Here is a 57671-nt window from a genome sequence, read left to right as displayed (position 1 = left end):
TATCCTCCTAATGGTTCATGACAAACTGCCCCTACTTCGCTGTCATCAAAAAAATCTGGTTCGAAATTTTTATAATCTTTTGGTGAAAATATCTGGAAGGGCAAGTTAAAATTTTTCATAAATTGTACATTTTTATTTAGACTATCTAGATGTTTCTTTCCTACAACTAAAGAAAAACCTATCGAATCATAACCGAATTTCATATTTTTGTTCAATATAAGGTCTCTATAAATTTTAAGACTTTCAGAAGCAAGCTGTTGGTTGGGCCTATTTGTATGATGTACTCTTAATAACCCCCCAGAAATACTTGTAGCACCTATAGGTGGTTTTCCTTTTTCACATAGTAATACTTTTAAATTTGAGTTTTTAGTAAGAAAATAAGCAATACTTGAGCCGATTACTCCTCCACCAACAATTATTGTGTCATATTTCATTTTATCTACCCAAACTTTGCTTTAATGCTATTTCAAAAATTTTTAAACTTCTATCTATATCACTTTTTTTAGTGGTAAGAGGAGGTATCCATCTAATTACTTGGTTGTAAGGTCCACACGTTAAAAGTATCAATCCTTTTGAAAGACAATTTTTTCTAACCTTTTCTGCTATATAAGTTCCTGACTGGCCGTCTTCTTCTATCAATTCACACCCAATCATTAATCCTTTACCCCGAACATCTATAACGTTAGGGTGCTTATTTTTTATATTTTGTAACTTATCTAACAAATAATTACCTATATCTTCCGAGTTATGAACTAACTTCTCTTCTTCTAATACTTTAATAGTTTCAACTGCAGCAGCAATTGATAAAGGATTAGGTGCGTAAGTACCACCATGAGAACCAGTCACCCACTTATCCATTAACTTTTTGTTTGCTACTATTCCACTAAGAGGTAACCCTGATGCAATTCCTTTTGCAATTACTAAGATATCGGGCTTAACCTTAAAATGTTCAAATGCAAAATATTTTCCTGTTCTTCCAAAGCCAGTTTGAATTTCATCAAAAATTAAAAGTATATTATACTTATCACATATATTTCTAATTCCCTGGATAAATGATTTAGGCGGAACCACATATCCTCCTTCTCCTAAAATCGGTTCTATAATCATTGCTGCAGTTTCTTCAGGTGATGTTTGAGTGTTAAGTATATGCTCTAATTCATCCAGACAATGCTTAACCCTCTGTTCACTGTTCTCATTTGAATGTTGTTTAAAATATGGATGAGGACTTACAAATACACCCGACATTAACGGTTGATATCCAGAACGATATACAGATTTTGCAGTAGTTAGTGATAATGCGCCTATTGATCTGCCATGGTAACCTCCTTGAAAACAAATAATATTAGGTTTCCCCGTTGCGTGTCTAACTAATTTAATTGCACTTTCAACTGCTTCACTACCACTATTTGAAAAGAACATACAGTTTAGTTCATCTGGCAGTATTTTTTTAATTGAACTAGCTAGTTCATCTATCATAGAGTTATATAATATTGTTGTTTGTCCATGTAACAACTTTTCGGATTGTTTTTTAATTGCATTAACTACTCTGGGGTGACAATGTCCAGTGTTGGTAACGCCAATACCGGAAGTGAAATCAATATATTTTTTCCCTTTTCGATCGTATAAGAATATACCTTCACCATAATCCACATCAATATTTGTAAAAAGTGGCCAAACTTTCGAAACACTATCTGAATAACTTTTTAAACTCATAGCACAACACCTTTTTCAGCTAACTTATTTTTATCTATAGAATCAAGTATTCTTTGTGCTTTTGTGGCCATCATAGTAAATGAAGCAGCATCACCTATGCCATGCGTTCTCTCTGTTAGACCATTTAAATAAATATTCGCTTTTACATTAGATGTTGTTTCTACCCTATAATCTTGAGATACCGATATACTATTATCATTACTAAATTTAATGTATTCTTTCATAGGCTCAAGAACTTCAGGATATTTTTCTTCATAGAATCCTGTACACAAAATAATATAATTCGTATCTATAGACCCTTCCTCACCACTATAGATATCTTTAAAGTTTAATGAATAAAAATTATGTCCTGAAGAAACAGAATTAATTTCTTTACAACGATGTAGCTTTATCTGCTCTTCCCCTCTAATTTTATCTTCATAAATTTTCCAGTATAGTGCTTCACTAACATCGTTATCTACCGCGGAGTAATTTGTATGCTTTATCTGTTCGAATAATTTATCACGCTTCTCTTGACTTAAAGAATAGAAATAATTTGTAAAATCAGGAAAGAAAACTTCATTGGTAAAATGTCCTAACTCATATAGACGAAAACCCGTATGTCTTATAACTGAATTAATTTTTGAATTTGGAAATTTATTGGCTAAGTAAAGCATTATTTCTACAGAATTTTGTCCAGAACCTACGATTGTGAAGGAAGGGCTATCTTGTTCATCTATATTTTTAATAGTACTTTTGAATTTACTAGCATGAATTACTTTATCCCCGACTTTATCCTTAAAGATATTTGGAATAAATGGTTTTCTTCCTGAATTAAGAATTATGTTTTTAGTTGTATATATATTTTCTTTATTATTAAGTGTATCTTTAGTATGAACTCTAAGCCCCTCTACTTCATTGTTTTCAAATAATGGCTCTATTAGTTTAACTTCTTCATTATAAAGTGCATTATTATCTACTTGTTTAGCCACCCATTGTACATAATCTGACCATTCAGTCCGGCTTGGAATACCTAATAAGCCGAATGAGAACACCCTCCCTTTCTCAAATAAATAATTTGAAAAAGTATACTTACTACGAGGGTTCCTTGGAGTAGCAAAGTCTCTTAAGAAATGATGTTGAATATCTGTACCTGGTAATAACATTTCTGGCATCCAGGCCGAGCTTGGATTTTGCTCTAAAAATAACCTATTGTAGTTATTCTCCTTACTATATTCTTCTTGGTCTTTTATTGCAGTTTCTAAAGCTATTCCTGCGGGACCGAACCCTACACCTATAAGATCATAATATTTTTTTTGCATCTTTATCCTCCTTGTTAAAAAAATGATAGCGCTTTCTGTAATCTGATGGATTAATTCCAACTTCCTTCTTAAATACTTTTGAGAAGTATGACAGATTTGTGTAACCTATTGCCATACATACTTCAGTAACTGTATATCCTTTTTGTAATAATTGCTTTCCTTTTGAAATTCTTAATTTAATGAGGTAATCTTTAAAACCAACCCCCATTACTTCACTAAAGAATCGTGAAAAATAGGAAGTATTTAAAAATAAATGGTTTGAAACTTTTTTTAAGTTGAGGTCTGAATCTTGTAGATTTTTTTCAATATAAATTAGAGCTTCAATTATCTTATCGTTACTTATATGAGTTAGCTCATTAAAATCAATCTGGACATTGATTATGTTAAATACTAATTCGAAAATATCATCTTTAGGAACTCTACTAACTCTTATTAACGGGATGTGTTGTTGTTCGAATTTCTTAAATACAGACTCCCCATCATTAGTATCCCCTTCTAAAACTATTAGCATCTTGTAATCTCTAATTTTTTTGTTTTTGAAGAAACTAAAATCGTTAATTAATATAACTTTGAGTTTCTTTAGAAAAAATTTTTCTTTGTTGTCAAAAATATTGTTTGAATCATGTAGAACTGTAAACTTTACCCCCAAGTTACATCCTCCTTTAACTACACCCCCCAATAATATATTAGAACTTAAGATTTTTTGTTGTAATAACTACCCATGTTTTAATCTTAAATTAGTAAAAGTCCTAATGCTTTGGTTTTTTTTACCAATATTTTGTTTAATTCTACATTTTGTAAATATTTGTAGAAATCAATTAGTTATCTAATTAGTATTGACTAGTAATAAAGAAAGTGTAAGGAGAGATTAGATGGCATCATATAGGTACAGAATAAGAGTAGTTGGGGAGTATAGAGAAAAAACGATTAAAAATCTAGTTTGCTTATTAGAAGATATGTCAATTTCAATTCATTCTAAAAAAGCGCTTAAACTAGAAGATGGAAATATATTAATTAAGTGGATTGAGGTGGAAAGCGATTATAATTTACTTTACAATAATAAGTTTAAAAACTTCTTGATTAAATTCGAGGAAGAATTTTGTGTTGATATAGAAATTAAAACTATCAATAGGAAGAAGAATATGGCTATATTTGTTTCAAATCAAGGACATTGCCTAGAGGAAATATTATTTAGGTGGAAAAATGGGGAGCTTGATTGTAACATTCCACTAGTTATTAGTGATTATGATATTTATAGAAAATATGTAGAGTCTTATGGAATAAAATTCTATAATTTGAAAGTAAATAAACATGATAAAAAAAGGGAACTAATAGCACTTCGTATTCTAGAAGAGAATTGTATAGACTTTATATCATTGGCTAGGTATATGCAAATTCTTCCAATTAATCTCGTGAATAAGTATATAAATAAGATTATTAATATACATCACAGTTTGCTACCAGCCTTTATTGGGGCGAATACGTATCAAAGAGCATTTGATAGAGGAGTTAAAGTTATAGGGTCAACAACTCATTATGTCACTGATAAATTAGATGAAGGCCCTATTTTGATCCAAAAATCTGCCAATATAGAGGAAGGGAGTAGTGTAAAAGATTATAAGAATCTTATTAGAATTACAGAAACTGAAAATTTATTTATGGCAATAAAGTATCACATAGATGATAAAGTATTTGTTTATAATAACAAAGCTATATTGTTAAAATAATAAGTTTTCAGGTTTAAAATTAATAACAAAAAATTGGCAGATATGAATTATAATGTTATCAACCATATCTGCCAATGTACACCTGTGGTAATTAACCTAAAAGATACTCTTTACTATTATTGTTTTGGTTGTCAGTTTTTTCGAATCTTAGACTAATAACTAGTAATAAACTCATTGTTATTGTAAGGATAAAAGGTGCTATCCAAGTATATTCTATCGCAAACATAATAATGGTTAACACAATCCCCAAAATTGGTAAAGATAAAGCATTTGCTCTAGACACTAAAGTAGCGACTTCTTCGGTAGAATAGTTTCTAGCTAATAAGTATCTGATTATGATTCTCAACCCCCCAAAACCAAATCCAAGTAATAATATAGCTATAGAATTAAAGATAATGGAATACCCACTACTAAACCAAACTACAAAACCAACTGTTATTGGTATAAATGTCATAAATACTCTTACTCTTAATGTAGCTACTTTTAATGAAGAAAAAACAATTCCTATTAGTGCCATCCCAATACTAATAGATGCATCTAATATTCCAACGTTTATCATTTCCCCACTATTTATAGTTACGTATACAGGTAACATAAAATTAATACTTCCCAATATTGGCCAAATTAAAGCCAATGAAAAAAATAGGTATAAATTTAATTTTTTTGGGGCGCGTGTATCCTCTTTAGTTACATTTTCTTCAATAACAGGAACTCTTTGTAAAAAAGAAAATATAGAAATTATAAAAAACGTAAATGCCATTAAGTAGAAAAATACTTCATAGGAGATATTATCAATTAAAAGTGGTGCTGCTAAGGGACCTGACATAAGAGCAACTTGATTTATTGTCATTGAAATTGAACTATACTTAGATACCTCTTGCTTATTATAACTTTTAGACAGACCGGCAAACCAGGTTTCCCAAGTTGTTTCCATAACAAAAAAGAATATCCAAATTAAAAAATTTATTGCTACTAATATAGTATTAGAAGCATAAAATACACTTAATAATACACTACTAATAACTACACCAATCAACGCTAATGATGTTAAAAATGGACCTTGATATTTATTAAATAGTTTTTTAAATAATATTGGGACAAACATAGCAGGTATAAACGAAATTAAAACTGCTATAGCCAAGGAAAAAAAACTCTCCTCATCTCTGGTTGCTAAGTTCCAATTTATTGCTAAAATTATTGCTCCACAAAAAAATCTATAAACACCTGATAGAAGAATGTACTTAAACATAATTTTTAACTACTTTCTCAACACTAAAGATTTGTTGAGATAAAAATTCCGATAGAACTAAAGGCTCTTTAGTTTTATATTCAAACATTTTATCCCAATAAAGTTCAATAACTCCTTCTCTATCCTTCCAACAAGTTGCTTCTTCTGAATAGTCACCTATTTTTGCGTGTACCCAAAGTGACTCAACTTCTTTTGGTAGGGTATCAGGAATTTGTATATCTCTTATTATGCCAGGTTCTGATTTTAGAAATGCTATAGCTGCAGTTCCAATAGACTCTAAATGAGTAGGAAGAAATTCAAAAGGGTCTATATTTAAATAAGAAGCTACGTGTACTTTATAAGGATTTATTTTAAATACTCGTTCCACAATATCCATTATCCCGTCGCCACCTGGTCTAGCACCAACTTCAATAACCCAAAATTTATTATCTTTAATTTTTATTTCTACATGAGCTAAACCCATTGATATATTTAGAGATTTACAAGCATTTATTGCAATTTCTTTTAAACTCTTATTATTGGATCTGTGACTAGGAACTAGATGTCCTATTTCTGCAAATCTAGGTTCTGGTGTAAGGTACTTCTCAGTCACTGCAATAACTTTAAAGTTGTCTTTATAGCATGCTACTTCTATAGAAATCTCTTCTTCGCTTCTTATATATTTCTCGACAATAAACTTACTTCCATCTATTCCGAAATCATTTCCATGTTTTCGTATAACATTTTTTGATTTTCTATAATTTTCAATAGCATCTTGTTTATTGGAAAGAAGATATACTCCTCCGCTTCCTCCAAAATCATAAGGTTTGATAATTGCAGGGTATCCAATTTCTTCTAATGAAATAAGTAATTCTGCTTCGTTTTCAATTAATCTAAAATCTGGCGTTGGAACACTATTATCTAAAAATTTAAATTTCATTTTTGCTTTATCTCTACATGAATCAATCACACCGTCAGGCATATAGTTAAGTCCTAACTTATTGTTTAATTTATGAGCTACTTTTAAAGTCCAATCATTTAAAGGAATTATTGCTTCTGGAAACCAACCATTTTGTTTTTGGTTATTTATTGCTATCATTAAACCTTTTTCATCTTTAGGGTCGGCCTCTAAGTTATAATCGAAGTATCTGTTTTTGTTAATTTTGGCATTTAGAGAAGCAGTCCATATAGGAAAGTTAGTAACTTGTCTGGCTCCAGAAATAGCTCTTTCTCTTAAGTATTGATCTGCTCCTAATAGTAGAACGTATTTATTTAGTTCCATAGTTATTATCTCCTTTAGAAAATTTTATTATTTAAATTGATTTCTGTAATTCTTAGGAGTTAAATTATATTTTTTTTTAAAAACTGTACTGAAATAAGCGTTATTTTGGAATCCAACTTTAGAGGATATAAAATGTATTGGAAAATCTGTATTCTTTAACATATCTTTTGCAGTAGTTAATCTTTTTTTTTGTAGATAGGATAAGGGACTTTGCCCTGTTACTTTATTAAATGTTCTTTGTAAATGAAATTGACTAGAGTGAAATGTTTCTGATAAAGAATTAAGAGTTATTTCATCCTGAAAGTTCTCATCTATCCAATCACATATGAGCTTAATCCATTCTTCATTTGGCAATAATAAATTATCTGGCTTGCATCTTTTACATGGCCTAAATCCAGATTCTAGAGCTGATTGCGCTTCATTAAAAATATACACGTTGTTTTTATTAGGGATTCTTGATTTACAAGAAGGTCTACAAAAGATTTTAGTTGTTTTTACTCCATAATAAAATTTGTTATCAAAACTACTATCATTATTAGAAATTGCATTCCAATAGATCGGGGGGACGTTTGGAATTGGGTAGTTATCCATAATTATTAAGCCTCCTTGTGATTATTATAAATCATTATTTGAATCATTTTTATATTTTATTAATTAAAAAGCAAGATTTCAAAACAAAAGATTTATTATATTTCATTATTTTAGTAATATTCACTCTTATTATCAATTTTGATAATTTATCTTATTTTAAATTTCAATAAATAATTATAACAATAGTTAAAAATGGTAATCCTGTGCATAAGGAGATGATTTTATGCCAATTAAAATGACAAAAAAAGAAGCGGAACAATTTGCAAAAAAGACCATTCAACATACTAAAAAATATGGATTACCTTTAAAAAACAAAAAGAACAACAAGTAAATTTTGAGTTAGCATTACATTTAATTATGTGTCCTAAAGATAACATATCCCCTCTCCCCCACTCATATAATCAATAATAAATCTAGGACACAAAGACAGTGTCCTAAGTATAAGTGAGGGATTTAAATGAAAGTTCAGGAAAGGGAGAGGAAAGAACGTTCAGATAAGAAAAGAGATGTTAAACCTACTATTCCAAATCAATTATACGAATGTATTAGTCGAATATCTTATGTTACGAGCACACCTATAAAAGATGTAGGTGAAGTAATTTGTAAGAAAGGCCTATATTCAACGGTAGTAACTGAAAATTTATCCCAGCATTTTATCCGAGATTATTGGGCTAACAGTAATGTTCTATATGCTGGAGATAACAATAGAGAAAGATATACTCTTCCTAAAGGAGTACAAAAGCGAAGGATTACAATGCGTTTTTTACAAAAAGATCATGATAAACTCGTTCGATTATCTTATTCTCTGGATTCTACAACTTCTGCTGCAACTGCATTACTTTTAGATGCATCTATTACAAATACTGATATCGTAAATGCTTATATATCTAATCATGTAAAAAAAGAATTAGATTCGAAGCGCTTGAAACAATTAAGAGAGATACTGGCATTCATTAATAAAAATAATCCTTATCAGGAAAACATTACTTTAGGGGCGTTCATAAGCATGCTAGTGGATGAAGTAAAAGAAAATGCTTTTACAATGACGGAGTCAATAAAAAGATGGTTAGATAAAAACAGCTAATAAAAAGGACTTCCTAAAATATAGGAAGTCCTTTTTATGCGGTTATTGTTGACACTATATGTGTAGATATTATAGATTCTGATTCTTTTCTTTTTTGGTTTGTACTCTTACTAAAACTTTTACTACACCCTTTGCAGAGAGTATAAGACATAGCTTTTTTATCTTCGTTAGTACGTATTAACCCAACGAGTCCCCCATCGGTTAATACGTTTCTAAAGTTAGTCTTAATTGATTTTTTGCATAAAGGGCAAGTGCGGTTATAGTGATGTAAGTATTTATTCTCGTAATAATAGTTCATTTCAAATGTATTCTTCCGAAATTTTTGTTCAATATCCTCTATAAATTCACTTAATTGATATTCTTTGTTTAACATTTTTAACAACTCCAATAATAAGGTGCATTTTTCTTGTAGTATAGGTGTATCTCTAAGCCCATGATATAATTATATCATAAGATATTAAATATTTAATCTATTGGGAAATAGATACAGTAAATGGCGGTGATCATATGAATTCATTATTTGAGATTGCAAATATTTATCTTCACTATCGTGGAGGAAAACATGTTGGGCTTGCAGGACTTGTTGGAGTTATTGTAGCAATTATTGTTATCCTAGCCTGGTCGGATTGGATACAACCACTTATAAACTTTATTGGTCTTAATAAGGTTGCAGAAAATATTGGAATAACGGTAGATGGCGTTGGAGGAAGTGCAGCTACAACCTATAATGTTATTATTTTATATCTATTTTTCTGTCTTGCTTTTTCATTGATTGTTGGAATTGGCTTGTTGATATATGTATATGGAAATGTTGCTTTAAGAAGTAAGTTTGGAAGTGTCGTACTAGGTGTAATTCTACTTATTGCACTCTCTCCGATTCTTATTTGGGTCATTTTGGGGCAATTTGTACATCTGAATAAAAACCATAAACAGGCAAAAGAAGATCCAGAATCTTTTTGGGAGTCACAAAGGTTAAAGAAAAATGCAGACTTAATTGAATATTTAACCTTAAATGAAGAAGATGGGAATGGGAATCAATTAACACAAGAAGTTGCTATTCGCTACTTACATCGTATGCCTTCTCGTAAAGAATATCGTTTTCTTATCGGGATAACTTACGAAAGAGAATTGGTATTGCTCTTTCCTCGTCCATTTGGAGTAGTTATTAATGGAACTACTTATCGTTTAATGGGGATACCTTTAACTTTCAGTGAATTTATTCCTATGAAAGATGATCCGTATGGAGTGAATGGTGCACATAATCCAGATCGCTATTACATGAAATACGAAGAAGAAGTGAAACAATGGAATATTCAGGATATAGAAATATTTCTATATCCATCTCGAATATATGATGTACATCGAATAATTTCCGATCTACCTAATTCTATGTTCTATAGAAAATATATAAAATTAGTTTGTGAACATTATAAATTGAATAAGGAAAGAAATAGTGGTACTACATCAGATGATGAATTTGTCATGAATATATTATCAAACAAAGAATTCAAAATTTAGTGTATGATAAAGCACAAAGCAGAAACATATGGCTATTAATGATTTGGAGATTTAAACAATTTATGTATTATAGAAAGGATGATATTTATGACGAAAATAGCTTTACCATTATCAGTTATAGGTTTAATATTAGTAATTTTATCATTTTTAGTTCTTTATACAATACCAGTAGATGAGAGAATTATATTAACAATATTGCCATTTGGAACTGCTATGTTAGCAGGAGGTTTAGGAGAGATGATACCAAATGTATCAGAAATATCGGGTAAACGTATCCTACTAGTTGGGTTTTGTATATTATTGGCATCTATATTGAGTTTAGGAATATTGCCAGAAGTAACTTCAACTATAGAAGATGCAAGTCATATCCTCAATGTATTAGGTGTTGGTATTATGGTTTTTGGTGGATTGAAAATGATGTCTCAAAAGAAAAAACAAGGTGGAATAAACCAAACAAACTAAGGGAATGAAAAAGAACGTGTGACTGCGGGGCACAGGGTTTGTCAAATAAAGTGTGTAAGTCCTTGTTTACTCAAGGTACTTTAACACCCTATTTTTTAACTCATCATGTAGAAGAAGTTGGTTCATAACCATTGCCCAGTTTTGGATGTGGCCACCAACCCATTTGGTCTCGAGTTCTTTTACACGTAAAAACAATACTTTTAATAGAGCGTTCTCGTTGGGGAATGCTCCTTTTTTGGTTACTTTTCTGAAGCTGGAATGAATACTTTCCACTGCGTTTGTGGTGTACATCACTTTTCGAATCGCACTTCCATAATCGTAAAGCTGTTCGACATGGTGAAAGTTCCTTGTCCAAACATCAATAGCCCCTGGATAGGCAGCCCATTGTTGTTGAAAAGATTCGAAAGCACTTAGACAAGCCTTCAGGCTTGGTGCACCATAGATTTTCTTTAATGCTTGGGTGAATGCTTTATAATCCTTACTAGGAACGTATTTGACGGAGTTGCGAATCAAATGAACCATACAGCGTTGGACAATAACATCCGGGAAAATGGCACGTGACCCTTCTTCCAGCCCACTTACTCCATCCATAGATATAAAGAAAATATCTTCGACTCCTCTTGCCTTAATTTCATCGAAAATCTGCATCCATTTATGTTTACTTTCCGTTTCATTGAGCCATAATCCAAGAATTTCTTTAGTGCCCTCCATGGTATATCCTAATATCGTATAAACGGCATATTTCTTTGTTTCATATTGATTCCGAATCGTTGTATACATACAGTCTACAAAAACAAAGGCATAACAGCTGCTTAACGGTCTGGTTTGCCATTCTTCTAACTCAGGAAGAACCTGATCGGTAATATCCGATACCATTTCATGGGACACTGAAAAACCATAAATATCTTCAATCGTTGACGATATATCTCGCTGCGACATCCCGCGTGCATACATCGAAATCACTTTACTCTCAATCGCAGATACATCCTTTTTCCGTTTCGGTATCAGTTCTGGATTATAGGAACCATCACGATCTCGTGGAACCTTAATATCCATTTCACCCGTACTGGTTTTAATCGTTTTCTTTCCATAGCCATTCCGTCTATTTTCTGTCTCTTTTTCCGCTTTATCATTCGAATCATAACCTAAATGATGATTCATTTCACCCTTTAACATGGATTCAAACATAGGTCCAAATATATCTTTGAGTGCATTCTGCATGTCCTCTACAGATTCTGGTTGATATTTTTCAATAATCTTGTTCGCTAATTCTTCGGAGTTAGGATTTTTCTTTGGCTTTGCCATATCAGTCACACTCCTTTTTCGTTACTTTTATTCTACCAAATAAAAAACTGTGTGAGTAAGAACCGTACGCATTCTTACTTACACAGTTTAGTTTACACTCCCGGGGCACACGAAAAACAGCAGGCTTATTATGCCTGCTCGTATTTTTTATGGGCTATTGTATTAGCTAGTGGGGGTCCTTATATTAGTTACACGATACTCCAAAGGTCCCGTTAGACTATAAACACATCTAATATATCCTGATATCTTATCCTTAAACATTCTCGATTAAAAATACCTTCAGAAACTTCAATAAATCTATTTTCATAATGCAATCTTTGTATATATCCTTTAAATGTTAAAAAGTGACCATTCTCATAATATTTAACTTCAACTAATAAATTATCTTTGAATCCCATAGTTAACTGGAAATTAATTTCTTCTTGTTTTTGCTCGTCAATGATTGGTTTTTGTACTTTAATTTGTTCTCTTTTTAGACCCTTCAACATCTCTATATGTTCCGGCATCATCATTGACGTCCATTTAACCGATCCCCTATCATTTACCCTGCTCATTCCTATCTCCCCTTTAAGCATAATGGCCACCAATTTTCTTACTTCTGTCAACAGTTATACCCGAATCAGTATAGCTTGAAGCTCTTAATATCGCTGTAGAACCAAATTTATCTCGAATTGTGTCCATAACGTATCCTATATCATTCTTCTTTACTTTATCGTCAAATAAATCTAATTGTAAATCGGATTTTTCATATAGTTTAGTTAAATTAACACTGACATGTCTTATGTCACTACTACCAGGGGTCCTACCAACAAAACGCGGAAAACATACGCTAAGCAAATTTCGACATAAAGAAAGCTGATTTTTCCTACGCTAAGGAATCATCGGCTTTTAGTATTATTGAATAAGAGGGCGTCTTATAGATCCATTTGTAGACAATAGAAAAACCCCTTTAGCATGGCAAGCACGAAATGAAGGGCTTGATCCATTTAATGCTATTGAAATGATTATGCCGTGGGATAAAGACGCTTAAACGATGCACCTGCACTTGCAACTGCAGATTTAGGGATTGCAATGGGTGGCGCAGGAACGGATACGGCAATGGAGACTGCCGATATTGTTCTAATGGCGGATAATCTGGAGAAATTACCACATACCATTAAACTAAGCAGAAAAGCTTTAGCGATTATCAAGCAAAATATCTGGTTTTCCTTAATTGTAAAATTTATAGCATTAGTTCTTATATTCCCGGGGTGGCTGACACTTTGGATGGCTGTGCTTAGCGATACCGGGGCTGCTATTATTGTAATTTTAAATGCACTAAGACTTTTAAGGGTGAAAGAATAATTTTAGGAAAGCTGTTCAATGATGGGTGAACAGCTTTCCATACATATAAGCCTTTACCGATAGGATGTGAAGAAATGTACAATACGATTGTTATTGGCGCTGGACAAGCAGGTCTTGCAATAGGTTATTGCTTAAAACAATTTAATCATTCTTTCCTCATATTAGATAGAGGTCAAGAAGTAGGAGAGGTATGGAATAAGAGGTACGATTCCTTGGTTTTGTTTACTCCAAGATCATTCAGTTCTTTGCCGGGACTCGAACTCAATGGGGATCCCAATGGCTTTCCCTCAAAAGACGAAATATCACAATATCTGAAAGACTATGCATTGTCATTTAATCTACCGATTAAACATAACACTAATGTAACGAATGTTCAAAAAAATAAAAATATCTATTACGTTTCGACAGAGCATATGGAATATAAAGCTGAAAATATCATAATAGCAACTGGGCCTTTTCAGAAGCCGAGAACACCTGATTTTCAAACAATTTATCGAAAGAGATTGTTCAGTTGCATTCCTCGGAATATCAAAACCCTTCTCAATTAAAAGAAGGAAATGTGTTAGTTGTGGGCGGGGGAAATAGTGGATCGCAGATAGCTGTTGAAATTTCACGAGAGAAGAAGACTTATCTATCAACTAGTAAACGTTTAACATTACTGCCTTTGACAATTAGAAGTAAAAGTATATTTTGGTGGTTTGATAAGGTTGGAGTGTTAAAGGCACCTTTCAATTCATTCTTAGGAAAACTAATACAAAAAAGAGGGGACCCGATCTTTGGTCTTGAATTAAAGTATGCTATTCGAAATGGATCTGTTTTTATTAAAAACAGATCCATGGATGGCAAGGAAAATAAGGTTATATTCCAAGATAACACGTTTCTTGATGTCAATAACATAATATGGGCTACCGGTTTTATACCTGACTATTCATGGTTAAATGTATCAGGCGTATTAGACGAGAAAGGAAATCCTAAACATAATAGAGGTATTACTAATATAGAGGGTTTATATTTTTTAGGTTTACCTTGGCAATATAGACGTGGTTCTGCGTTATTACAAGGTGTCGGATATGATGCAAAATATATCGTCGACCAAATAGTGAGAAATTCTTATTGAGGTGAAAGATGCTTAATTCAACAATCCAACAAAAAAAGTCGATTGCTTAGTTTACAGGAATTCGGCTTTTTTAGGTTAAGAGGGTATCCTTATTGCGCAAAATAACTCTTAAAAAAGGTGCAAAATAATTCCTAAATTGACACTATGATTTTATCCGTCTACTACACTTGTATCAATAGAGTACACTCTATTGATATATAATTGTAATAAATTGAAAATACAGAAACGGGATGATACTGAATGAAATTTGCAAGAGGTAGAGAATTGCTTACACCGGAACAGAGACAGGATTTTATGCAAATCCCTGAAGATGAATGGATACTGGGGACCTACTTCACTTTTTCCAAACGGGATTTAGAAATAGTTAATAAGCGAAGGAGGGAAGAAAACCGTTTAGGATTTGCTGTTCAATTAGCTGTTCTTCGGTATCCCGGTTGGCCATACACTCATATCAAAAACATCCCAGATTCAGTCTTAAAATATATATCGAAACAGATCAGTGCCAGTCCATCCTCGCTTAGTCATTATCCTCAAAGGGAAAATACACTTTGGGATCATTTGAAAGAAATTCGAAGTGAATACGACTTTGTAACTTTTACCCTGAGAGAATATCGAATGACATTTAAGCACCTTCATCAATTAGCTTTGGAAAATGGTGATGCCATTCATCTACTGCATGAATGCATAGATTTTCTAAGAAAAAACAAAATCATACTACCTGCTATCACTACACTTGAAAGAATGGTGTGGGAAGCGAGAGCAATGGCTGAAAAGAAGCTATTTAATACGGTTAGTCAGTCTTTAACAAATGAGCAAAAAGAAAAACTTGAAGAGATCATAACTTCGCAGCTTCCATCCGAATCCAATAAAACAATATTGGGTTGGTTAAAGGAACCACCGGGTCATCCTTCACCCGAAACATTTCTAAAAGTAATAGAACGGCTGGAATACATACGGGAAATAGAATTGGAGACGGTAAAAATTAGTCATTTGCATCGCAATCGCCTGTTACAGCTATCTCCCGCTTAGGTTCAAGATATGAGCCTTATGCATTCCGTGACTTTCAGGAAAATAAACGCTATTCAATATTAACCGTCTATTTATTAAATCTTACTCAGGAGTTAACGGATAAAGCTTTTGAAATTCATGACAGACAAATACTCAGTCTGTTATCAAAAGGCCGTAAGGCTCAAGAGGAAATTCAGAAACAAAACGGTAAAAAGCTGAATGAGAAAGTTATACACTATACGAACATCGGACAAGCTTTGATCAAAGCAAAACAGGAAAAATTAGACGTTTTTGAGGTTTTAGAATCCGTTATCGAATGGAATTCTTTTGTTTCTTCAGTCAAAGAAGCTCAGGAGCTTGCACGTCCTGCCGACTATGATTATTTAGACTTACTGCAAAAACGGTTTTATTCACTAAGAAAATATACACCAACACTATTAAGAGTATTGGAATTTCATTCCACAAAGGCAAATGAGCCACTTTTAAAGGCTGTTGAGATTATCCGAGGAATGAACGAATCCGGAAAACGAAAAGTGCCTAATGACTCACCTGTGGATTTTATTTCAAAACGATGGAAAAAACATTTATACGAGGATGATGGTACAACAATAAATCGGCATTACTATGAAATGGCTGTTTTATCAGAACTTCGGGAGCATGTTCGGGCAGGAGATGTTTCCATTATTGGTAGCAAACAATATAGAGATTTTGAGGAATATTTGTTTTCGGAAGATACATGGAATCAAACGAGGGAGAATACGAGATTATCAGTTAGTTTAGCATTCGAGGATTATATAAAGGAGAGAATCAGCAGCCTTAATGAAAGGTTAAAGTGGTTAGCTTCCAATTACAACAAGTTGGATGGGGTTTCTCTTGAAAAAGGAAAGCTGTCACTCGCACGCTTAGAAAAAGATGTTCCAGAAGAGGCAAAAAAGTTTAGTGCAAGCCTTTATCAGATGCTACCAAGAATAAAATTAACCGACCTACTAATGGATGTTGCCCATATAACAGAATTTCATGAGCAATTCACGCATGCTTCCAATAATCGAAAGCCAAATAAAGAAGAAACGATTATTATCATGGCTGCCCTTTTAGGTATGGGAATGAATATTGGATTGAGTAAGATGGCTGAAGCCACACCGGGACTTACATATAAGCAACTAGCCAATGTGTCTCAATGGCGCATGTATGAAGACGCAATGAATAAAGCTCAAGCTGTATTAGTAAATTTCCATCACAAGCTACAATTGTCATCTTATTGGGGTGATGGAACAACATCCTCATCGGATGGGATGAGAATGCAGCTAGGAGTTTCATCACTACATGCAGATGCAAATCCCCATTATGGAACCGGTAAAGGAGCCACTATTTATCGATTTACAAGTGATCAATTCACATCTTACTACACAAAGATTATTCATACTAACTCAAGGGATGCCATTCAGGTTTTGGATGGTTTATTGCACCATGAAACAGATTTAAACATAGAAGAGCATTATACAGACACAGCCGGTTATACTGATCAAATTTTTGGATTGACTCATCTATTAGGTTTTAAATTCGCTCCAAGAATAAGAGATTTATCGGATTCTAAATTATTTACAATATATAATGCAAGTGAGTATCCAAAATTAGAAACCATTTTACGTGGACAAATAAATACAAAGGTTATTAAAGAAAATTATGAGGATGTTTTGCGATTAGCCCATTCAATAAGAGAAGGAACCGTCTCAGCATCCCTTATTATGGGGAAATTAGGTTCTTATTCAAGACAAAACAGCTTAGCTACAGCCTTACGTGAAATGGGTCGAATAGAAAAAACAATCTTTATTCTGAATTACATTTCAGATGAATCTCTAAGAAGAAAAATACAACGAGGATTGAATAAAGGAGAAGCTATGAATGGATTGGCAAGAGCTATTTTCTTTGGAAAACAAGGAGAACTTAGGGAACGAACAATACAGCACCAACTTCAAAGAGCCAGTGCTTTAAATATAATTATCAATGCCATTAGTATTTGGAATACTTTACATCTAACAAAAGCAGTTGAATATCAAAAACGGTCAGGTAGTTTTAATGAAGAATTATTGCACCATATGTCACCTCTAGGTTGGGAACATATTAATTTACTTGGAGAATACCATTTTAAATCGGAGAAAATGGTCTCGCTAGATTCATTAAGACCCTTGAAACTTTCTTAACGTTGTTAAAAATAGGGGAATCGTCTCGGAAATGTGCTTAGCGTTGTAAATCCGCATTTTCCTGACGAGACCCCTTATAGTGCAAAGTAAATTTGTAAAAATAGACAGAGGGGAATTTGAAATATTTGAAGCTGGTAATGGTGAACCATTATGTTTCACCAATCTTTATAGCGAATTTAACGAACGTGGGTATTATTTTACTGATATGTTTGTAGACCATTTTAAAGTTTTACTTATAAACTTAAAGGAAACTGGAAATTCTCACTGGTTCATATTTTATCGATATTTTATCGTTATGAATTAGGTGCCCGTCAGTAAAGATGAAATGATAAAGGATTATACTTTCCTAACGTTTGTAAGATTTGATAAATATTGTTTAAACTAAAACACACCTGTTTATGAGTATGTCATGTGGACCTAAGACAAATACATAAGTAGGTGGTTTTCTTTTGTTATTGGGTAGCTTTGACAAGTATATCCAAATTGTAATTCATTAGGTAAAAATAATCCTCATCATTCTCAATATCTTCTTCAGTTAAAACAGACAAATTATGAATGGTTAAGGATTCCGCACCAATTTGTTCTTGAATTACTTCCGATATTCTGTTCAAGCTGTTTTGTTCATACAGGATATAATCTAAATTGGATTCTTCTGCTTGGTCAATTATTTCCGTTAACTCTTTTTGTGATGGTTCACTGCTTGATGATAGTCCTTTTATTGAAATCTGTTCTATGTCGTAGCGTTCTTCCCAATATCCGAAAGCCGCATGAGATACAAGAATTTGTTTCTTCTCTTTTTCTCCTAATATATCGCTGAAATTTTGATCTAATGCGGTTAATTCTGCTTCTAATGCTGCAAAGTTTTCATTGTAGGTAGCCTCTTCATCCGGATTTAATGCAATAAGTTCCTCTTTGATAATTTGCGACAATTCTATCATTCTTAGAGGGTCAAGCCAAATATGCGGATCCACTTCACCGTCGTCATGTCGGTCACTATCATTCGATTCTCCAGCATGTTTATCTTCATCCACACGCCCTTCTTCGGTTGGCACAAACAGTTCATTGTGCTGTCCAATTTCAATCAGTTTAACTTCTTGAGAGGAAAGCGTCTCTGCAGCTGTTTCCGCTAATGCTTCTAGCCCAGCGCCTAAATATATAAACGCATCACTTTCTACGATTTTTGTCATATCTTGTGATGTAAGTTCATATGAATGCTCATCTACTCCCGGTGGGTATACGGTTTCAACCGATACTGTATCTCCGGCAATCCTTTCAGCAGCATACTGAACAGGATAAATTGTTGTGTAGGTAGTAAGTTCTGTATCATCTTCAGTTGATGCTTGATTGGATGGCGAGCAACCAATTGTAATCAAGATAAGTATTAGAACTATTCCTATTTCCTTAATATCTTTCACTCTCGTCTTCCTCCTATTTTGCATAATTTTACTTCCACATCATACCGTAATGATTACTGTTTGAAAATAGGAAAGATTACGATTTATATTTCTGAATGTGGTAAATCAAAAATTGTTGAAAAGTAATAAAATTAGTCTTATTGTTAATAGCTGGTGGCTTATTTAAAAAGCAAACGATAAGAAAGGCATCAAAATTGGGTGTTAGTATTAGTGATTTAATAAGGATTATAAAAAAATGAAAGTCACTGTCTTAAATGGCCTTTTAAAACTATGAATGTTAAATGTGATGCAAGTGGGCGGGAGTATTCATCTTCGTCTACTTTTAAAAATCACTTGGTTGTCGTTTTTATATAATCACTTCTCCAGAGAACTCCGCACATACTTTATCACGCTCTTTTTTACTGAGTGTATAATACGTAAAGACTCTCTCCAAAATTTTTAAATCGTAAAGATTCTTGTGAATAAGTAAATTCTGCAGAGTTTCTTGATATTTTTATTCTAAAATAAAAAATATTTCTGATCTGAGGTGTCGAATAATGACTAATTGCTTACTAGAGCGTGACCAATTAACAGATACCGGTATCGTATGTAAATTAAGCAAGAGGCAGACTATCACAATACCGAAAAAAATTAGAGAAAGGTTATTTATATTGGCTGGAGATGAAGTTACTATATCTATAATAGCCAAGTCAAATGAGTTGATCATTCAAAAAAACGCTGGAAATACATTAGAAAATAAAATGATTATAAACGAAAAAGGAGCAATTCGAATCCCTATAGAATTGGGAAGGTTTCTTTCACTAAATAAAGGGGATTCGTTTCTCCTTTATTTAGCGGATCACGACCCTTTTATCTTACTTAAAAAACTAAACTAGAAATCACATTTCATAGAATAAAGTCATCCTTTTAATTTACCTTGTTATTTATATAAAACACCTCTAATTGAGGTGATATAACCAATTTAACACTGGAATATTAAGCTAATATTACAAGTACCGAATCTGCACATTTTCTCCATCTTTTCTATTTAAAATTAAACAGGTATTAACATTTGCATAAGAGGAGTCAACCACCTATGAAGTTAAAGAGCCTTATTGAAGGAATTAATAACACAAGCAAAATAGATTCTGAGACAGCAAACCTCACTATTACAGGTATAGCAGATAGTTCAGTTAATGTGTCACAAGGCTATATTTTTGTGGCCATTAACGGGTTCAATCAAGATGGTCATCAATTTATTCTGAAAGCTATTGAAAAAGGTGCATGTGTAATAGTAGGTGAATCAGAAATCACCGGTTTAACTGCACCTTATATACAAGTTGAGAATAGTAGAAAAGCTTTGGGTATCATTGCAAATAAATTTTATGGCAATCCTTCAAACCAAAAGCTAATGATCGGTATTACAGGGACGAATGGAAAAACAACGACAAGTTATATCTTGAAACATCTCTTAGAAAGTAATGGAAAATCATGTTCGTTAATTGGAACCATAGAAAATGTTATCAATGGCCAGGTTAAGAAGAGCGTTAACACTACTCCAAGTTCATTAGATTTACAAAGATTAATAGAAGAAAGTAAGGATGAGGTTGTCATAGTCGAAGTGTCCTCACACGGGTTATCTCAATATAGAGTGCAGGGCATAACATTTGATTTTTGCTTGTTTACGAACCTTGAACATGAACATTTAGATTACCATCCTACGATGGAAGATTACTTTCAAACTAAAATGTTATTGTTTGACCATCTGAAAGAAGGTGGACAAGCCATTGTTAACACGGATAATCATTGGGGTAAAAGACTGGCTAAAATCTTACAGGGCAAAGGAATTAACGTTAATTCTATTGGCCAATCTTCTGATAATAAAGTGAGGTTACTTTATTTTAACTTCAAAAACTCAACTATTTTCGTTGAAGATTGTAATGATGTAAAACTTATTTTTTCACCTATGCATGGAATTCACAATATGTATAATACGTTGATGGCTTGTGTTAGTGCCAGACTATTGGGTCTTAGTGAGGATTCTATTATTGAATCCGTTTCAAATTTCCAGGGTGTAGAAGGGCGCTTTGAAAAAATTAAACTGACTAATGGCGCTACAATTGTAGTCGACTATGCCCATACAGCAGAAGCTATTTTACACTGCTTAACAACTGCAAAGCGGTTAGGTGCAAATAGAGTAATTCATATATTCGGCTTCAGAGGAGACAGAGACCATACTAAAAGGCAGGAAATGTTGACGGTAACCTCCGGCACAAGCGATCAATATATATTGACCCTGGATGATTTAAATTCTGTTCCTCAAAGTGAAATGATAGAAACACTAGAAAACCTGAACACTCTCTATGGAAATGAAAAAGGACTTGTCATTCCCGATCGAACCCTAGCCATAAAGTGGGCTATCGAACATAGCAATCCAGAAGATTGGATTATTATCACGGGAAAAGGGCATGAAACATACCAACAAAATTACCGTTTACAAACTGAGTCTGATAAAGACACCGTTTTGTATTTTACAAAGAAAATACATTCCTGGAGTAGTTGAATATGAGGAAAATATTATTATTTATCACAACTTTTGTCGCTATAAATTCTTTGTTTGTTTCAAAAGCCTTCGGAGGTCCCAATCCTTCTCCTCCAATAGTGGCGAGTGAGGCTGCTATTGTACTGGAAGCAAGTTCAGGACAGGTTCTTTATGAAAAAAACTCCAATTCTCCAATGTATCCTGCAAGTGTGACGAAAATTGCTACAGCAATCTATGCGATTGAAACAGGTAACCTGAATGACATTGTAACGATTAGCAGTAATGCCAGTGCCAGGCATGTAGAAGGTACCACCGTCTTTTTAGAAAAGGGAGAAGAAGTATCATTGAAAAAGCTAATTCAAGGTTTATTAATCAATTCAGGGAATGATGCGGGTGTAGCAATTGCAGAGCATTTAAGTGGTAGTGAGAAACAGTTTTCTAAAGACATAAATATCTATCTTAAAAACGTTATTGGCGTCCAGAATACTAACTTTGTAAACCCTCATGGTCTATTTGATCCAAAACATCGTACCACTGCAGAAGATTTAGCGAAAATAACACGGTATGCCATGAAAAATGCAACCTTTAGGGAAATATTCGGAACAAAGGAATTAGAATGGGATGGGCAAACATGGGACACAACCATACTGACCCATCATAAATTAGTAAAAGAGGAAATACCTTATGAAGGTGTAACAGGTGGGAAAAATGGCTTTGTCAGTCAATCCGGCTATACGTTAGCAACAACCGCAAAGCGAGGTGGTTTAACCCTAATTGTAATCACCTTAAAAGGCAGCATGAAAAATGATTCGTATGATGACACAATTAAGTTACTAGACTATGGATTTAAGAATTACAGAACATCCATTATCCCAAAAGGAACTAAATTTATGGTAGCAGATCAAGAATATATAGCCTCTGAGAAAATAGCTTATACTTACCCCAAAAGTGAGCAACTGAGTAAAGCAACCAAGGAGGATGGAACCTTAGAAATCACTACTCAGGATGGAATAGAAATAGCTTCTTATCAGTTAAAGGAAGTTCTTAATGAAACAAAAACTGAATTGAAAAAGAAACTTGTGAATGAAGTAAGATTCGATTCCATTTTTGGTCATCTCAATCCATATTTAGCATATTTTTCTATCGCCTTTCTATTAAGCATAATTGGTATATTCTATCGCCAAAAAATATAGTCCTTAAGTAAGATAAAATGAAAATGCAATCCATTCTATTAATGAATTGCTTTTCATTTTATCCTTTCCCATATAACAATAGTTATTTATATTTCCAACTAGAATTAAACCTATTGATTAGGAAGATGCCGCACACAAATAATAACCTCCCTATGAACATGAATAGAAAAACAATTCCAGATGTTAATTTCTCATATGTTTAGGTCTTATAGTAATATCTTAGTTACTGAGCATTTACTTCTATTGCGCCCTCGTTTTTAAGTAAACCCCTTTACTTAGACCAGGGTAGCTTTCTTCAAGTTTTTCGTGGATATCTTTTGCAAACAGTAAATTTTCTTGATAATTCTCATGTTCTTGCCCTACAACAAAATATAACCTTGCGTAATTTTTACCATTAATAGTCGTAGTTGTACTTTCTTTTCTCGCTGAATCTCTATGAATATCTATATAGTAGGAGATACTCTTACTTTGTGCTGATACAGTCTCAACAAGTTCACGTGACAATGTATACGAATCGGTATAATCCCATCCCTTATCGTTTAACGCCTGCGCCATATTCGTATCTTCATGTTGAGATTTTATCCCATATTCCTCCAGTTTATTACTTAACATCGATCCAACAAGTACTACATTTTCTTGGTTATCTGTACTAGAAGAATCACTTGGCTTAACATCCTTATTCATCAAAGGTAAGTATCCTTCCCAACTATGGGAATGATAAATAAAAACAGAAGGATTTTTGCTGGTAATACTCTCTTCGTTAGCCGATTCTTCACTATTCGGCTCATCTTCCTTGTTGATATTTGAGTTTTCTCCTTTAAGCAATTCATCAAAATCGGGTGGAGGAGATTCCTGTGGGAGATTCGAATAATCTGACCCCTCTCCCGCAATATAAATTTTAGTGTTGGCACTGTTAAATCCTGGGATTTCCTTCAAAAGGAATGTTGATATATTATTAGTTCTAATTCCAGTTACCGCTTCAAAGGCTAAATTAGATATTGAAGGTACCTCTAATTCCCCTTCAAGAAAAACTTTAAATTGAGGAATCTCTTGTCCTACCATAAGAAGGAATGCGTCTGTAATAGTATCTGAATTTGCAATTCCTACATAATCTTGATATTGGAAAATGTTGATTTTCATAGTTGGTGTATTAACTACTAATACTATTATGGAAAGTATAAAAAAAAGAAAACCCAGTATTATTGATAGAAAATTAACGTTATTTTTTTCCTTAATTTTAGTTTTCATCCATAAAACACCTCTAGTTGATTCTATATGAGGTTGCTAACCAATTTAGAAGTTTTAATCTCCGTTACTTTCAATGTCTTTGTCGGTTAGAATCGATAAATTATTATACGTTTAATTAAATCTGCATAAAACCATTTCACTGATTAATTACAATTTAGATGCACTTGATAAAGCAATCAAATAATAATAACACAATATTGAATATTGCTATTATTTAGATCAAAAGGTGTCATCTTTTTGATCCACTAAGATAGATTGTTAAAAATAGGTTTGCAGGCCTGTTTTGGAGTCTTGACAAGGAACCTCTGTAGTAATAATTTTTGGCAATAAACGGCAGCTATAATCCTATCATTACTACCTCATTGAATCAATTTTATGGTACAAGTGGTTAATTTCAATGGCAATATTCAAACATAAGCCCACGTCGTCTAGAGTGAGCTCCTTTTATTCAATCTATTAGTTTGAAACAAAGTAAATTACATTCCTTCAATTAGAAGAACTTTTTGGGATGGTGGACCAGGTAGCGATAGGAAAGAAATTTGATGCGGAAAGAATTGATTTCACACAAAAGGCGTTACGTTTCTATATTGTATTAAAAAATCCAGCGCTTAATTTGCTATATTTAATAAATAGATTAAACCAACTTTATAAACGGATATTGCCGTGATTATTTTCTGTTATTTTTTCCTGAACCGAAAATGACAGCTTTTATTGTTTTACGACGATAAATGATGTAAATGATCGATCCTATGATAAGTAAAATCGAGACTATTTGTGCTGTCCGTAGATCACCAACTACATATAAACTATCGGTACGCATGCCCTCAATAAAAAACCTTCCGATAGAATATCCTATTAAATAAGTTAGGAAAACTTCCCCTCGCAATGGATTAAATCTTCGTAATAACAATAGGAGAACGAAAATGATAATGTTCCACAACGATTCATATAAAAACGTAGGATGATAGGTTACGCCATTTATCGTCATTTGATTGATGATAAATTCAGGCAGTAAATCATATAAAAACGAACTCTCTAAAAGCTGGCCCCCATGTGCCTCTTGGTTCATAAAGTTTCCCCAGCGGCCGATTGCTTGTCCTAAAATAAGACTTGGTGCCACAATATCGGCTAATTGCCAAAATGATATGTTTTTCATACGGCAAAACACAATTGCCGTGAGCACACCACCGATAATCGCTCCATGTATGGCAATTCCACCTTCCCAAACAGCAAACGCACGCCAAAATGGGCCTTCAGCATAATTTTTCCACTCAAAAATTACATAATAAATTCGAGCAAAAATAATTGCAATTGGGACGGCATAAATTATAAAGTCCGTAAGTAAATCTCTCTTTAAACCAAGCCGTTCTGCTTCTTTCATGGCTAGCCATAAGCCTAATGCGGCTCCTGTAGCAATAATAACGCCATACCAATAAATTGTAATCGGTCCAATTTCCAAAAACTCCCTATCTAGTGGTACTCCTGAATTAAATATCATTATCTAACCTCCTATTCTAATGACTTATTTATAAATAACCCTATTCTAAACCTTAACGATTGTATGTGCAGATTTTATCCATTTTGATTAAAATATTTTAAAATATGTTCTGTGTTACGCAATCGGAACAATAGAATATTTTATTTCATTTGATTTTTTATCCAACTTCCTCATTATTGTCATATTTTCTGTATAATTAGTTGACATATAATTCATATAATTATTTTTAATTAGTTATTACAATAATTATTGGAAATTACATAGGAGGGGAATTAGTTGAAGAAAAGTATAGTAGCAACAATATTACTAGGTTTAATTGTAGTACTTGCCGCATGCGGTGGAGGTAACACCGATAGTGACAGTGACGGGAACACCGAAATAAATAATTCAACTGGAGAGACAGAAAGTACCAGTTCTTCGGAAGATTTTACTCTGAATAACGATATTGAAATTAAAGCAAAAACTTTCAATTTGACCAGGCTGAATACACTGTAAAGGCTGGGGAAGAAGTTAATATAAGTCTTGTAAATGATGAAGGAATGCATGGATTGGCCATTGATGACCTTGATGTAAGAATAGATGGTGGTGGTGATGCAGTCTTTACACCAGAAAAACCAGGAGAATACGCCATATATTGCAGTATTCCTTGTGGTGAAGGTCATAACGACATGGTATCTACTTTGATAGTGCAGTAAATTTAACTATTATAACTTGGACCACCTGCTTTTGCAGAAGGTCCAAGTTATATGAAAAGCAATTAAGGCTTATTTATTTTTTCTCCCGATAAGGATTATAACATATAAAACTCCAATAATTATCCCTGGCAGCCCCGTCCACAAACAGATTTGAATAAGTGTTGTCACATAAGATTTAATCGACCCATTCCCCCACATTGTTGCACCAGAAACAGTCAGACAGGTTAATCCAATGATAATTAAGGATATTGCTAACAACCATTCAATTTTTTTCATATTTCCCCCTACTCCACTTTTGGGAAGCTTAGCTCAAACTTTGTTCCTCTATTAACTTTGCTACTTACTGAAATTGTCCCATGTTGGATTTCGACTAGATTCTTAACTATAGCCAGTCCCAATCCCGTTCCTCCCAATTCTCTTGACCGTGATTTCTCAACCCGATGGAAACGCTCGAAGATGAGAGGAAGTTCTTCTTTAGGAATCCCCATACCTGTATCCTCTATGGTTACATATACGTTATTTTTCTTGCTCCTTACCTTGAGAAAAATAGAGCCTTTTTCTGTATATCGAATTGCATTCGTTAACAAATTTATAAAAATCTGTTCCAAGCGATTACCATCAGCCTCAATGAACGGGATATCTTCGTCAATTTCAGTAACTAACCTCAATCCTTTTTTTTCGAGTTCGATCCCAATCTTCAAAATGATAGTTTTCATAATTTCTACGATATCAACGGTTTCCATTTGAAGATCTATTTTACCCTCCTCCATTTTTGATAGATCAAATAAGTCATTAATCAACCTTAGTATGTGATCCGATTCATCTTCAATAATGGTCAGATATTGTCGTCTTTCCTCTTTTGTTTCATACAGATTGTTTTTTAATACATTTGCATATCCTTTCAGATACGAGATGGGTGTACGCAGTTCATGTGAGATACTTGCGAAAAGTTCTCTACGGTTAGCTCTGTATTGATTTGTTTCCATTGCAAGGTCATTGATTGCTGCACCCAGTGAGCCTAATTCATCATTAGGTAGCTTGTTGACGCGTATATCCAAGTTTCCTTTTGCTATCTCCCTTGTTGCCCGTTCCATTTCCAACAGTGGGTTTGACATTTTTTTAGCCAGAAAAAAAATAATTCCCAATCCCAAAAAAAACGCGCCCACTGCAGACAAAATTAATAAATCCCTAATCTTACGAACGGGTTCATGGGCATCGTCTACAGGAGCCAGGACAAAAAAGGAACCCTGAAACGTATTAGAAAGCATGATAGGATGACCATGACCAAGGTAGATATTATTTGTTTTCTTTTCCTCGACGTTTTTTCGAATTGACTCGCCTTCTGATAATTGCATGAGTTCGTTGTTACTCAAGGCATTGACTTGAACACCAGTGTCTGCTATGATTCTCCCACTTGCATCCGTAATATAAATCTCCTTATTGGTGAAATATGCGAGATTCTTATACATATTTATCATCGTCTCATCATCGAGTGACGTTATCGTATTTGCATATTTTTGAGAAAGTTCTCGAATCTCTTCCTGTATTTGATTATAATAGAAGTTAGTAAATATTTTATCGGCCACAAAACCTAAAGGTAATAACACGGCCAAAATCAGGCACATCATGATTCCGCCAAGCTTCAAGACAATTCTATTCATGTTAGGTTTTATCCTCTTCTGTATTTAAAAACCTGTATCCTACTCCCCAAACTGTTTTGATTGGATTATAGGAAAACCCGTACTTACGAAGTTTTTCACGTATATTCTTCACGTGTGTATCAATTGCTCGAAGTTCCCGCATTTCGTTTGTAGCCCAGATTTTATCCAATATCATTTCACGTGTAAATACCCTCTTCGGCTGACTGGCAAATAAATACAGAATGTCAAATTCCTTTGGCGTTAATCCGATTGGTTTATCCTTTACCTTTACAGATCTACTGATCATGTTAATAGAGAGGTCCTCAAAATATAATATCGGTGTATCATTCTCTTTATTTATCATCTTCTCTCTACGGATCAAGGCGGTGACTCTAGCTACGAGTTCCTCAGGAGCAAACGGCTTTATTAGATAATCATCCGCACCGATATTAAGTCCATGAACTCGATCTTTAATGTCACTTCGGGCTGTTAACATCAAAATCGGTACGTTTTTTGTCTCCCTAACAGTTGCACATACTGCCCAGCCATCAATATCTGGTAACATGATATCTAGAATCATTACGTTGTAGAGTGTTTTATCTAGCATTTGAAGTGCTTCTTTTCCGTTTTTTGCCTCATCGATATCAACATTTATTTTAGATAAATGAATCTTTATCAAGTTTCTCATATTCCATTCATCATCGACTACTAAAATTTTATCTTTCATATCCAAACCTCATTTAATTACCTTAGCTTTCTAGATTTCTTTACTCTAGATCCTACCACATTTTCCGCATTTCGTAATAACAACCTCTAAATATAAGGTCAATGTTTAAAACAAATATCATGCGTAAGAATGTAGTCCAGCTATAACTAAGTTCACCACAATTAGGTTAAACATAATAATAGCAAATCCAATTACTGCTAGCCATGCAGATCTTTCACCATGCCAACCTCTTGAAAGTCTTAAATGTAAAAATGCTGCATAGAAAAACCAAGTTACTAGTGCCCATACTTCTTTGGGGTCCCATCCCCAAAAGCGTCCCCAAGCTTCCTGAGCCCATATTGACGCAAATATTAATCCTCCCAATGTAAATATCGGGAATCCAATTGCTACGGAACGGTACATAATCTCATCCAACAAATCTGGGTTCACGTTTTTTAGGAGTGGTTGCACGCTTGCTCCAATCCGTTTACGAAAAGCTAATCGAACGATCACATAAAGGATAGTACCTATAAAGAATGACCATATAACCGTATTAAACTTCCTACCTGCATCAGCTCCCTGCATCCAGGTAGGTGCATCAAACCATGGTTTCATGACACCTTCTGTTAAAAGGGTTCCTTCGTTTGGAGCTACAATAGGTGGTAAATGATACTCCGTTGTTATCCCGATTGCATTTCCTTCTGTATACTCAAATGACGCATTGTAATTCATTACGTTAAAGATAGATGTAATTACAATAAATCCTATGAATAGGAAGGTTGTATAAAGTATAGCTTCAAGCCATGTATTCTTTGCAGTGCGTCGGATTTGATCTAATTGTCTAATTAAATACATTAACCCCGCCACTAGACTAATGAATAAGATTCCTTGCCCTAGCGCAACAGTTGTTACATGAATGGATAACCAGTGGCTTTGCAAGGAAGGTACCAATGGTGGTATTTCCGTTGGGAACATACTTGCATACGCAATAATAACGAGTGCAATCGGAAGGGCAAATAACCCTAATGATGTAAGTTTATAATAAAAGTAAATAATGATAAAAGCTAGCACCATACACATTCCAAGGAATGTCATAAATTCAAACATATTACTTACTGGGGGATTTCCGCTTGCCATCCATCTTGTAATAAGATAAACGAGCTGAGCGATAAACCCAATAATGGTGATCGAGATACCAATTGTTCCAGCCTTTGTTCTTTTTCTGCGTTCATTTTTTTTTTGCCTAATTGTTGCACCGAAGAAAATGGTAGCAACTAAGTACAAAATAAAAGCGGTATAGAGCATCATACTGCTTACATTCAACAAATCCATTACATGTTCTCCTCCTTTTTGATGAATAAATCTGCATTTTTTACATGCAGACTTATTTATCTAGTTCCTGCTGATCATCAACCATTTTTATCGATGTATTTTCAAGTGATTTTTCAATATCCTTTTTAATCCCAAACCAGTTTTTATTCGTGTGGGCTGCCATTAATAATCCATTTCCTTTAGGTTGAATCCAAATTCGCCTGTGCTGCCAATACATTCCTTGAATAACCCCTATCATAAAGATAGCCGAACCGACACCGAAAAGTGGCAAGGTGTAATCTCTTCGTAGTTGTAATCCACTTACATCATGCAATTCAAAATCCTGTAAGCCAATTGTATATTCATTTTCTCCTGTTGCATCAATATTTTTACCAATCCCAATGAAGCTGACTTCTGCAGAATCACTACCTGGAGGATAGACCAACAAGACAAATGCTGGGTTTTTCGGATAATTTGTTTCTGATGTCGGTATACCATTATCGTTTAATACATAATCTGGATAATACTGATCAACTTCAACTTTAAATCCATTTTCCAACATGTATTCGGATTCCGGATTTGTTAAATCAATAGTAAATGTGTCCAAAGATTTCTCATCTGGATCATTCGTTTCATAAATTTTAAGTGTCAAACTTGTAAATTCATTTAACTGGTAACCAGATTGATACAATGTATAGCCTTCAAATTTTGCAGGTATATTCATTTGAATAGAGCTCTCCAGTATTGGTTCCAGTTCGGGCTCTGCACCTGGAATAGAACTATCATTTGCTTGATAAACAACAACATCGGTCTGAAAGTTACTAGGTACCATGCCCTGCTGTTCAATAGCTGCTTTAAACCGTTCATCATTTTCGTCGTGTATTTCCATAATAAAATCGTTGTTTTTTATGTAGTACTCCCCATCTGTACCTGGAATAACCTTCTGTTCCCCTTCTCTGAGCCATATAAATGCGTCCTCGTACAAAAGAGGCGTTGAACGGAGGATTGCTGCAAGTAAAATGATAATGAGACCAATATGATTGACATAAGGTCCCCATCTTGAAAACCTTCCCTTCTCAGCCAAGATATGGCCATTTTCATCTCGAACTTTATATCGCTGTTTTTGCAATCTTTTCTTCACTTGTTCGATTTCTGCATCTGTAACACGTTCTGTTTCACTGAACAATCGTTGTCTATTTAGAAAAGTTTCATGTCGCTTGGCTTTCTGCTTTTTTAGAGCTTTATAGAGAGGCACAAATCGATCCAAACTGCAGATCACTAAAGAAATACCAATGAGTCCAAGCAATATCATGTACCACCAAGAGCTATATAATTGGTAAAAACCCAACTGGTAATAAATAAGCCCTAAAATACCAAATTGATCTTCATAATATACTGCAGGGTCACGTGATATTGCATTTTGTGGTATAAACTGAGCTTGTGGGAAAATTGTCCCGAGCATCGAAGCGACCAATGCAATAACAATTAGCCAAACCCCGACTTTTACAGATGAAAAAAAGCTCCATATTTTGTCAACAATCGACGTAGTGTATGTTTGCGAACGTCGTGCCGTACCGTCATAACGCATATTAAGAAGTTTCTTTCCTTCGTTACCATCAATATGCTGATTCTCTTCTATAGGTTTACCACAGGCTTCACATAATACCGTTCCTTCTGGGTTGATATGTCCACATTCACATTTTATTTTTTTCATTAGAATCCCTCACAATCAGCATGTTGCTTATTTTCGTTACTGTGGCTGAATATCCTGCAAGTAACCCTCAAGCCTTTCTAAACTTAATGCCCCACTGACAAATTCCTCAATTTCACCGTCAGGATTTATAAAAAATGTACTCGGTAACGGTCCCACTTTGTATAAATCTCTTATCTCTGCCGTTTTATCATGCGGTATAGGAAACGTTAAATCATACTTATCGATAAATCCGTCAACAACGAGTTCCGTACTATCTAGGCTAACAGCTACAATTTCAATTCCCTTTTCCTTGTATTCCGGATACAATTCCTGCATATAAGGCATTTCTTCTTCACATGGTTTGCACCAGGTTGCCCAGAAATTTAGCATGACACCTTTTCCTTTTAAATCACTTAATTGGACCGTTTCTAATTCATTATTTTTACTAATTTGCGTTAGTTTAAAGTCAGGCGCTTTATCTCCAACACGATATACCGTATTATCGTCCTTTAAATTTGAAACGAGCGCAAATACCACTGCACCTAGCAAAACTACTAATATAGTAGACCTGTATATAAACCGATTTCTTTTCTTATTTTTTTTCTTCCTTTTTATTTGATCTAAACTCATTTATATCACTCCCAAATTTCAATAAAGGAAACTTATCATCTAAAAACCTCTAAACCCTCCAAAAATAGGGATTAATAACGAAATAATGACTGTCATTAAATCAAAATACAAGAGTATGCCCATGATAATCATTAAAATACCACCAATCATCATGAACCGGTTTGCATATTTTTTGATGAACGTCATTTTATCAATAAACAGCGTCATGATTAAAAATGGTATTGCAAATCCCAAGATGTAAAAAATCATGTAAAAAAGTCCCATCCCTGGATTCACTACGCCTAACGTAATCACCGCGGCCAGAATAGGTCCAGTACAGGGCGTCCAACCAGCAGCAAAGCCCAATCCAATAAGAACAGATCCCAGGTAACCTGCCGGTCTTTTTCGAAAATGAACCTTTTTATCCTTAAGCAAAAAGTTAAACTGTAGGATCCCCGTAAGAACCAACCCAAAAAATACCAATATGACAGCACCAAGCTGTCTTAACAAATCTTGATATGTTAAAAAGAATGTTCCTATAAATGAAGTTGATAATCCGATAGCCAAAAAAACGACCGAAAACCCCAATAGAAAAAGGATTGTATGTATTAAAGCTTTCTTCCTTAATATTCCTCGTTCAGCTTTTAGCTCGTCCACCGTCATTCCAGTTATATAGGAAAGAAAAGCGGGATAAAGAGGAAGTGAACATGGTGATAAGAATGATAATAGACCCGCACCGAATGCAAGGAATAAATTTAGTTCTCCCAATAATAAGAACCCCCTATTTACAATTTAAGTATTCCATCGTTAGTATAAACAAACTATATGTGGAAAGTGTGAAGATTGGGTCAAAATACCAAAAGGCAAAACAGAAGTGAATATAGGCTGTAACTGAAAAAATTTAATAGATAGTTTACTCTAGGTAAAAGGAAACCCTTATTACGCAAAAATATAATGAAAAAATAAGTATTCGCCGTTGCAAAATGTTTATATTATTAAACATCATCAATAGAGGTACCAAAGGGGGGGAAGTGGGAAATGTATATGGAAATAAACTTGAATAAATAAAAGGAAGAAGATCCCCACCAAGGTATGCTTCTTCCTTTTTTGAACTTTATAAAAAACCAGTCTTTATAAAAAATTTACTTACCTAAGTTATATTCTGATTAATTCAAACACCATTACTCTATATCACCCCAGTGCTACATCTAAAATCATCATTACAGTAAAACCAATCATTAAACTCATAGAAGCAAGGTCTCTATTGCCTTCTTCATGGGAACCAGGAATCACTTCTTCTGCCACAACAAAGATCATAGCTCCAGCCGCAAAACTTAGGGCATATGGCAAAATTGGTTCTACAAAGGAAACTGCCAGCACTCCAATAACTGCTGAAATAGGTTCTACCATCCCGGAAGATTGACCATATAGAAAACTTTTCTTACGGGACATTCCATCCCTTAAAAGTGGCATGGAAACAGCTACACCTTCTGGAAGATTTTGAATTCCTATTCCAATTGCCAATGCAATAGCCCCAGCTATCGATGCAGAAGGTGATCCCGTGGCCACGGCTCCGAAAGCTACACCTACCGCCAATCCTTCCGGTATGTTGTGCAGGGTTATGGCAAGTACAAGCAATGTGCTTCTCTTCCTTTTTTTCGGCTGAATTCCCTCAGCCTGATCTATAGGAGTGTTAGGGTGAAGGTGTGGGAGTAGCTTATCAATCCCCCACAGGAAAATACCTCCTAGCATAAAACCTACTGCAGCCGGTATCCAAGCCGGCACCGGACCCCTCTCCGCCATCTCTAAAGCAGGAGATAAGAGAGACCAGAAGCTTGCAGCAATCATTACTCCGCCGGCAAAACCTAACATACCATCCAATAGTTTCTGATTGAATGATCTAGTGGTAAATACCAATGCTGCTCCCAGTGCAGTCATACCCCAAGTGAACAATGTTGCAACTATTGCTTGAACTACAGGATCAAGACCTGAAAAGAAATCAACCATTTTCGGCACTCCCTAAACTTTTTTTATTTAAAATATGCAATTAAATTAAAATGTTTGCTTGATCAAACTATTTTAACCCAGGGTAATTAATCAGTCAAAAATCATGATCAGATATTGATAAGATAACTCTCTTTCGAATTTTTTATTATGAATGAATGAGGGCAAAATAAAAAAGCATACCGATGGTCGGTTTGCTTCTCGTTATTTTATGAGGATGATACTTCAATTATTCCTTTCATGCCGGCCTCTGCATGTCCGGGGATTGTGCAAATATAACTATATTTACCAGGAGTAACCGGAACAAATGAAATTTCCTGTTTTTCTCCTGCCATGCTATGAACATGAACTTCTTTATTATTCTTTTGGTGATTATGTGAAGAATCCTGTTCCATCATTTCTGCTTTCAGCTCTTTTATTTCCAAATCATGTTCCACTTCGCCGATATTATCTAGAGTTATCGTTATCTTTTCTCCGGCCATTATCTCTGTATGGCTTGGCGAAAAAGAGTATTCGTCGGCCTGTATCACTAGGTTGTTCGAACTCATACTGTGGTGGTTGTTATTGATATTCGGTGAAGGGGAAGACGGGATCACTGATCCCATCTGATTATATCCGATAATCAAAAGTACAAATAATACGGTCATGACAACAGGATGACTCAGCAATACGGTGCTCTTTATAAATTCCTGTTGCATCAATTGAAACAGAATAATGATTGTCCCGGTCAATAACAGGAACATGACTCTTATTAAAGCATCCTGGTATTCAGGAGCAATCATCTCCCCTAACATTGCACCCATCATACCACCCATCATTCCCGCTAATGCCCCGTCTAAAACTGCCATCAAACCTATAGGCAACCCCGTGAGAAAACCGGCTGCAATTCCAATTATCATCGCCAATAAAGTGGAAGAAAAGAGATCGCCTGCCAACAGAATGCCAAGTATTACTCCAATGGTTAATCCAACACCCATCCCCAATACCATTGAAATCATCATCCCGGTCATAACAGTTATTTTCTTTCGGTGATAGATGGTATTCCATATAATCCATATCGTTAAAATAAAAATACCTATTAATGTAACATATAGTGAAACTGGCATCTATGATTCCCCTTTATGATTTCTTGTCCTTATTGTTCAATATATGAGCAATAAATACGTTCATTCATGAGAAATCATTTTTTTCAATTTAATTATACGCAGTTTCAAATTTCTTTTTTTTCTCAGTAAATTCCTTACTTAATACAAATATTCTCGATATTTTTTGATCTTAGACTTATGATAGTATTAACGGATTTAGGTTTTAAATAAAGTTTAGCAAACCCATATTTTATGGTAAACAGAAAGAATCTAATGCTTTTTACTTCATCTTAAATAAATCGCATCATCCTTTGAACCAACAACAAGTTAATGTATACTTTTTAATAGGATATAACTATTATTGAAAGAAACATTCACATATTTATGTTAAAGGCCTATATAAGATATTAGATTATTGTATTACGGGAAGAGGGGTGAACCAGTATTATCCGCCTGTAAATTCGAGACAAGTGCCACTACAACCGCCAACTTTTACAGTGGACACATCTCCTCCCTCTTAAATATATCCCCTTTTTATATGATAAATGCAAATACTAAAATAGCCAGCGCGAACTAATCACACTGGCTATTTTAATATTTTTTTGCATGTTCGGCGCGTTATATTACTTACCACTACATATTTTTAGATTGTAGTTTATTCCACCTTTACCTGCCCCATCATTCCGTTGTCTTCATGTTCAAGAATATGGCAATGGAACATATACACGCCCTTATGCTTAAATTGTACAGCTATTTTAACTGTCTCATCTGGTTCTACGGAAATAGTATCTTTCCATCCTCGTTCATTTTTTGGTGGCTCTTCTCCATTTCTGGAAAGTATTTTAAATTGAGCTCCGTGTATGTGGAATGGATGGATCATTCCCCCCATCTCATCCGGTTTATTGTAAATTTCCCATACTTCAGTAACGCCTTGCTTTTGTGTGAAATCAATTCTTTCTGGGTCAAATTTCTTTCCATTTATCGTAACCTGGTCCATCATCCCAAAAAGTTCCACCTTTTTTGTAACTGGCAAGTTCATCACTTCTTCTGTGATTGAAAAATCATTCATCTCTTCGGGAATGCTACTATCCTCACCACTTTGATCAGAAACCTCAAACGGTAAAAGGATCGATCCATCCTCCTCATTTATTAAGGCCAATTCATCTTCTGCGTTAAGCTGTGAAAAATCAATAACTACTTCAGCCCGTTCGGATGGGGTCAGTGTAATTTCATTCAGTGTCACCGGTTCATTCAAGAAACCTCCATCTGTTGCTACTTGCACAAAGGAATCCCCTGTATTCAATTTAAATGTGTAATTTCTCGCATTAGACCCATTTAATAGACGAAGACGAACCTTTTCGTTGTTTACAGTCAACTTTGGATTTAACGTCCCATTTATCAATGACGTATCACCGATTGTCCCATCCTCATTCATTGCAGCGCTGTAATTCAATTGTTTTTCATCATCAAATGTTTTATCTTGGAAAATTAAAGGAATATCATTCTTTCCATACTCATCGGGTAATCCGAGACTGTTTGAATTGTCATCTTCGATAAAAATCAATCCTGCAAGTCCATTGTATACTTGTTCAGAGGTTTTCCCTTCTGGATGGGGATGGAACCATAGCGTTGACGCTTCTTGTGTCACTTCGAATTCAATCAACTCTCCCTCTCCCGGTTTTAGAGAATTATGTGGTCCACCGTCTGCTTCCCCAGATACTTCTAGTCCATGCCAATGAAAGGTTGTCTCCTCATCTAACTCATTTATCGTTCTAATTTTCACCTTATCACCTTTGCTAAACCGAAGCACTGGTCCTAAAAACGACCCATTGTACCCATACGTTTTCGTTTTGGTGCCATCAAATATTTCAGTCTCTCCTTTTTGTGCTCGAACAGTGTATACAACTTCTTCTTCATTATCGCTTTCAAGCACGGAAGGTATTTTCAATTCATTTTCCCCGGTTGAGTCATTTAAACTTATCACCTCATCATGACTCATATGACCATTCTCCATTGCTTCATCATCCATATCCATAGTTGAATGATCCATTCCTTCTTCCATGGAATCAGACTCTTCTTCATTCATGTTCATATTTTCACTTGACTTTTGTTCCATATCTGAGTTTTCTTGAGCTGTGGATTCATCATTCCCTGTACAAGCTGATAAAACAAGTGCTGTCAATAAAGAAATGAAACCTATTAATAATATTTTTCTTTTCATAAACCATATCTCCCGTTAAGTGAATTTTTACATATATTTAAAAGCCAAGCATTAAAGATCTGATGTAACTATATAATAAAATTTTCGAGAATTTATCAAGAAAAAGTTAATATTTGATGAAGTACATAGTTTAATAATGTAATTAAAAAATCGCTATAGCGGAAAATTATTTGAGATTTTAAACCCTACGCCTTGATGATAAATCTTTAATCCAACAAATATAAAATAATTTTGTGCAGAAACTGTTTAAATTTACAATTAACTCAAATGGGCTTTTTACTTTTTCGTTCTGGAAATCAACTAGAACATTCAAAGTTATTAACCCTCTAACTTCTTTCGAGAACACAACTTACTTAAGTTATTCATTTAAACATTAATAGACAAAAAGATCCCATTAAAATAAGAATTAACTTTCCAGAATGCAACAGAAATACATTTGATTCAGTTGTAGCTACACTTGTTTTTTTGTATCATTCCAGAACCGATAGCTCTTCAAGAGATTCAACGGATATAGTGAGAGAAGTTCACTCCTGTACCTGAACCAATATCCAACACCCTTCCTTCGTATTTTCTTAAATTTAATTTTTTCGAGTAATCTCATCGCCATATCGTAAATAGATGAAACCATTTTGCCATTTTTCATTCACCTCACCTAAGAAAGAAAATTCTGCGGAAACTGGATATATTGTTTTCTCACTCATATTTTGACCATTTACAACATTTCTAAGATGACCTCAGCTGTTGCAATGGCAACTCCCGTACCAGCTCCTATTGCAATATCACAGGTCGGCTTGGGCTAATAATCGTGCATTATTAATGAACCCCTATCACGGCTACCTTTTCCTATCTTGCTTTAATAGAGTAGAAGGGGGCGACTAACCCCCGTCCTCTCACACCACCGTACGTACCGTTCGGTATACGGCGGTTCAATTAAGTATTACGAATAAATTCATACCTTTGATACAGACTTTTGAGCCCTAGTCTACTCCAATAGGAGTTGCCTAGGGTTCTGCTTAAAATTGGACTCTTGGAGATACGCCAATAATTCTTTCTGGTGTTTCCCCATTCGTATGCTTTGTGGTCAGGAACACCCAAGCTAATCAGCTTTCGGACTTTTGTCCGTGGAAGCTTCCATTGTTTCCACATACACATGCGCAATCTTCTTCTTATCCACTTATCGAACTCCTCAAACTTTGAAGGTGTCTCCGCTAAAGCGTAATACCCGCACCAACCCATCAGGTATTTGTTTAATTTCCCAATTCTTACTTCCATAGGAAATGGCTTGGAACGTGAAGTTATTTCCCTGATTTTCTGTTTTAGACGCATAATACTTTCTTTTGCGATTCTAATTTTTGGATTCTTTCCATTGGTGAAACTAAAACCAAGAAACTTACGTTTCCAAGGCCGGTCCACTGCTGATTTCTCTTTATTTACTTTCAAGCGAAGTTTCTCTTCGATAAATGTAGTAATGGAATTCATTACACGATTCCCAGCTTTCTTTGTTCTCACATAGATGTTGCAGTCATCCGCATAACGAACGAAACGTAGCCCACGCTCCTCCAGTTCCTTATCTAAATCATCTAATATAATGTTAGAAAGAAGAGGGCTCAACGGCCCGCCTTGCGGAGTGCCTTCTTCGGAGCTAACTACTATCCCATTTATCATGACGCCAGATTGTAGGTATTTCCGAATAAGCCGAAGCAGTTCCTTATCCTTGATGCGCTTCGCTAAAACACCCATGAGCTTATCATGGTTCACCTTATCAAAGAATTTCTCTAGGTCCATATCAATTACCCATCTGTATCCTTCTTTAATAAACCCCCTTGCCTTCCTCACAGCGTCATGTCCTCGACGGTTGGGCCTGAATCCATAGCTATGTTCTGAGAAGGTGGGGTCAAAAATTGTATGAAGCACTTGGGCAATAGCCTGTTGAATGAAACGATCCGTCACGGTTGGAATACCTAACATCCGAACTCCTCCGCTTGGTTTCGGGATTTCGACACGGCGGACAGGAGAAGGTGTATAGGTTCCTTTCCTCAAGTTCTCCCGAAGGGAATCCCAGTTATCATAGAGATGTCTTCGTAGGAATTTTACGGACATTTCATCTATGCCATGACTTCCTTTATTTCGTTCGACTCGCTTTAGTGCGAGAATGAGATTGTCCCGTGACAGAATTTGGTTCATCAACATACTTGGGTTTCCTTTCTTCGTGAATGTGACGTTCTATTTGTGCAAGTTCCACTCCACCCTTCCAAAGTCCCCTGTAGATTCACTACGTCCTCCTTTGGATAAGCCCTTCCGGGTTGTCTGTGTCTGCATGAAATCTTAACGCCTAGTGTCACATTTCTCCTTAATTGTTCCGTCCTTCCCCTTACATTCTCGAGTATGCAGGGTACTATGACTTCTGCTGACTTCTGACCGTTCAGCCATCCATTGCTGAATGGGTTACCAAGAGTGCTTGGCGTTTCGATCAGACCTCCCCGGGTAAGAATGCAGTCTTTCCCTTCATCAATCTGCTTCATTTACTCTGTACCAACTTTGGCAGAAAGGACTTTGTTTTGTTATGCAAACTCATCCATTGATACCTAGCCTCATATGAAGTTCGTGTTCCTCAGACCGAAGGTTTGCCGTCCGCTTCCTTCAGATTCCATGTCGCCACGGACACCCTTGCGTTAGACTAACTGTTACTTCTGCCTTCACAGTTCGGGACTCTCACCCTATAGACTGCACCCATGCCGGGCACACATATAAAAGCTGATTTCCATAACAGGAAACCAGCTTTTTAATTTTTTTATATTTAGGCACTAACATCGTAGCCTTGGTCTTCAACAGCTGCTTTCATATTTTCCAATGAAACTTTTGATTCATCATAAGTAACATCTACTTTACCAGAGCCCAGATCAACTTCTGCAGCAGTTACTCCGTCTAATTTTTGAAGAGCACCTTCCACTGACATTTTACAGTGGCCACATGTCATACCTTGTACATCTAAGGTTTTTGTTTGCATTTTTTCACCTCCTTTAAAGTTCTAGAAAAAATTATATCTTAACTCTCTTTAATCGAAGGGAATTTGAAACTACACTAACCGAACTTAACGCCATTGCTGCACCAGCAACCCATGGTGCAAGTAATCCGACAGCTGCAATCGGGATTCCTGCTGTATTATAGCCAAATGCCCAGAAGAGATTCTGACGAATATTTTTAATCGTCGCATGGCTGATTTTGATTGCTTTTGGAATTAGTAGTAACTCACCACCAAGAATCGTAACGTCAGCAGCTTCAATTGCCACTTCCGTTCCTGTACCAATTGCAATTCCAATATCGGCAATTGCTAATGCAGGAGCATCATTTACTCCATCCCCAACCATTGCAACCTTTTTACCCTTACCTTGAATTTCTTTTACTTTATCTGCTTTTTCTTCAGGTAAAACTTGGGCGATTACTTGATCGATGCCAACTTGTTTCGCAATCGCTTGTGCAGTTCGCTCGTTATCCCCTGTTAACATGATAACTTCTAAGCCTTGTTCTTTTAGCTCTCTAATTGCTTGTGGTGCTGTTTCTTTAATTGTATCTGCAACGGCAACAATTCCACGATACTCTCCACCAACAGCAATCAGCATAGCAGTTTTACCTTCTACTTCGTAATCGACCAATTCTTGTTCCGCACCACCAACTTCGATTTGGTAATCTTGCATTAATTTTCGATTTCCAACAAGAATGTTATTGCCTGATATCGTAGCTTCGATACCGTGTCCAGGTATAGCATTGAAATCATCTACTTCTACTAAATCAATCTCTTGTTCTATTGCGTAGGCAACGATTGCTTCTGCAAGTGGATGTTCTGAACCCTTTTCCGCACTTGCGAGTAATTGTAATGTTTCCACATCGCCTGTAAAGTTTGTTACTTCCGGTTTTCCTTTTGTGATGGTACCTGTTTTATCAAGAACAATTGCCTCTAATTGATGCGTTCTTTCTAGATGTTCTCCACCTTTAAAAAGAATTCCACTCTCTGCAGCTTTACCTGTCCCAACCATAATCGATGTTGGTGTTGCAAGCCCTAAAGCACAAGGACATGCAATAACAAGGACAGCAATCGATGCGACTAATGAAGGTTCAAATTGACCTGGTTGGATAAACGTGATCCATACGATAAATGTTAGAATAGCAATCACTACAACAATCGGTACGAAATAGCCAGAAATGACATCGGCTAATCGTTGGATTGGTGCTTTTGAACCTTGTGCATCCTCAACTATTTTTACAATAGATGCAAGGGCGGTATCTTTTCCTACTTTTGTCGCTTCCATTTCAATCGAGCCATTTTTGTTTATCGTTGAACCGATTAAGCTAGCGTCTGCTTCCTTTTCAATTGGAATTGACTCCCCTGTAATCATGGATTCATCGACAGAGGTTCTTCCCTTCACAACTATACCATCCACCGGTATTTTCTCCCCCGGTTTTACAACCAATCGATCACCAACGACAACTTCCTCGACTGGAATCATAATTTCCTCGCCTTTTTTTATAATGCGAGCTTCTTTTGCCTGTAAATTGAGTAAAGAGGATAATGCATTCGTTGTCTGGCTTTTTGCTCGTGCTTCCAAATATTTACCAAATAAAATCAACGTGATGATTACAGCACTTGTTTCAAAGTATAAATGCGGCATATATGATGGATTGCCAATCGTCTTCAATGCTTCGTATAAACTATAGAAATAAGCAGCACTTGTACCTAATGCCACAAGCACATCCATATTTGCTCCACCATTTCTCAGGTTCTTATAGGCACCAACATAAAATTGCCACCCAATGATAAATTGAACAGGCGTCGCTAAAACAAATTGGAACCACGGATTCATGAATATATCCGGTATCGTCATATTAAATAAATGAACCAGCATGGTTATTAATAGTGGTGCAGATAACACGGCTGAAATGATTAATTTCGTCTTCATATGATGCAGTTCTTTTTCTTTATGTGTTTTCTTTTCTTCTGCTTCCGCTTTCGGTTTCGCATCATAGCCTACATTTTTGATTTTCTCAATTATTGCTTTCGTATCTGTGAGTCCTGGGTTATATTCGATCGATGCCGTTTCGGTGGTTAAGTTTACAGTTGCGTGCTTAACCCCTTCTTGCTTATTCAATAACTTTTCAATGCGTGTCGAACAGGCTGCACAGGTCATGCCAAAAACATCTAATTCCGTTTTTTCCATCAAAACGCCGTAACCGACATTTTCGATTTTCTTCGTAATATCTTCGATGGAAGTTTTTTCTGAATCATAGTCTACAGTTGCCTTTTCTGTTGTTAAATTGACTTGTGCTTCCACACCATCCATCTTATTTAAAGTCTTTTCAATACGATTGGAACAGGCAGCACAGGTCATACCTGTTATATCTAGTGTTGCATGATTTGTTTCGCTCATAATAGTTCCCTCCTTACTTGGAAAACTGCTTTAATACACTCATTAATTCCTCAATCGTTTCTTTACCTTCACCTTGTTTAATCGCATCAATGACACAATGATTCATATGGCGTTCGGTAACAGCGAAACCCACATTTTTTAAGGCGGATTGAATGGCGCTTATTTGTACTAGGATATCGACACAATAGCGATCATCTTCCACCATTTTCTGTATTCCACGGACTTGGCCTTCTATCCGTTTTAAACGATTAATAACTTTTTCTATCTCATCTTTTGTTCTTGGTTTACTTGGGCGATCATGTAAGAATTTATCCAATTCAATCACTTCCTTTTATAAACATACTATACCCCCCTAACGTATTTTAGTCAAGGGGATTTTTTACTCAATTTCACTAATTGATAAATAGCTGTGTTCAACAAAATACCCTGTTAGTCATACATTGTAGTAAATTAGCCTATTGAAAGAGGTGTCTATATGGATTCATTGCCAGCAATCGATCTTGGTCTAATGGCAGAACATTTATCAGCTCATGAAGGAGTCATTAATAAGTTAGCCCATTACCAATCTATAGTAACTAACTTGGAATTAAGAAATATTCTAAGCTTACAAGAGAATGTCATGCACTCCCATGTATGGGTTATGTTAGCCTTTATTAATCCAAATTATCATATCGAAGTGAAAGTCCCCCCCTTAAGTGCTTATAGAGAAGAACATATTTTTGAAAGACCAGGAAATGGCGATGTTAATAAATGGATAGCATTGGAGGCGAACAATACTGCCAAAAATATGTCAGTGGAAAATTATAATTCAGCAATGATGATGCAAGATATGAACGTGAAAAACGCCCATATTGAAATGGCATTACAACAAAATCAAATAAAGGAAAAATATGCAGAATTTATTAAAAAGATGGGTTGGGATTTTGCACCAAAAGCAACCACTTCATCACAGGTCAATACCTTTCTTCATTTTGAACACCTGCTAAATCAATGACTATTGGAAAATTAACGCCTGCTGTGGAGATATGTATATACAGCAGGCGTTTTCTTTGAAACTGTACATTTTTTCTTTTGAATAGTAGTAGAAAGGTAAAAGGAATAGATTCTGAAACATTTAATCAATATGGATTTCCTGTTTTATATTTTCGATTCCAAACCGATCCACAAACCTATAAAAATTCTCTCTTTTTTTACCGTTTTCTCTATATAGATTTAATATGCGTTCCACAAGTTCATATAATTCTTCCGGATGGAGATTCGACTTGACCAATTTTCCGGTTCTTGCATCTCTTCCTTTTGATTTACCGCCAATATATAGTTCAAACGTATCTTTATCCTTCATGACACCTATATCATTGATTAATGGTTCACCACAACCTATCGGACATCCCGTATAGGCAGGTTTCAATGTAAAGGGTACTTCCTGACCTGCAATACGACGATTTAATTCCTTGGCGACAGGCATCCCCTCTTCTTCTTCACCTTTGCAGAAATTACAGGTTCTTAAATTTTTCACATACTTACCCACCTTATAATAATGCAATCCGACTTCATCAAATGTTCTCTGAGCTTCTTCCAATTCGGCTTCTGGAATTTGAACGATGAGTTGTTGTAAAGTAGTCAATTCTATTTCCGTATCCTCATCCAGATAGTTACCTAATACTGCTAATTGCTTCGGTTTAAGTTTTGCCCCAAAACCTATGCCGCCATTTACGGCCATTGGTATATATTTATTTGTCTTCATGGCTATCCTTCCCCCTTCTTAACCTATACAAGTATTTATAATCAAAATATATAGCATACCCCTGTACAGTATATACTATTTTTACTCTATCTGACACTAACTTAATTTTATAGGGATTGACGTCAACATGGAAAGATTTAGTAAAAAGACTAAGCAGGAATTCTGCTTAGTCAATGAATACCATTTTAATTTAATCAATCTTCAACAGTTGCGCATTGATTGCAACAATAATCGTACTTAATGACATCAGGACAGCTCCAATAGCTGGTGTTATCAGGATACCTGCAAAATATAACACACCCGCAGCCAAAGGAATAGCTACAATATTATAACCCGCAGCCCATACCAGATTTTGGGCCATTTTCCTGTAACTCGCTTTCGATAATTTGACAATATTCAAGATATCTACCGGGTTACTATTTACCAGTACAACATCTGCCGTCTCGATCGCAACGTCTGTACCTGCACCAATGGCGATACCTAAATCTGCCTCAGCCAGGGCGGGAGCATCATTGATTCCATCACCAATCATCGCAACTCTCCTGCCGCCTTCTTTCAATTTTTTCACATTATCTGATTTTTCATGCGGGAGAACTTCCGCAATCACCTTTGACATTCCTAGTTTTTCACCTACATAATTTGCAACGCGGCTATTGTCCCCAGTCATCATTACGGTTTCGATTCCAAGATTATTTAATTCTTCTATTACCTTATAGGATGATTCGCGAATGATATCCGCCAACGCAATCATTCCTTGCAAGTCATTATCCTTTAATACAAAAATAACCGTTTTCCCTTGCTGGGCCAGTTTTTCGTATGTTTTTTCATCAAACGATATATTATTAGCTTTCATGGCACCTGGGCTGATAACTGCGATTTCTGAACCGTTCACTTTAGCAGTCAGTCCTTTACCGGTTAAGTTTCTATAATCCGTTACCTTGTAAAGTTCTAGATCTCGTTCTTTTCCTTCTTTAACAATTCCTCTTGCGATCGGATGATCGGACTGTGTCTCTACCGAATATGCCAATTTCAATAAATCTTCTTCATTCACATCGTTACTTGAGTGAATGTCTGTTACACCAAAATTCCCTTCTGTCAGGGTACCCGTTTTATCAAATACTACGCGATCCAGTTTCCAGGCGCTTTCAAATGGCGTGCGGTTACGAATCAATAATCCCTTTTTGGCAGCAATGGCAGTAGATCTGGAAGTAACCAATGGTGTAGCCAAACCGAGTGCGTGCGGGCAGGCGATAATCAAAACGGTGACCATTCTCTCTAATGCAAAATCAAAATCCCCTGTAGTGCTCCAGTAAGCGATCGTTATGATTCCTGAAACAACTGCCACATAAAACAACCATTTGGCTGCAATATCTGCAAATCCCTGTGCTTTCGATTTCGTTTTTTCTGCATCGCTTACCAACTTGATTACTTGAGATAAATAGGTATCATTACCGGTTTTGTTAACCTTAATTTTTAATACGCCTTCCCCATTGATGGCTCCACCGATTGCTTCCATTCCAGGTCCTTTTTCTACAGGAACGGATTCCCCCGTTAACATGGACTCGTCGACGGTAGATTCACCTTCAAAGATTTCACCATCAAGTGGAATCTTTTCCCCTGATTTCACTAGGATGTGGTCACCAGGCTGCAATTCATCAACAGAAACCTCTACAGTATTTCCAGATGCATCAATCTTATGTGCCTCTTTTGGCATCAGTTTAATTAACTCTTCGAGCGCTTTTGAAGCCCCCATTAACGATTTCATCTCTACCCAGTGACCCAACAGCATAATGACAATCAACGTGGCAAGCTCAAAGTAAAAGTCACTTCCTTCGATAAAGAAAGCTGTTAAGGTACTATAAACGTATGCAGTTACAATTGCCAGCGAAATTAACAGCATCATCCCTGGGGCTTTTGCTTTCAATTCATCCCAGGCACCAAGTAAAAACGGTTTTCCTCCATAGAAAAAGACAATAGTTGAAAGTAGGAATAATAACAGTATATTACCCGTAAAATTTACTTCATATCCCAAAAGCATTTGAATCATTGGTGACAAGTAAGATATGGGTATAGACAATACCACGGAAATCCAAAAACGTTTTTTAAAATCTCCTACCATGTGCTCATGATGACCGGAATGGGCTCCTCCATGCTCCGAGTGAGTATGTCTATTTCCCTCACTTCCACTGTGTTCTTGATGTTCATGGTTATGGTGTTCATGCCCATGATGTTCGTTGTGATTATGATGAACGTGTCCTTGGTGCCCGTTCCCCTCCTGTTTACTTTGATGGTGCTCATGGCGATAGTGTTCATGACCCTCGTGTTTACTGTTCTTATTATCATGCTCTGCCATTAGTATCACTCCTCCATATAGATGCAGTTAAGAAGATTCCTCTTGATATGTTGTACAATAAGTTGTCTTCTTATCACAATCTTATCATACTATACCCCTGTAAGGTATTAATTAAACAAGAAAGATTGTTAAGAAATTGTGCAATTTCTATGGAGTTTATAGATATTGGTTTATTTTTGAGCAGTTAGTGGGAAACTTTATACTGTGTAACATCAAAAAATAATACTGATATAGGAGGTATTTTGCAAATGTCACATGAGCAACATCAAGAACTAATCCAGGCGTTACATGAATGTGCCGTAGCTTGTAATCATTGTTATGATGCATGTCTGAAAGAGGAAGATATCAAAATGATGGCTGAGTGCATCCGGTTGGACAGAGAGTGCGCTGATATTTGTTCTTATTTAGAACAGGCCTTATCAAGAAATACACCATTTGTTTCCGAATTAGCATCAGTTTGCGCTAAAATTTGCGAGGCATGTGGAAATGAATGCAAGAAGCATGACCATGACCATTGTCAAAAATGTGCGGATGCCTGCTTTAAATGTGCCGAAGCATGTAAAAATGTTGCTTAAAGGCTTCCATTATGTAGAAAAAAGCTGCTCAAGCGGGTTTACCTCCTTGAGCAGCTTTTTTAAAACTATTAGAATTTTATCATCCTATTTATGCCCCTACCCAAAAGATTTTAATACATCATCAATTAGAAACCTGTGAACAGAACTATGTGGATCTTGTTAACTTTTTATTGTGAAAATAGTTAATATGCCTAGCTTAAAATAATTTGCTACATAAAGGGAATCTTTATAAATAGAATATGACTAGGAGGTACCCAGTTTTGATGAATAGCATGATGATGGATAATATGATGTATGATTCAATGATCATAATCTGTATTTTAATGGGTATTGGGTTAATTATTTTTGTAGTAATTTTGGGATTGACAGTTTATCTTGTTGTTAGGCTCCTAATGAAGAAAATTAGAATCGAAGATCGACCACTTATGATATTAAAGGAAAGCTATGTAAAAGGAGAAATTAGTGAAGATGAATTTAAACGAAAAAGGAAATTTATCAAAGAACAAAAAGAATAAGTTAATTCGTGTGAATGTTGGCTAAGTTCATACTCTCTCCTGACATGTTAAGATCCTATCCTTTAGATAATCATGGATATGTTCACCTTCCTATTTTGCTTCCAGTTCTATCTCGTGTAGATACCAGGCTTACTTGTCATGAGAATGCTTGTTTGAATGTTAGCTCCTCATAGAACAACCTCTCATGCATTTTATCAATATAAAAACTTAACCGCGAAGTAAGAGTTGTATTTCTCTTACTTACGAAAATATTACAGAAAAGTAAAAAGACAGGTTAACTGTCTTTTTGAGTAACTGTTAATTCAAATATGAATTTTCATTTATTAACCCACTTATACCCAATGCCCCAAACCGTTTTAAAATACTCATCGATGGGAAAACCAACCTGACGAATTTTTTCCCGTACATTTCTGACATGTGAGTCCACTGTTCGTCCTTCCGTTTCTGAATTAATCCCCCATATCAAATCAATTAACTGATCCCTGGAAAAGACCAGTTCTGGATTTTTCATTAAGATTCCAATCATGGAAAATTCTTTTGGTGTTAATTTAATCGGGTCATTTTTATAGGAAAGCTCAAACCGATCTTCATTCCATAATAATCCATTTACTTCAATCTGACTGGCTGGTTTTATTCTCCGCAGCAGTGCATCCATTCTCGCTACTAATTCTTCTTCATTAAAGGGTTTCGTAATATAATCATCTGCACCCAATTTCAGTCCTTTCACGATGTCTTCCTTCTGTTCCCGCGCAGTGACCATAATGATTGGCACTTCTGAAAAACGCCTTATTTCCTTACAAAGCTCCCACCCGTTCATTTCTGGCATCATAATATCAAGCAGAATGATGTCAAACTCCTCTTCTTTTATATAGGACAGGGCCTCTTTACCCCCTAGCGCTTTCTGACACAGATAATGATGTGGCTTCAAATACAATGCCAATAAATCCAACATCCGTTTTTCATCATCGATTAATAGAACTTTGTTCATGGGAATCACCTCTCTGCAGCGTTATGATAAAACTAGTCCCTTTGCCCAGTTTACTTCTAACCTCAATCGTACCACTATGGAACTCGACGATTTCTTTTGCAATCGCTAATCCCAGACCAGTTCCACCACTGAGTCTAGATCTGGATTTTTCCACCCGGTATAACCGTTCAAATATATAAGGTAGGTCTCCTTCGGGAATCCCTTCGCCTTCATCCGAAATCATCGTTATAATCTCACGCTTATTTTGAGATACTTCTAATGAAATTCGCTTCCCTTGAGAGGTATTTTTTTTGGCATTATCCAATATATTCAATAGCACTTGTTGAATTCTTTCAGGGTCAATATGTGCAGTGATATGGCTTGGACAGCGAACAGAAAATGTAATGTTCTTTTCTTCAAGTGCGGGTCGGATGCGTTCGGTAATTGTATGGATTAGGTTTCCAAATATGACATCCTCTTTATTTATAGTGAACCTATTCTGGTCCATTTTTGCCAGCTCAAACAAGTTTTTAACTAATACCGCTAATTGTTCGGTTTCTTCCCGAATAATTTCAATATACTCATTTCTCTCGTTATCCGATATGCCACCTCGGCTAATTATATCGGCATATCCTTTCAGATAGGTTAACGGGGTTCGGAGTTCATGTGAGATGCTGGCCAAAAATTCATTCCTCTCATTTTTCAATCGCTCCAAGTCATCGGATAACTTCGTAATTGAAGCTGCCAATTCACCCAGTTCATCTCTACGATCGATATGTAGCTCCACCTTATGTCTACCTTTTTTACTTAGTTGTTCCGTTGCTTCCTTCATTCTAACCAACGGTTTTGTAATTAGTCTGGAAAGGATAAAAACGGTAATAATCGTCAGAATGATTGTAATAAGCCCAATAACTATAAATTGATCACTTAAATGATCGACTATTCTTCTGGTTTTATTGGTATCGGCGAACATAAATACGTGCCCCTGATGTTCTTCATTTATGGTAATGGGACTATCTGTTGCGATGTATTTTTTTTCCGGCCAGCGTTCTTCCAATACTTTCCCCTCATTAGGCATTTGTTTATAATCTGTGTGTGCAATAACATCTACCATTTCCTGTTCAATTGGATCCGAATTGACAATTACGTTCCCTGAAGCATCTGTGATTACGACAACAAAATCTGATTCGGACTCCATTATAGCAACGTGTTCTAATGTGGTTTGATTAAAATTATCTTCCAATACAGCGCTATGTGTATTACCACGGGCCAAAAGGTTATCCATCACTTCCTCAATCCGTTCATTTGCCAGGTTCGTATACAGAACAAAATACAGGAAGGTCTCAATAATCAAGATAAATATGAAAAACAGAAACCCGATTTTCAAGGATAGTTTATTAAACATAATTGACCCCTTTATTACCAATAGGTTAGTGTATCTGCTATACCGATCAGGAGAAGTAATACACCAGAGATTCTTTGGGTTATTGCACCTATTTTCCTGCTTTTCTTTAAGATTGCTCCACTTGCCCCAAAATACCAGATTAAAAAAATGACCATCATCAACGGAAGTGACGTTCCTAAGCCAAATACAGATGGTAGAACAATACCATTAGATGTTTCCAATACGACAGGCATCAACGTGAGTATAAATAACACAAACATCGTCGGACAAAAAGCTAATGTGAAGCTTACCCCCATCAAAAAGCTACCGAAGTAACTATCTTTTAACTTATTGAAAGGAATTTCAATAATCGTCCAGGTTTTCTTCCACTGAAATAATCCAATCATATACAGACCGATAAGAATGAGTACCGGTCCGATTGCTTTTCTTAAGACAGGGAACATCTGTGTCAATGTACTATATACCTCTTGACCTAGCAGCCAAATAACTATCCCAATGAGAGAGAACACAACTATCTTACCTAAAACAAACAAAAAAACATGTAACCACGGTACCTGGTCAACTAACGATTTATTGCCATAAATGGTGATTGCACTTATATTACTGGTAAGTTGACAGGGTGCAACGGCCCCAATTACTCCCAGGAAGAATGCAAACAGAAAGGGAAGATGTTCAAAGCTATATGCAATTTGTTGAAGTTGTCCGCTTAGAGTACCACTGATTTGATTGAATAGATCAAACATATTTAGTTCAACTCACTATCATTTATTTTACTTGGCCATTCTCAAGGATCTGTACCCATGATTCCGTACCATCCTCTGATAAATAAGCATGTCCTTTTATGGTATAAAAGGCAAATTGTTTTGCATCCTGTGGATTTTGTGCAATATAGACAGGCCCATCTTCTTCCAACTCTGGTAAGTCTATTGTTTCTTCTTCACCATTTTCAACATTCCTTTTTACAAGTTCTGGACTAGATCCATAGCTTGCATAATATAAATGATCATCATTAAAAAATACAGCTGTCCCGACCTCATTTCCATCTGTTACAATTTGGAAATTGCCTCCTCCATCTTCTGATAAATAGATTCCAGTCGAAGTGGCAGCAGCAACAACACTTGAGTTAGAGGGATGAATAGCTAACGACATAATTTCGCCTTCAAGACCACTTGCACTTGCATTTTCCCAAGACTCCCCTTCATCTGAACTCCTGTAATAGCCCTGTTCTAATTCAGAGTTCTTTGCAGGATTCATCAGAAAAATATCGTGGCTGTTATATCCCACTGCCATGGCATGAAAGTCGGTTTCACCCTCAAAGTTAAGGTGTTCCAGTGTCCTGCCTCCATCGAAGCTTCGCTGAATACCGATTGGATTCGGCAAATCGGAATCCTCTCCAGGATGTCCTGATGTGTAAAATCCTTCGTCTAGTGCATTAAAGCCCATATAATCGTTAAAATTTTTAGTTGTTTCATACCAATCACCATCACGGAATATTTTCAAGCCGGTATGCGTCGCAAAATACAGTCCATTATCATTACCAGCATAACCCATGCCATGAACATGTTCGATACTGTCATCAAAAACGGCTTCAAAACCTTTTTCCTGATTATTGCTGCATCCTGCTAAAAATATCCCTACGATAATTGATACAGTAACTATTGTCTTTCTCAACATCATTTACAAATCCTCCATTATCCTCGATACCTTCCGATTTTCTTTGGGAATTTAACCTTAAAATATTCTATAAAAAAAATGTCCATTTTTTGTGCAGTTAGTGTTTAACACCGATAAGCTCAATCCTTTAGAATCGATTTTAAACGTTCAAATTCCTTCTTATCTATTTCACCTTTTGCAAATCTCTCTTTTAATATTCTTTTGGAACGATGTCCTCCATGAATAAAGTTTCTAATTAGAAAACAACCTAAAATCAATAACCCAAGCCATACTATTATCATACAGATCATAGGCCAAATTGAACCATAACCATACAGTAAATGCATTTTTTCACCTTCTTTTTTACTGATTCCAATAAGTATATAAAAAATTAATCCAGAAAGTTTGCAGTAATCGTTTAGCTTTTTGATTTTTCAGGTAAAATTTATCCCTGCAACAAAATCTGCACATAAACTGCAAAGTTTTGGGGTAGAGTACTGTTAATTAAGAAAATGGAGGGTTAAAATTGAAAAGAAATAAAATTATATTGGGACTAGCCTCTATCTTTGCGGTGTTCCTATTGGCAGCTTGTGGCGGGGAAACCGAGGAAACGAATCCTGAAGAAAACACGGGTACAGAAACAGAATCCAATACAGAAGAAGAAATGGATATGGAATCGGAATCTGACTCAAATGAAGATATGGAAGGTATGGACCATTCTGAAATGGATATGTCCAGTTCTGGCGAAGTTCCTGAAGATTTGCAGGAGGCTGAAAATCCAAAATATGACGTCGGAAGTCAAGCAATTATAGAGACAGATCATATGGAAGGTATGAACGGTGCAGAAGCCACGATTGCTGGTGCATATGATACTACGGTATATACTGTTTCTTATACTCCCACAACCGGTGGAGAAGAAGTAACAGATCACAAGTGGGTCATTCATGAAGAATTAGAAGATGCTGGGGAAGCACCGTTAGAACCTGGCACAGAAGTTACCCTAAATGCAGATCATATGGAAGGTATGAATGGTGTAACTGCTGAGATTGATTCGGCAGAAGAAACTACTGTCTATATGGTTGATTTTGTTCCAACTACTGGTGGAGAAGAAGTGACAAATCACAAATGGGTTACAGAAAGTGAATTATCACCCGTTGAATAAATAGTTTAAGGAAGGATATTTATTATTTAAAGAGCCTATTTCACTAAATAGGCTCTTTAAATAATGCTGTTTTTGAATAATATTTAAAAGATTAAATATTAGTAGAAGTTTCTTACTAACTTATTTTTATGATTTAATATTTATCATACTAAGAAGGATAGTTACCTTAGACCTTATTACGTGTTGGTACTGTTTACGTAGCTCGTATCGGACCCCGTGATTTATTATTGTAGCTAATAACAAAACAACCAAGTTGCCCCCACCATGAATAATATCTCCCCATAAACCATCCTCTAGACCAATACTCCCAGTATCAGTCATTCCTGTCAGGAGGCTTACGGTCTGCATGTTCAGCAATAAGAAGACGGTGGCAATTAAGGTTATTAGGAATTTAAATAACCCAATAGTGCCTAAACAAGCCCCATGAAGTTACCAGTGAAATGACAAGCCCGGTTAGAAAGGAGACGGCTGACGGAACGATGGCAAACCAGCCAATCAATTCCATGGAAATCCATACAGCACTCATCGTGTGAGCATCCTGGCTAGATAGAGCTGCAATGACAAGTATCAGGAAGCGTGCTACCCGCATCAGTCATGATGATAGGTGCCACGTATATTATTTTTACTTAATGGGTTTTTGTACCAGCCTCTTATCAGTCTTCGTGGTTTTTGGCTTACAACTGAGTAGTATGTTTTAAGAAGATCCTTATTTAGGATTTTCTTGTCATTTGAAGATAGGTTCGTACCTGCTCAGTCAAATTAATACAATCACGTAATAATTGTATCCCTTTTTCCTTTGAATGAGTGTCTTCCTTCTGTTTTAGCATACAAATTACATCTTCACAAATCTCTTCATATTGTTCGACTATGTTAATAATATTGGTTTTCGAAAAGTATCGCTCTTTCCCAGTGTTCGTAGAAGAATCCATGACTTAACCTCCCTCTAGAGACGATTTAAATCAATCTTATTTCAGTTTATGCAAGGATATTTGTCCTCTTTCATTTCAATAAGGGAGACCGTACTCTTTACCCCCAACGGACATACGATTGAAATCCAAATTAGTCTTCAGAAATCAGAAGATTGGTTCCACATCATCATTTTTTCTTCCATTTTCCTTAAACGTTCATCAATCATATCAACCTTTTGTTTAATTTGTTGGGTCATCTTCATATGTTCCATCATCATTTGTCTCATTTCATCCATCCCCATCATGGGCATACTGGCTTCTGTCCTTCCTGTATAATTCGGATAATAGTATGGGTATTGATAATTCAATTTTACTCACTCCTCTTCCCGTAATACAATAATCTAATATCTTATATACGCCTTTAGGATATGTGTACAGCATAAAATTGTCCAATGAACCAAAGGGCAATACTGTAATGATGGAAAAAGATAAAATACTCAACCGATATCCTAGCCATCAATTGGAACAAAAGAATATAAAAGATTTGCAGAGTTAGATAGGTTGGGAAGAAATAAAAAGGAAATTGACCAGGAGTAGTGGAATTACTTTATTAATCGAAATAAAGATATTGAAGTTTTAAGATTCTCGACCAACAAAATACCAAGATGATTTCGAAAAATTAATTATGAATTTAGCTAGGGAGTTATTATCTTATAATGTATAGCAGGAACGATTGAAGATTTTAGAAACCAACGATAAAGGATCACAATCGCAAAAAAAGAAGGTAAATATAAAGGTTCTGATAAGTTTTATCGTGCTGACAGGGGTCCTACCAACAAAACGCGGAAAACATACGCTAAGCAAATTTCGACATGAAGAAAGCCGATTTTTCCTACACGAAAATCAAAACGGACATCATTCAGATAAGTTGTAGGCAGGACAACATCTTCTGTAAAGGTATATACTCTCCTTATTGTATTCGTGCTTAAATCAACAGCTACTAATTTTGCTCCCCCTTGAATAGGTTCAGAAAAATTTGGTGCCCCTGTATGATATGGACCCCTCTCATACCAGCAAGTTTTTCTGCGGATCAGGTTAGTCTTGTTGAAAACCCAATGCAACGTCAAGGTCAGCCATTTGAACTTGCCCCTACTTATGTTTATCTTGCTTCCGATGATTCGCGTTTCGTGACTGGTCAAACACTTCATGTTAACGGAGGGGAATGGACTTCATCCTAATACAAAAATAAAAATTACACTAATCTTTGTCCAAATTACCTATACCTATTATCAATTTAACGGTTTTTTTTAACAAATTTAATTATAGTTGCTTTAATAACAAACCTATTCCTACACTTGGAATCACACATAATATGGGTAATCATACTGGACCGAAAAGAACACCATTATTTTTGAATTTTAGAACAATTTTATCTTACTAAGTTTTCATGGGCAAATTGAAGAAGCCATTCAATAAGCAAATTATGGATGGATTAACTAATGTTTTATCCTTGTCTTTATTTTTTGGCAATGTGGGATGCCTACAAATAGGTGAACAGGATTAATTAATATTCTTTTCTCCTCTTTGTCTTTGCAGCCTATTAGGTGGAGGTCGGATTAATGTATTCATCAGTGTTAAAAATTATGCTCTATCTATTGAAAATATATATTAATATAAATATTTCTTATCGTTGTAAATCAGTACTTTCTTGATGCTACCAAATCCGAATATGTTTATGTGCTACATTAAGGTGTTTCTAAAGGTGTACCTTTTTACCCTTCAATATGTTCTTTGATTTTAATAGATTTTCATTGTTCGTAAAGGTTGTTTAAATTTAAAAAAACGTTTAAAAAAGATGTAACACCTTTACGAACCATTTATAATAAATAGAGGAGGTGTTTACAGTGAAAAGGTTTGGGTATATACGAATTTCTGATAAAACACAAAATATTGACAGACAAGTAGAAACAATGAAAAAAGAATCAATTAACGAAAGGGATATATTTATCGATAAACAAAGTGGTAAAAATTATGATCGTCCACAATACCAACTTCTCAAACAGTTAGCTAGAGAAAATGATGAAATTGTCTTTGATTCCATTACCAGGATGGGGAGGTCGATGAATGAAACCTTAAAGGAATATGAATGGTTTGTTGAAAATGGTATTCAGTTGAAATTTATAAAAGAGCCAATGATTAATACTTCGAATGAAGAGGACGATATAATAAAACAAGCTATTCAAAAAGTTATCCTAACAGTATTAGCAGCTTTTGCTGAAAAAGAAAGGACGGACACTAAGATAAGACAAGCAGAAGGTATCCAAGCAGCTAAAGCAAAAGGAAAACATTTAGGAAGACCAAAAGCAACGATAACTCCAGAATTTTTAGATGCCTATAATAGATGGGTAGCAAAAGAGATCACCGCGGTAGAAGCTATAAAACAATCAAATGTTTCAAAGACTACATTTTATAGATTAGCAAAAAAAATCGAAAACAGAGGAGAAATTTAATGGGTGACCAAGAGGTTATTAATAGTTACCTAAAGCAAATAAAAGAGATACAGAATTCAATAAACGAATTGAATGGGAATTACTTATTAGAAAATCATAAAAGAACATTATTGTTGAATTTAATGGATTCACTTTCAAAAGGAGTATACGGTGATAAATATAAATATAGTGGTAAAAAATTTGAGAGATTTGTTATAGACTACTGTGACTGGAAGGAGGCAGAGAAAGTTAGTTTACAACAATTATTATAAGGTAGAAATAATCCACCAGAGCCACTAACTCAAGGGTGGGTTATTTTTTTGGTTAAATGACAGTACTGCAACAATCAACGAGCCGAAAGAAAGCATCAGCACGAGCGTTTCGAAAACCGTCATACAGCACCACCCCCTTTCTGTTGGGAGTGAGCTGACCACCCTTGAAAAATCCTATACTACTGCTAATTATATTATATCATATTACTCGAAAAATCGTCTATATAGACGATAAAATAATACATAATAAGACAAGTTTATTTTTAGGAGGTTTATTCATGGAAAAACCGCATTTTGCTTTAGATGACATTTTTACAGCAAGCACTGCTGCTAAACATTTTCAAATTCCATACAGTACATTAAAAGATGATTTAACAAGAAGAAATAAATTCGAGGAACAAATTAATAAAGGCTTAGTCAAGAAAGAGGGCAGAGTATGGCTAGTTACTGGACAAGCCATCAAAGAAGTTTATAAAAAATAAAGC

General features: G+C 35.3%; 55 protein-coding genes and 5 pseudogenes (1 of these 60 running past the window's edge). 21 read left to right on the top strand and 39 right to left on the bottom strand.

Features of this window, described 5'->3' with window-relative positions; translation table 11 throughout:
* The 4 genes in view from ABC346_RS20080 to ABC346_RS20065 are tightly spaced (at most 1 nt apart) and all read right to left on the bottom strand, a layout consistent with a single transcriptional unit that may run on beyond the window.
* A protein-coding gene (locus tag ABC346_RS20080) for an NAD(P)/FAD-dependent oxidoreductase (RefSeq protein WP_317958627.1) crosses the window boundary here: on the bottom strand, nt 1-434 show its 5' end (the start). The gene continues 730 nt to the left of window position 1, outside the view; the window shows 434 of its 1164 coding nt (coding positions 1-434); its start codon is at nt 432-434; the stop codon falls past the left edge of the window.
* Nucleotide 435: 1 nt separating this feature from the next.
* Nucleotides 436-1713, bottom strand: coding sequence for an aminotransferase class III-fold pyridoxal phosphate-dependent enzyme (locus tag ABC346_RS20075; RefSeq protein ID WP_317958628.1), 1278 nt, complete (start codon nt 1711-1713; stop codon nt 436-438).
* Complete coding sequence (locus ABC346_RS20070) at nt 1710-3014, bottom strand: SidA/IucD/PvdA family monooxygenase (RefSeq protein WP_317958629.1); 1305 nt, start codon at nt 3012-3014, stop codon at nt 1710-1712. Before ABC346_RS20070 ends, ABC346_RS20075 begins: the two co-directional genes overlap by 4 nt.
* Nucleotides 2995-3663, bottom strand: a complete 669-nt coding sequence (locus ABC346_RS20065; protein ID WP_317958630.1) for a helix-turn-helix domain-containing protein — start codon at nt 3661-3663, stop codon at nt 2995-2997. The genes ABC346_RS20070 and ABC346_RS20065 overlap by 20 nt, the downstream gene beginning before the upstream one ends.
* A 223-nt stretch (nt 3664-3886) precedes the next feature.
* Between ABC346_RS20065 and ABC346_RS20060 the strand changes: the two genes are divergently transcribed.
* Complete coding sequence (locus tag ABC346_RS20060; RefSeq protein WP_317958631.1) at nt 3887-4741, top strand: formyltetrahydrofolate deformylase; 855 nt, start codon at nt 3887-3889, stop codon at nt 4739-4741.
* 91 nt (nt 4742-4832) lie between these two features.
* On the opposite strand, the gene ABC346_RS20055 is transcribed toward ABC346_RS20060, so the two are convergent.
* The 3 genes from ABC346_RS20055 to ABC346_RS20045 are packed head-to-tail and all read right to left on the bottom strand — an operon-like array spanning nt 4833 to nt 7842.
* Nucleotides 4833-5990 (bottom strand): MFS transporter, encoded by a 1158-nt coding sequence (locus tag ABC346_RS20055; RefSeq protein ID WP_317958632.1) that lies wholly within the window; start codon nt 5988-5990, stop codon nt 4833-4835.
* Complete coding sequence (locus ABC346_RS20050) at nt 5983-7251, bottom strand: ATP-grasp domain-containing protein (RefSeq protein WP_317958633.1); 1269 nt, start codon at nt 7249-7251, stop codon at nt 5983-5985. The genes ABC346_RS20055 and ABC346_RS20050 overlap by 8 nt, the downstream gene beginning before the upstream one ends.
* 27 nt (nt 7252-7278) lie before the next feature.
* On the bottom strand, nt 7279-7842 hold the full coding sequence (locus ABC346_RS20045) for a bifunctional transcriptional activator/DNA repair enzyme AdaA (protein WP_317958634.1): 564 nt from the start codon (nt 7840-7842) through the stop codon (nt 7279-7281).
* 457 nt (nt 7843-8299) lie between these two features.
* Here ABC346_RS20045 and ABC346_RS20040 point away from each other — a divergent pair, with 457 nt between their 5' ends.
* A complete protein-coding gene (locus ABC346_RS20040) occupies nt 8300-8926 on the top strand; it encodes a hypothetical protein (RefSeq protein ID WP_317958635.1) in 627 nt (208 codons plus the stop codon).
* 34 nt (nt 8927-8960) lie between these two features.
* Here ABC346_RS20040 and ABC346_RS20035 read toward each other — a convergent pair whose 3' ends face one another.
* Nucleotides 8961-9299: a hypothetical protein gene (locus ABC346_RS20035; RefSeq protein ID WP_317958636.1), complete on the bottom strand. Its 339-nt coding sequence runs from the start codon at nt 9297-9299 to the stop codon at nt 8961-8963.
* Nucleotides 9300-9433: 134 nt separating this feature from the next.
* Here ABC346_RS20035 and ABC346_RS20030 point away from each other — a divergent pair, with 134 nt between their 5' ends.
* Together ABC346_RS20030 and ABC346_RS20025 are read left to right on the top strand one after the other, a co-directional pair.
* Nucleotides 9434-10444, top strand: a complete 1011-nt coding sequence (locus tag ABC346_RS20030) for a hypothetical protein (protein ID WP_317958637.1) — start codon at nt 9434-9436, stop codon at nt 10442-10444.
* Between the two features lie 87 nt (nt 10445-10531).
* Entirely contained in the window at nt 10532-10906 is a 375-nt protein-coding gene (locus tag ABC346_RS20025; protein ID WP_317958638.1) for a hypothetical protein, read from the top strand.
* A 66-nt stretch (nt 10907-10972) separates the two neighbouring features.
* On the opposite strand, the gene ABC346_RS20020 is transcribed toward ABC346_RS20025, so the two are convergent.
* Together ABC346_RS20020 and ABC346_RS20015 are read right to left on the bottom strand one after the other, a co-directional pair.
* Nucleotides 10973-12211 (bottom strand): IS256 family transposase, encoded by a 1239-nt coding sequence (locus tag ABC346_RS20020; protein WP_413234722.1) that lies wholly within the window; start codon nt 12209-12211, stop codon nt 10973-10975.
* 212 nt (nt 12212-12423) lie between these two features.
* Nucleotides 12424-12765, bottom strand: a complete 342-nt coding sequence (locus ABC346_RS20015) for a YolD-like family protein (protein WP_317958639.1) — start codon at nt 12763-12765, stop codon at nt 12424-12426.
* Nucleotides 12766-13237: 472 nt separating this feature from the next.
* Between ABC346_RS20015 and ABC346_RS20010 the strand changes: the two are divergent.
* The 4 genes and pseudogenes from ABC346_RS20010 to ABC346_RS19995 all read left to right on the top strand — a co-directional run.
* Nucleotides 13238-13555: pseudogene (locus ABC346_RS20010) on the top strand (heavy metal translocating P-type ATPase); the annotation flags it as partial.
* A gap of 74 nt (nt 13556-13629) precedes the next feature.
* A pseudogene (locus tag ABC346_RS20005) lies at nt 13630-14672 on the top strand (flavin-containing monooxygenase).
* A 240-nt stretch (nt 14673-14912) separates the two neighbouring features.
* A pseudogene (locus tag ABC346_RS20000) lies at nt 14913-17881 on the top strand (Tn3 family transposase).
* A 79-nt stretch (nt 17882-17960) separates the two neighbouring features.
* A complete protein-coding gene (locus ABC346_RS19995; RefSeq protein ID WP_413236618.1) occupies nt 17961-18185 on the top strand; it encodes a hypothetical protein in 225 nt (74 codons plus the stop codon).
* Nucleotides 18186-18333: 148 nt separating this feature from the next.
* Here the strand turns inward: ABC346_RS19995 and ABC346_RS19990 are convergent, their stop codons facing one another.
* The gene (locus ABC346_RS19990; RefSeq protein WP_317958640.1) at nt 18334-19296 is read right to left on the bottom strand and encodes a metal ABC transporter solute-binding protein, Zn/Mn family; all 963 of its coding nucleotides are present in this window, start codon (nt 19294-19296) and stop codon (nt 18334-18336) included.
* Nucleotides 19297-19832: 536 nt separating this feature from the next.
* Between ABC346_RS19990 and ABC346_RS19985 the strand changes: the two genes are divergently transcribed.
* The 3 genes from ABC346_RS19985 (at nt 19833) to ABC346_RS19975 (ending at nt 23010) form a co-directional block, all read left to right on the top strand.
* Nucleotides 19833-20171, top strand: a complete 339-nt coding sequence (locus ABC346_RS19985) for an AbrB/MazE/SpoVT family DNA-binding domain-containing protein (RefSeq protein ID WP_317958641.1) — start codon at nt 19833-19835, stop codon at nt 20169-20171.
* 200 nt (nt 20172-20371) lie between these two features.
* Nucleotides 20372-21838: a UDP-N-acetylmuramoyl-L-alanyl-D-glutamate--2,6-diaminopimelate ligase gene (locus tag ABC346_RS19980; RefSeq protein ID WP_413236617.1), complete on the top strand. Its 1467-nt coding sequence runs from the start codon at nt 20372-20374 to the stop codon at nt 21836-21838.
* Between the two features lie 2 nt (nt 21839-21840).
* Nucleotides 21841-23010, top strand: coding sequence for a D-alanyl-D-alanine carboxypeptidase family protein (locus ABC346_RS19975; RefSeq protein WP_413236616.1), 1170 nt, complete (start codon nt 21841-21843; stop codon nt 23008-23010).
* Between the two features lie 240 nt (nt 23011-23250).
* Here the strand turns inward: ABC346_RS19975 and spoIIP are convergent, their stop codons facing one another.
* A complete protein-coding gene (gene spoIIP / locus ABC346_RS19970) occupies nt 23251-24258 on the bottom strand; it encodes a stage II sporulation protein P (RefSeq protein ID WP_413236615.1) in 1008 nt (335 codons plus the stop codon).
* A gap of 667 nt (nt 24259-24925) precedes the next feature.
* The gene (lgt, locus tag ABC346_RS19965) at nt 24926-25756 is read right to left on the bottom strand and encodes a prolipoprotein diacylglyceryl transferase (protein WP_413236614.1); all 831 of its coding nucleotides are present in this window, start codon (nt 25754-25756) and stop codon (nt 24926-24928) included.
* A 276-nt stretch (nt 25757-26032) separates the two neighbouring features.
* On the opposite strand from lgt, the gene ABC346_RS19960 reads away from it, so the two are divergent.
* Complete coding sequence (locus ABC346_RS19960) at nt 26033-26251, top strand: hypothetical protein (RefSeq protein ID WP_413236613.1); 219 nt, start codon at nt 26033-26035, stop codon at nt 26249-26251.
* Nucleotides 26252-26295: 44 nt separating this feature from the next.
* Complete coding sequence (locus ABC346_RS19955; protein ID WP_413236612.1) at nt 26296-26451, top strand: cupredoxin domain-containing protein; 156 nt, start codon at nt 26296-26298, stop codon at nt 26449-26451.
* A 69-nt stretch (nt 26452-26520) separates the two neighbouring features.
* On the opposite strand, the gene ABC346_RS19950 is transcribed toward ABC346_RS19955, so the two are convergent.
* From ABC346_RS19950 to ABC346_RS19880, 15 genes are all read right to left on the bottom strand, one after another.
* Nucleotides 26521-26727: a hypothetical protein gene (locus ABC346_RS19950; protein ID WP_317958647.1), complete on the bottom strand. Its 207-nt coding sequence runs from the start codon at nt 26725-26727 to the stop codon at nt 26521-26523.
* An 8-nt stretch (nt 26728-26735) separates the two neighbouring features.
* Nucleotides 26736-28112: a sensor histidine kinase gene (locus tag ABC346_RS19945; protein WP_413236611.1), complete on the bottom strand. Its 1377-nt coding sequence runs from the start codon at nt 28110-28112 to the stop codon at nt 26736-26738.
* A 1-nt stretch (nt 28113) separates the two neighbouring features.
* The gene (locus ABC346_RS19940; RefSeq protein ID WP_413236610.1) at nt 28114-28818 is read right to left on the bottom strand and encodes a response regulator transcription factor; all 705 of its coding nucleotides are present in this window, start codon (nt 28816-28818) and stop codon (nt 28114-28116) included.
* Between the two features lie 117 nt (nt 28819-28935).
* Entirely contained in the window at nt 28936-30129 is a 1194-nt protein-coding gene (gene ccsB, locus ABC346_RS19935) for a c-type cytochrome biogenesis protein CcsB (protein WP_317958650.1), read from the bottom strand.
* Nucleotides 30130-30181: 52 nt separating this feature from the next.
* Complete coding sequence (gene resB, locus ABC346_RS19930; protein WP_413236609.1) at nt 30182-31822, bottom strand: cytochrome c biogenesis protein ResB; 1641 nt, start codon at nt 31820-31822, stop codon at nt 30182-30184.
* A gap of 36 nt (nt 31823-31858) precedes the next feature.
* On the bottom strand, nt 31859-32431 hold the full coding sequence (gene resA / locus ABC346_RS19925; protein WP_317958652.1) for a thiol-disulfide oxidoreductase ResA: 573 nt from the start codon (nt 32429-32431) through the stop codon (nt 31859-31861).
* Nucleotides 32432-32470: 39 nt separating this feature from the next.
* Nucleotides 32471-33178 carry a cytochrome c biogenesis CcdA family protein gene (locus ABC346_RS19920; RefSeq protein ID WP_317958653.1) on the bottom strand — a complete coding sequence of 236 codons (708 nt, stop codon included), beginning with the start codon at nt 33176-33178 and terminating at the stop codon, nt 32471-32473.
* Nucleotides 33179-33601: 423 nt separating this feature from the next.
* Complete coding sequence (locus tag ABC346_RS19915) at nt 33602-34417, bottom strand: ZIP family metal transporter (RefSeq protein ID WP_413236608.1); 816 nt, start codon at nt 34415-34417, stop codon at nt 33602-33604.
* Nucleotides 34418-34623: 206 nt separating this feature from the next.
* Nucleotides 34624-35520: a cupredoxin domain-containing protein gene (locus ABC346_RS19910; protein ID WP_413236607.1), complete on the bottom strand. Its 897-nt coding sequence runs from the start codon at nt 35518-35520 to the stop codon at nt 34624-34626.
* Between the two features lie 634 nt (nt 35521-36154).
* Entirely contained in the window at nt 36155-37720 is a 1566-nt protein-coding gene (locus ABC346_RS19905) for a multicopper oxidase family protein (RefSeq protein ID WP_413236606.1), read from the bottom strand.
* A gap of 578 nt (nt 37721-38298) precedes the next feature.
* Nucleotides 38299-38421 carry a hypothetical protein gene (locus ABC346_RS19900; RefSeq protein WP_413236605.1) on the bottom strand — a complete coding sequence of 41 codons (123 nt, stop codon included), beginning with the start codon at nt 38419-38421 and terminating at the stop codon, nt 38299-38301.
* A gap of 229 nt (nt 38422-38650) precedes the next feature.
* On the bottom strand, nt 38651-39910 hold the full coding sequence (gene ltrA, locus ABC346_RS19895) for a group II intron reverse transcriptase/maturase (RefSeq protein ID WP_413236604.1): 1260 nt from the start codon (nt 39908-39910) through the stop codon (nt 38651-38653).
* Nucleotides 39911-40517: 607 nt separating this feature from the next.
* Entirely contained in the window at nt 40518-40727 is a 210-nt protein-coding gene (copZ, locus tag ABC346_RS19890; protein WP_413236603.1) for a copper chaperone CopZ, read from the bottom strand.
* Nucleotides 40728-40758: 31 nt separating this feature from the next.
* Nucleotides 40759-43143, bottom strand: coding sequence for a heavy metal translocating P-type ATPase (locus ABC346_RS19885; RefSeq protein WP_413236602.1), 2385 nt, complete (start codon nt 43141-43143; stop codon nt 40759-40761).
* Nucleotides 43144-43156: 13 nt separating this feature from the next.
* A complete protein-coding gene (locus ABC346_RS19880) occupies nt 43157-43459 on the bottom strand; it encodes a metal-sensing transcriptional repressor (protein ID WP_413236601.1) in 303 nt (100 codons plus the stop codon).
* Between the two features lie 159 nt (nt 43460-43618).
* On the opposite strand from ABC346_RS19880, the gene ABC346_RS19875 reads away from it, so the two are divergent.
* Entirely contained in the window at nt 43619-44137 is a 519-nt protein-coding gene (locus tag ABC346_RS19875) for a hypothetical protein (protein ID WP_413236600.1), read from the top strand.
* Nucleotides 44138-44257: 120 nt separating this feature from the next.
* Here the strand turns inward: ABC346_RS19875 and ABC346_RS19870 are convergent, their stop codons facing one another.
* Both ABC346_RS19870 and ABC346_RS19865 read right to left on the bottom strand, forming a co-directional pair.
* Nucleotides 44258-44887, bottom strand: a complete 630-nt coding sequence (locus ABC346_RS19870; protein ID WP_413236599.1) for a nitrite reductase — start codon at nt 44885-44887, stop codon at nt 44258-44260.
* A 190-nt stretch (nt 44888-45077) separates the two neighbouring features.
* Complete coding sequence (locus ABC346_RS19865) at nt 45078-47240, bottom strand: copper-translocating P-type ATPase (RefSeq protein ID WP_413236598.1); 2163 nt, start codon at nt 47238-47240, stop codon at nt 45078-45080.
* A 248-nt stretch (nt 47241-47488) separates the two neighbouring features.
* Between ABC346_RS19865 and ABC346_RS19860 the strand changes: the two genes are divergently transcribed.
* Both ABC346_RS19860 and ABC346_RS19855 read left to right on the top strand, forming a co-directional pair.
* Nucleotides 47489-47815, top strand: coding sequence for a four-helix bundle copper-binding protein (locus ABC346_RS19860; protein WP_105101332.1), 327 nt, complete (start codon nt 47489-47491; stop codon nt 47813-47815).
* Nucleotides 47816-48075: 260 nt separating this feature from the next.
* Complete coding sequence (locus ABC346_RS19855; protein ID WP_413236597.1) at nt 48076-48330, top strand: SHOCT domain-containing protein; 255 nt, start codon at nt 48076-48078, stop codon at nt 48328-48330.
* A gap of 316 nt (nt 48331-48646) precedes the next feature.
* Here ABC346_RS19855 and ABC346_RS19850 read toward each other — a convergent pair whose 3' ends face one another.
* The 5 genes from ABC346_RS19850 to ABC346_RS19830 all read right to left on the bottom strand — a co-directional run bounded on the left by ABC346_RS19850 (nt 48647) and on the right by ABC346_RS19830 (nt 52702).
* Nucleotides 48647-49318: a response regulator transcription factor gene (locus ABC346_RS19850; protein ID WP_413236596.1), complete on the bottom strand. Its 672-nt coding sequence runs from the start codon at nt 49316-49318 to the stop codon at nt 48647-48649.
* Complete coding sequence (locus tag ABC346_RS19845; RefSeq protein WP_413236595.1) at nt 49293-50702, bottom strand: sensor histidine kinase; 1410 nt, start codon at nt 50700-50702, stop codon at nt 49293-49295. The genes ABC346_RS19850 and ABC346_RS19845 overlap by 26 nt, the downstream gene beginning before the upstream one ends.
* A 14-nt stretch (nt 50703-50716) precedes the next feature.
* The gene (locus tag ABC346_RS19840) at nt 50717-51445 is read right to left on the bottom strand and encodes a cytochrome c biogenesis CcdA family protein (protein WP_413236594.1); all 729 of its coding nucleotides are present in this window, start codon (nt 51443-51445) and stop codon (nt 50717-50719) included.
* Between the two features lie 22 nt (nt 51446-51467).
* Complete coding sequence (locus tag ABC346_RS19835) at nt 51468-52379, bottom strand: F510_1955 family glycosylhydrolase (protein ID WP_413236593.1); 912 nt, start codon at nt 52377-52379, stop codon at nt 51468-51470.
* A 116-nt stretch (nt 52380-52495) separates the two neighbouring features.
* Complete coding sequence (locus tag ABC346_RS19830) at nt 52496-52702, bottom strand: SHOCT domain-containing protein (RefSeq protein WP_413236592.1); 207 nt, start codon at nt 52700-52702, stop codon at nt 52496-52498.
* Nucleotides 52703-52881: 179 nt separating this feature from the next.
* Between ABC346_RS19830 and ABC346_RS19825 the strand changes: the two genes are divergently transcribed.
* Complete coding sequence (locus tag ABC346_RS19825; RefSeq protein ID WP_413236591.1) at nt 52882-53517, top strand: YdhK family protein; 636 nt, start codon at nt 52882-52884, stop codon at nt 53515-53517.
* Between the two features lie 710 nt (nt 53518-54227).
* Here the strand turns inward: ABC346_RS19825 and ABC346_RS19820 are convergent.
* The 3 genes and pseudogenes from ABC346_RS19820 to ABC346_RS19810 all read right to left on the bottom strand — a co-directional run.
* Nucleotides 54228-54446 (bottom strand): hypothetical protein, encoded by a 219-nt coding sequence (locus tag ABC346_RS19820; protein ID WP_413236590.1) that lies wholly within the window; start codon nt 54444-54446, stop codon nt 54228-54230.
* Between the two features lie 137 nt (nt 54447-54583).
* Entirely contained in the window at nt 54584-54793 is a 210-nt protein-coding gene (locus ABC346_RS19815; protein WP_413236589.1) for a hypothetical protein, read from the bottom strand.
* 501 nt (nt 54794-55294) lie between these two features.
* Nucleotides 55295-55474, bottom strand: a pseudogene (locus tag ABC346_RS19810) (L-dopachrome tautomerase-related protein); the annotation flags it as partial.
* Here ABC346_RS19810 and ABC346_RS19805 point away from each other — a divergent pair.
* The 3 genes and pseudogenes from ABC346_RS19805 to ABC346_RS19795 all read left to right on the top strand — a co-directional run.
* Nucleotides 55469-55663: pseudogene (locus ABC346_RS19805) on the top strand (SDR family oxidoreductase); the annotation flags it as partial. The pseudogenes ABC346_RS19810 and ABC346_RS19805 overlap by 6 nt on opposite strands.
* A gap of 666 nt (nt 55664-56329) precedes the next feature.
* Complete coding sequence (locus tag ABC346_RS19800) at nt 56330-56935, top strand: recombinase family protein (RefSeq protein ID WP_413236588.1); 606 nt, start codon at nt 56330-56332, stop codon at nt 56933-56935.
* Entirely contained in the window at nt 56935-57186 is a 252-nt protein-coding gene (locus ABC346_RS19795) for a hypothetical protein (RefSeq protein WP_413236587.1), read from the top strand. Before ABC346_RS19800 ends, ABC346_RS19795 begins: the two co-directional genes overlap by 1 nt.
* 24 nt (nt 57187-57210) lie before the next feature.
* Here the strand turns inward: ABC346_RS19795 and ABC346_RS19790 are convergent, their stop codons facing one another.
* Nucleotides 57211-57309, bottom strand: coding sequence for a putative holin-like toxin (locus ABC346_RS19790; protein WP_413236586.1), 99 nt, complete (start codon nt 57307-57309; stop codon nt 57211-57213).
* A gap of 155 nt (nt 57310-57464) precedes the next feature.
* On the opposite strand from ABC346_RS19790, the gene ABC346_RS19785 reads away from it, so the two are divergent.
* Complete coding sequence (locus ABC346_RS19785) at nt 57465-57668, top strand: helix-turn-helix domain-containing protein (protein WP_413236585.1); 204 nt, start codon at nt 57465-57467, stop codon at nt 57666-57668.
* Nucleotides 57669-57671 lie beyond the last annotated feature (3 nt).

Origin of the sequence: Oceanobacillus phoenicis (genome assembly GCF_047238145.1) — a bacterium.
In the GTDB taxonomy this organism is placed as follows: domain Bacteria; phylum Bacillota; class Bacilli; order Bacillales; family Amphibacillaceae; genus Oceanobacillus.
Note: the sequence above shows the minus strand (reverse complement) of the source record. Positions and strands in the feature narration are given on the sequence as shown.

Coding starts and splice junctions, on each gene's coding strand:
- ABC346_RS20060 (WP_317958631.1), top strand. CDS start 3,887: ATGGCATCATATAGGTACAGAATAAGAGTAGTTGGGGAGTATAGAGAA.
- ABC346_RS19950 (WP_317958647.1), bottom strand. CDS start 26,727: ATGAAAAAAATTGAATGGTTGTTAGCAATATCCTTAATTATCATTGGA.
- ABC346_RS19820 (WP_413236590.1), bottom strand. CDS start 54,446: ATGGATTCTTCTACGAACACTGGGAAAGAGCGATACTTTTCGAAAACC.
- ABC346_RS19850 (WP_413236596.1), bottom strand. CDS start 49,318: ATGAACAAAGTTCTATTAATCGATGATGAAAAACGGATGTTGGATTTA.
- ABC346_RS19790 (WP_413236586.1), bottom strand. CDS start 57,309: ATGACGGTTTTCGAAACGCTCGTGCTGATGCTTTCTTTCGGCTCGTTG.
- ABC346_RS20070 (WP_317958629.1), bottom strand. CDS start 3,014: ATGCAAAAAAAATATTATGATCTTATAGGTGTAGGGTTCGGTCCCGCA.
- ABC346_RS20025 (WP_317958638.1), top strand. CDS start 10,532: ATGACGAAAATAGCTTTACCATTATCAGTTATAGGTTTAATATTAGTA.
- ABC346_RS19865 (WP_413236598.1), bottom strand. CDS start 47,240: ATGGCAGAGCATGATAATAAGAACAGTAAACACGAGGGTCATGAACAC.
- ABC346_RS20050 (WP_317958633.1), bottom strand. CDS start 7,251: ATGGAACTAAATAAATACGTTCTACTATTAGGAGCAGATCAATACTTA.
- ABC346_RS19835 (WP_413236593.1), bottom strand. CDS start 52,379: ATGATGTTGAGAAAGACAATAGTTACTGTATCAATTATCGTAGGGATA.
- ABC346_RS20045 (WP_317958634.1), bottom strand. CDS start 7,842: ATGGATAACTACCCAATTCCAAACGTCCCCCCGATCTATTGGAATGCA.
- ABC346_RS19870 (WP_413236599.1), bottom strand. CDS start 44,887: ATGAAGACAAATAAATATATACCAATGGCCGTAAATGGCGGCATAGGT.
- ABC346_RS19985 (WP_317958641.1), top strand. CDS start 19,833: ATGACTAATTGCTTACTAGAGCGTGACCAATTAACAGATACCGGTATC.
- ccsB (WP_317958650.1), bottom strand. CDS start 30,129: ATGGATTTGTTGAATGTAAGCAGTATGATGCTCTATACCGCTTTTATT.
- ABC346_RS19875 (WP_413236600.1), top strand. CDS start 43,619: ATGGATTCATTGCCAGCAATCGATCTTGGTCTAATGGCAGAACATTTA.
- ABC346_RS19795 (WP_413236587.1), top strand. CDS start 56,935: ATGGGTGACCAAGAGGTTATTAATAGTTACCTAAAGCAAATAAAAGAG.
- ABC346_RS20020 (WP_413234722.1), bottom strand. CDS start 12,211: ATGGCAAAGCCAAAGAAAAATCCTAACTCCGAAGAATTAGCGAACAAG.
- ABC346_RS20075 (WP_317958628.1), bottom strand. CDS start 1,713: ATGAGTTTAAAAAGTTATTCAGATAGTGTTTCGAAAGTTTGGCCACTT.
- spoIIP (WP_413236615.1), bottom strand. CDS start 24,258: ATGAAAACTAAAATTAAGGAAAAAAATAACGTTAATTTTCTATCAATA.
- ABC346_RS20040 (WP_317958635.1), top strand. CDS start 8,300: ATGAAAGTTCAGGAAAGGGAGAGGAAAGAACGTTCAGATAAGAAAAGA.
- ABC346_RS19905 (WP_413236606.1), bottom strand. CDS start 37,720: ATGAAAAGAAAAATATTATTAATAGGTTTCATTTCTTTATTGACAGCA.
- ABC346_RS19885 (WP_413236602.1), bottom strand. CDS start 43,143: ATGAGCGAAACAAATCATGCAACACTAGATATAACAGGTATGACCTGT.
- ABC346_RS19940 (WP_413236610.1), bottom strand. CDS start 28,818: ATGAAAGATAAAATTTTAGTAGTCGATGATGAATGGAATATGAGAAAC.
- ABC346_RS19955 (WP_413236612.1), top strand. CDS start 26,296: ATGCATGGATTGGCCATTGATGACCTTGATGTAAGAATAGATGGTGGT.
- resB (WP_413236609.1), bottom strand. CDS start 31,822: ATGAAAAAAATAAAATGTGAATGTGGACATATCAACCCAGAAGGAACG.
- ABC346_RS19915 (WP_413236608.1), bottom strand. CDS start 34,417: ATGGTTGATTTCTTTTCAGGTCTTGATCCTGTAGTTCAAGCAATAGTT.
- ABC346_RS19845 (WP_413236595.1), bottom strand. CDS start 50,702: ATGTTTAATAAACTATCCTTGAAAATCGGGTTTCTGTTTTTCATATTT.
- ABC346_RS19945 (WP_413236611.1), bottom strand. CDS start 28,112: ATGAATAGAATTGTCTTGAAGCTTGGCGGAATCATGATGTGCCTGATT.
- ABC346_RS19830 (WP_413236592.1), bottom strand. CDS start 52,702: ATGCATTTACTGTATGGTTATGGTTCAATTTGGCCTATGATCTGTATG.
- ABC346_RS20030 (WP_317958637.1), top strand. CDS start 9,434: ATGAATTCATTATTTGAGATTGCAAATATTTATCTTCACTATCGTGGA.
- ABC346_RS20055 (WP_317958632.1), bottom strand. CDS start 5,990: ATGTTTAAGTACATTCTTCTATCAGGTGTTTATAGATTTTTTTGTGGA.
- ABC346_RS20015 (WP_317958639.1), bottom strand. CDS start 12,765: ATGAGCAGGGTAAATGATAGGGGATCGGTTAAATGGACGTCAATGATG.
- ABC346_RS19910 (WP_413236607.1), bottom strand. CDS start 35,520: ATGCCAGTTTCACTATATGTTACATTAATAGGTATTTTTATTTTAACG.
- ltrA (WP_413236604.1), bottom strand. CDS start 39,910: ATGTTGATGAACCAAATTCTGTCACGGGACAATCTCATTCTCGCACTA.
- ABC346_RS19860 (WP_105101332.1), top strand. CDS start 47,489: ATGTCACATGAGCAACATCAAGAACTAATCCAGGCGTTACATGAATGT.
- ABC346_RS19785 (WP_413236585.1), top strand. CDS start 57,465: ATGGAAAAACCGCATTTTGCTTTAGATGACATTTTTACAGCAAGCACT.
- ABC346_RS19840 (WP_413236594.1), bottom strand. CDS start 51,445: ATGTTTGATCTATTCAATCAAATCAGTGGTACTCTAAGCGGACAACTT.
- copZ (WP_413236603.1), bottom strand. CDS start 40,727: ATGCAAACAAAAACCTTAGATGTACAAGGTATGACATGTGGCCACTGT.
- lgt (WP_413236614.1), bottom strand. CDS start 25,756: ATGATATTTAATTCAGGAGTACCACTAGATAGGGAGTTTTTGGAAATT.
- ABC346_RS20035 (WP_317958636.1), bottom strand. CDS start 9,299: ATGTTAAACAAAGAATATCAATTAAGTGAATTTATAGAGGATATTGAA.
- ABC346_RS19900 (WP_413236605.1), bottom strand. CDS start 38,421: ATGAGTGAGAAAACAATATATCCAGTTTCCGCAGAATTTTCTTTCTTA.
- resA (WP_317958652.1), bottom strand. CDS start 32,431: ATGAGTTTAGATCAAATAAAAAGGAAGAAAAAAAATAAGAAAAGAAAT.
- ABC346_RS19980 (WP_413236617.1), top strand. CDS start 20,372: ATGAAGTTAAAGAGCCTTATTGAAGGAATTAATAACACAAGCAAAATA.
- ABC346_RS19975 (WP_413236616.1), top strand. CDS start 21,841: ATGAGGAAAATATTATTATTTATCACAACTTTTGTCGCTATAAATTCT.